At 63.5% G+C, this 57,671-nt stretch carries 49 protein-coding genes, 2 tRNA genes and 1 pseudogene (1 of these 52 running past the window's edge); 30 read left to right on the plus strand and 22 right to left on the minus strand.

Going from position 1 to position 57,671, the window contains the following annotated elements:
• The 5 genes and pseudogenes from NR193_RS09970 to NR193_RS09990 all read left to right on the plus strand — a co-directional run.
• Positions 1-87, plus strand: a pseudogene (locus NR193_RS09970) (cobalamin-binding protein); the annotation flags it as partial.
• 99 nt (positions 88-186) lie between these two features.
• A complete protein-coding gene (locus NR193_RS09975) occupies positions 187-1,296 on the plus strand; it encodes a mandelate racemase/muconate lactonizing enzyme family protein (protein ID WP_256750699.1) in 1,110 nt (369 codons plus the stop codon).
• Positions 1,297-1,472: 176 nt separating this feature from the next.
• On the plus strand, positions 1,473-1,946 hold the full coding sequence (locus NR193_RS09980; RefSeq protein ID WP_256750700.1) for a DUF3828 domain-containing protein: 474 nt from the start codon (positions 1,473-1,475) through the stop codon (positions 1,944-1,946).
• Positions 1,947-1,950: 4 nt separating this feature from the next.
• Complete coding sequence (locus NR193_RS09985) at positions 1,951-2,559, plus strand: hypothetical protein (protein ID WP_256750701.1); 609 nt, start codon at positions 1,951-1,953, stop codon at positions 2,557-2,559.
• Between the two features lie 8 nt (positions 2,560-2,567).
• A complete protein-coding gene (locus NR193_RS09990; protein ID WP_091577458.1) occupies positions 2,568-3,752 on the plus strand; it encodes a mandelate racemase/muconate lactonizing enzyme family protein in 1,185 nt (394 codons plus the stop codon).
• A gap of 29 nt (positions 3,753-3,781) precedes the next feature.
• Here the strand turns inward: NR193_RS09990 and queF are convergent, their stop codons facing one another.
• The gene (gene queF / locus NR193_RS09995; protein WP_256750702.1) at positions 3,782-4,243 is read right to left on the minus strand and encodes a preQ(1) synthase; all 462 of its coding nucleotides are present in this window, start codon (positions 4,241-4,243) and stop codon (positions 3,782-3,784) included.
• A gap of 140 nt (positions 4,244-4,383) precedes the next feature.
• Between queF and NR193_RS10000 the strand changes: the two genes are divergently transcribed.
• The gene (locus NR193_RS10000) at positions 4,384-6,429 is read left to right on the plus strand and encodes an FAD-dependent oxidoreductase (RefSeq protein ID WP_256750703.1); all 2,046 of its coding nucleotides are present in this window, start codon (positions 4,384-4,386) and stop codon (positions 6,427-6,429) included.
• Positions 6,430-6,570: 141 nt separating this feature from the next.
• Here the strand turns inward: NR193_RS10000 and NR193_RS10005 are convergent, their stop codons facing one another.
• The gene (locus tag NR193_RS10005; protein WP_256750704.1) at positions 6,571-6,978 is read right to left on the minus strand and encodes a hypothetical protein; all 408 of its coding nucleotides are present in this window, start codon (positions 6,976-6,978) and stop codon (positions 6,571-6,573) included.
• A 114-nt stretch (positions 6,979-7,092) separates the two neighbouring features.
• On the opposite strand from NR193_RS10005, the gene NR193_RS10010 reads away from it, so the two are divergent.
• Positions 7,093-7,521 (plus strand): MarR family winged helix-turn-helix transcriptional regulator, encoded by a 429-nt coding sequence (locus tag NR193_RS10010; protein WP_256750705.1) that lies wholly within the window; start codon positions 7,093-7,095, stop codon positions 7,519-7,521.
• A 73-nt stretch (positions 7,522-7,594) separates the two neighbouring features.
• On the opposite strand, the gene NR193_RS10015 is transcribed toward NR193_RS10010, so the two are convergent.
• Positions 7,595-9,664, minus strand: coding sequence for a bifunctional diguanylate cyclase/phosphodiesterase (locus tag NR193_RS10015; RefSeq protein WP_256750706.1), 2,070 nt, complete (start codon positions 9,662-9,664; stop codon positions 7,595-7,597).
• A gap of 310 nt (positions 9,665-9,974) precedes the next feature.
• Between NR193_RS10015 and NR193_RS10020 the strand changes: the two genes are divergently transcribed.
• On the plus strand, positions 9,975-11,162 hold the full coding sequence (locus NR193_RS10020; protein ID WP_091577468.1) for a glycine C-acetyltransferase: 1,188 nt from the start codon (positions 9,975-9,977) through the stop codon (positions 11,160-11,162).
• Between the two features lie 52 nt (positions 11,163-11,214).
• The gene (gene tdh, locus NR193_RS10025; RefSeq protein ID WP_091577470.1) at positions 11,215-12,249 is read left to right on the plus strand and encodes an L-threonine 3-dehydrogenase; all 1,035 of its coding nucleotides are present in this window, start codon (positions 11,215-11,217) and stop codon (positions 12,247-12,249) included.
• 82 nt (positions 12,250-12,331) lie between these two features.
• Here tdh and NR193_RS10030 read toward each other — a convergent pair whose 3' ends face one another.
• Positions 12,332-12,769 carry a MarR family winged helix-turn-helix transcriptional regulator gene (locus NR193_RS10030; RefSeq protein WP_256750707.1) on the minus strand — a complete coding sequence of 146 codons (438 nt, stop codon included), beginning with the start codon at positions 12,767-12,769 and terminating at the stop codon, positions 12,332-12,334.
• Between the two features lie 121 nt (positions 12,770-12,890).
• On the opposite strand from NR193_RS10030, the gene hmgA reads away from it, so the two are divergent.
• The 5 genes from hmgA (at position 12,891) to NR193_RS10055 (ending at position 17,029) form a co-directional block, all read left to right on the plus strand.
• Positions 12,891-14,204, plus strand: a complete 1,314-nt coding sequence (gene hmgA / locus NR193_RS10035; protein WP_256750708.1) for a homogentisate 1,2-dioxygenase — start codon at positions 12,891-12,893, stop codon at positions 14,202-14,204.
• An 11-nt stretch (positions 14,205-14,215) separates the two neighbouring features.
• Positions 14,216-15,070 (plus strand): MBL fold metallo-hydrolase, encoded by an 855-nt coding sequence (locus NR193_RS10040; protein WP_256751017.1) that lies wholly within the window; start codon positions 14,216-14,218, stop codon positions 15,068-15,070.
• 89 nt (positions 15,071-15,159) lie between these two features.
• Entirely contained in the window at positions 15,160-16,173 is a 1,014-nt protein-coding gene (locus tag NR193_RS10045) for a fumarylacetoacetate hydrolase family protein (protein ID WP_256750709.1), read from the plus strand.
• A 15-nt stretch (positions 16,174-16,188) separates the two neighbouring features.
• Entirely contained in the window at positions 16,189-16,482 is a 294-nt protein-coding gene (locus NR193_RS10050; RefSeq protein ID WP_256750710.1) for a hypothetical protein, read from the plus strand.
• A gap of 4 nt (positions 16,483-16,486) precedes the next feature.
• Positions 16,487-17,029, plus strand: a complete 543-nt coding sequence (locus NR193_RS10055; protein WP_256750711.1) for a DinB family protein — start codon at positions 16,487-16,489, stop codon at positions 17,027-17,029.
• A gap of 54 nt (positions 17,030-17,083) precedes the next feature.
• Here the strand turns inward: NR193_RS10055 and hppD are convergent, their stop codons facing one another.
• Complete coding sequence (hppD, locus tag NR193_RS10060; protein ID WP_256750712.1) at positions 17,084-18,193, minus strand: 4-hydroxyphenylpyruvate dioxygenase; 1,110 nt, start codon at positions 18,191-18,193, stop codon at positions 17,084-17,086.
• Positions 18,194-18,332: 139 nt separating this feature from the next.
• On the opposite strand from hppD, the gene NR193_RS10065 reads away from it, so the two are divergent.
• Positions 18,333-18,800: an Lrp/AsnC family transcriptional regulator gene (locus NR193_RS10065; protein WP_013896076.1), complete on the plus strand. Its 468-nt coding sequence runs from the start codon at positions 18,333-18,335 to the stop codon at positions 18,798-18,800.
• A gap of 13 nt (positions 18,801-18,813) precedes the next feature.
• Here NR193_RS10065 and NR193_RS10070 read toward each other — a convergent pair whose 3' ends face one another.
• From NR193_RS10070 to aztA, 6 genes are all read right to left on the minus strand, one after another.
• Positions 18,814-19,152, minus strand: coding sequence for a TIGR01244 family sulfur transferase (locus NR193_RS10070; protein WP_256750713.1), 339 nt, complete (start codon positions 19,150-19,152; stop codon positions 18,814-18,816).
• A gap of 67 nt (positions 19,153-19,219) precedes the next feature.
• Entirely contained in the window at positions 19,220-19,657 is a 438-nt protein-coding gene (locus NR193_RS10075; RefSeq protein WP_256750714.1) for a DUF6691 family protein, read from the minus strand.
• A gap of 4 nt (positions 19,658-19,661) precedes the next feature.
• Entirely contained in the window at positions 19,662-20,084 is a 423-nt protein-coding gene (locus tag NR193_RS10080; protein ID WP_256750715.1) for a YeeE/YedE family protein, read from the minus strand.
• Between the two features lie 151 nt (positions 20,085-20,235).
• Positions 20,236-21,177 (minus strand): zinc ABC transporter substrate-binding protein AztC, encoded by a 942-nt coding sequence (aztC, locus tag NR193_RS10085; protein ID WP_256750716.1) that lies wholly within the window; start codon positions 21,175-21,177, stop codon positions 20,236-20,238.
• A 33-nt stretch (positions 21,178-21,210) separates the two neighbouring features.
• Positions 21,211-22,086 carry a zinc ABC transporter permease AztB gene (gene aztB, locus NR193_RS10090; RefSeq protein ID WP_256750717.1) on the minus strand — a complete coding sequence of 292 codons (876 nt, stop codon included), beginning with the start codon at positions 22,084-22,086 and terminating at the stop codon, positions 21,211-21,213.
• Entirely contained in the window at positions 22,086-22,907 is an 822-nt protein-coding gene (aztA, locus tag NR193_RS10095) for a zinc ABC transporter ATP-binding protein AztA (RefSeq protein WP_256750718.1), read from the minus strand. Before aztA ends, aztB begins: the two co-directional genes overlap by 1 nt.
• Positions 22,908-23,134: 227 nt before the next feature.
• Between aztA and NR193_RS10100 the strand changes: the two genes are divergently transcribed.
• A complete protein-coding gene (locus NR193_RS10100; protein WP_256751018.1) occupies positions 23,135-23,479 on the plus strand; it encodes a RidA family protein in 345 nt (114 codons plus the stop codon).
• A gap of 38 nt (positions 23,480-23,517) precedes the next feature.
• On the opposite strand, the gene hutC is transcribed toward NR193_RS10100, so the two are convergent.
• The gene (hutC, locus tag NR193_RS10105; RefSeq protein WP_256750719.1) at positions 23,518-24,258 is read right to left on the minus strand and encodes a histidine utilization repressor; all 741 of its coding nucleotides are present in this window, start codon (positions 24,256-24,258) and stop codon (positions 23,518-23,520) included.
• Entirely contained in the window at positions 24,255-25,607 is a 1,353-nt protein-coding gene (locus tag NR193_RS10110) for a formimidoylglutamate deiminase (RefSeq protein ID WP_256750720.1), read from the minus strand. The genes hutC and NR193_RS10110 overlap by 4 nt, the downstream gene beginning before the upstream one ends.
• A 98-nt stretch (positions 25,608-25,705) precedes the next feature.
• Between NR193_RS10110 and hutI the strand changes: the two genes are divergently transcribed.
• The 9 genes from hutI to NR193_RS10155 all read left to right on the plus strand — a co-directional run bounded on the left by hutI (position 25,706) and on the right by NR193_RS10155 (position 43,987).
• Complete coding sequence (gene hutI, locus NR193_RS10115) at positions 25,706-26,938, plus strand: imidazolonepropionase (RefSeq protein ID WP_256750721.1); 1,233 nt, start codon at positions 25,706-25,708, stop codon at positions 26,936-26,938.
• Entirely contained in the window at positions 26,935-28,476 is a 1,542-nt protein-coding gene (gene hutH, locus NR193_RS10120) for a histidine ammonia-lyase (protein WP_256750722.1), read from the plus strand. The genes hutI and hutH overlap by 4 nt, the downstream gene beginning before the upstream one ends.
• Positions 28,476-29,294 carry an N-formylglutamate deformylase gene (gene hutG / locus NR193_RS10125; RefSeq protein ID WP_256750723.1) on the plus strand — a complete coding sequence of 273 codons (819 nt, stop codon included), beginning with the start codon at positions 28,476-28,478 and terminating at the stop codon, positions 29,292-29,294. The genes hutH and hutG overlap by 1 nt, the downstream gene beginning before the upstream one ends.
• A gap of 27 nt (positions 29,295-29,321) precedes the next feature.
• Positions 29,322-29,696 (plus strand): hypothetical protein, encoded by a 375-nt coding sequence (locus NR193_RS10130; protein ID WP_256750724.1) that lies wholly within the window; start codon positions 29,322-29,324, stop codon positions 29,694-29,696.
• A complete protein-coding gene (gene hutU / locus NR193_RS10135) occupies positions 29,693-31,366 on the plus strand; it encodes a urocanate hydratase (RefSeq protein WP_256750725.1) in 1,674 nt (557 codons plus the stop codon). Before NR193_RS10130 ends, hutU begins: the two co-directional genes overlap by 4 nt.
• Before the next feature lie 12 nt (positions 31,367-31,378).
• Positions 31,379-31,966: a HutD family protein gene (locus NR193_RS10140; protein ID WP_256750726.1), complete on the plus strand. Its 588-nt coding sequence runs from the start codon at positions 31,379-31,381 to the stop codon at positions 31,964-31,966.
• A gap of 267 nt (positions 31,967-32,233) precedes the next feature.
• Complete coding sequence (locus NR193_RS10145) at positions 32,234-40,816, plus strand: GH36-type glycosyl hydrolase domain-containing protein (RefSeq protein WP_256750727.1); 8,583 nt, start codon at positions 32,234-32,236, stop codon at positions 40,814-40,816.
• A 515-nt stretch (positions 40,817-41,331) separates the two neighbouring features.
• Positions 41,332-43,113, plus strand: a complete 1,782-nt coding sequence (locus NR193_RS10150; RefSeq protein WP_256750728.1) for a glucan ABC transporter ATP-binding protein/ permease — start codon at positions 41,332-41,334, stop codon at positions 43,111-43,113.
• A 109-nt stretch (positions 43,114-43,222) separates the two neighbouring features.
• Positions 43,223-43,987, plus strand: coding sequence for a heme ABC transporter permease (locus NR193_RS10155; RefSeq protein ID WP_256750729.1), 765 nt, complete (start codon positions 43,223-43,225; stop codon positions 43,985-43,987).
• A 26-nt stretch (positions 43,988-44,013) separates the two neighbouring features.
• Here NR193_RS10155 and NR193_RS10160 read toward each other — a convergent pair whose 3' ends face one another.
• Positions 44,014-45,072 (minus strand): D-TA family PLP-dependent enzyme, encoded by a 1,059-nt coding sequence (locus tag NR193_RS10160; protein ID WP_256751019.1) that lies wholly within the window; start codon positions 45,070-45,072, stop codon positions 44,014-44,016.
• Positions 45,073-45,364: 292 nt separating this feature from the next.
• Between NR193_RS10160 and NR193_RS10165 the strand changes: the two genes are divergently transcribed.
• On the plus strand, positions 45,365-46,051 hold the full coding sequence (locus NR193_RS10165; protein WP_256750730.1) for a D-lyxose/D-mannose family sugar isomerase: 687 nt from the start codon (positions 45,365-45,367) through the stop codon (positions 46,049-46,051).
• Between the two features lie 51 nt (positions 46,052-46,102).
• Here the strand turns inward: NR193_RS10165 and NR193_RS10170 are convergent, their stop codons facing one another.
• The 3 genes from NR193_RS10170 to NR193_RS10180 form a co-directional block, all read right to left on the minus strand.
• Positions 46,103-47,788, minus strand: a complete 1,686-nt coding sequence (locus NR193_RS10170) for a hypothetical protein (RefSeq protein ID WP_256751020.1) — start codon at positions 47,786-47,788, stop codon at positions 46,103-46,105.
• Between the two features lie 184 nt (positions 47,789-47,972).
• Positions 47,973-48,046: transfer RNA gene (locus NR193_RS10175), tRNA-Cys, on the minus strand.
• Between the two features lie 34 nt (positions 48,047-48,080).
• Positions 48,081-48,734: a hypothetical protein gene (locus tag NR193_RS10180; RefSeq protein WP_256750731.1), complete on the minus strand. Its 654-nt coding sequence runs from the start codon at positions 48,732-48,734 to the stop codon at positions 48,081-48,083.
• 271 nt (positions 48,735-49,005) lie between these two features.
• On the opposite strand from NR193_RS10180, the gene NR193_RS10185 reads away from it, so the two are divergent.
• On the plus strand, positions 49,006-49,401 hold the full coding sequence (locus NR193_RS10185; RefSeq protein ID WP_256750732.1) for a hypothetical protein: 396 nt from the start codon (positions 49,006-49,008) through the stop codon (positions 49,399-49,401).
• A gap of 177 nt (positions 49,402-49,578) precedes the next feature.
• Here the strand turns inward: NR193_RS10185 and NR193_RS10190 are convergent, their stop codons facing one another.
• From NR193_RS10190 to NR193_RS10200, 3 genes are all read right to left on the minus strand, one after another.
• Positions 49,579-49,959 carry a cupin domain-containing protein gene (locus tag NR193_RS10190; protein ID WP_256750733.1) on the minus strand — a complete coding sequence of 127 codons (381 nt, stop codon included), beginning with the start codon at positions 49,957-49,959 and terminating at the stop codon, positions 49,579-49,581.
• Positions 49,960-50,140: 181 nt separating this feature from the next.
• Positions 50,141-50,214 (minus strand) — tRNA-Gln (locus NR193_RS10195).
• A 174-nt stretch (positions 50,215-50,388) separates the two neighbouring features.
• Positions 50,389-51,321, minus strand: coding sequence for a lysylphosphatidylglycerol synthase domain-containing protein (locus NR193_RS10200; RefSeq protein WP_256750734.1), 933 nt, complete (start codon positions 51,319-51,321; stop codon positions 50,389-50,391).
• 375 nt (positions 51,322-51,696) lie between these two features.
• On the opposite strand from NR193_RS10200, the gene NR193_RS10205 reads away from it, so the two are divergent.
• On the plus strand, positions 51,697-53,055 hold the full coding sequence (locus tag NR193_RS10205) for a Ppx/GppA phosphatase family protein (RefSeq protein WP_256750735.1): 1,359 nt from the start codon (positions 51,697-51,699) through the stop codon (positions 53,053-53,055).
• Positions 53,056-53,404: 349 nt separating this feature from the next.
• Positions 53,405-54,175, plus strand: coding sequence for an RlmE family RNA methyltransferase (locus NR193_RS10210; protein ID WP_256750736.1), 771 nt, complete (start codon positions 53,405-53,407; stop codon positions 54,173-54,175).
• A gap of 10 nt (positions 54,176-54,185) precedes the next feature.
• On the opposite strand, the gene NR193_RS10215 is transcribed toward NR193_RS10210, so the two are convergent.
• On the minus strand, positions 54,186-55,607 hold the full coding sequence (locus tag NR193_RS10215; protein WP_256750737.1) for an MFS transporter: 1,422 nt from the start codon (positions 55,605-55,607) through the stop codon (positions 54,186-54,188).
• Between the two features lie 285 nt (positions 55,608-55,892).
• Here NR193_RS10215 and guaB point away from each other — a divergent pair, with 285 nt between their 5' ends.
• Positions 55,893-57,395: an IMP dehydrogenase gene (guaB, locus tag NR193_RS10220; RefSeq protein ID WP_256750738.1), complete on the plus strand. Its 1,503-nt coding sequence runs from the start codon at positions 55,893-55,895 to the stop codon at positions 57,393-57,395.
• 160 nt (positions 57,396-57,555) lie between these two features.
• Here guaB and NR193_RS10225 read toward each other — a convergent pair whose 3' ends face one another.
• Positions 57,556-57,671, minus strand: the 3' end of a protein-coding gene (locus tag NR193_RS10225; protein WP_256750739.1) for a hypothetical protein. Its footprint extends 313 nt past the window's final position; 116 of the gene's 429 nt are visible here — the last part of the coding sequence; its start codon lies beyond the right edge, outside the window; it ends in the stop codon at positions 57,556-57,558.

Raw genomic sequence — 57,671 nt, forward strand, 5'->3', positions numbered from 1 at the left:
GGCGCCGATGCCTATTGCCGCGACGCCGCGGTGGCGGTCGAGACCGCCAAGGACTTCATGAAGCGCAAGCACAACGTGCGGACTTGAGCACAGCAGTTCGATCCAGGTTTGTGACCGAGAGCACCGTCATGCACGGGGATGGCAAGATGGCCAGAATCGCTTGGCTCGAAGGGGGCTGAGGTCCGTATGCGTATCGAGTCGATCAAAGTCTATCAAATGCTTCTGCCTGTCAAAGGCGGTGCCTACCGGATGGCTAGCGATACAGTGCAGGATCTGGACAGCACGCTCGTCGAAGTGACCACCGAGGACGGGCTGTCAGGCTGGGGTGAGACTTGCCCGGTCGGCCCTGTTTATCAGCCCCAACATGCTCTGGGCGCGAGAGCGGCAATTGCTGAAATAGCGCCTGGGCTCGTTGGTGAGGACACTGTGTCCATGCGGCGCCTCGCGAGAAGAATGGACGAGCGGTTGAACGGTCACAATTACGCCAAGGCTGCCTTGGACATAGCTCTCCTCGATCTCACTGGCCAGCGGCTGGGCGTTCCGGTTTCAACACTTCTGGGCGGTGCGCTCACCGATCGTGTGCCCTCTTACTACTCGACCATTGTCGGTGCACCGGACGAGACCGCGCGTGTTGCCGTCGACAAGGTCAAGGCCGGATACCCACGGCTCCAGATCAAGATAGGCGGACGGGATCTCGAACAAGACGTCGCCACCGTGCACAAGGTATGGGAAGCGGTTGGCTTCAAGGCCCGGATAGCCGTCGATGCCAATCGTGGCCTCACCGCCGCGGCGGCGCTCCACATCGACCGGCTTTGCCAGGCAATCCCGTTCGTATTCGAACAGCCTTGCAACACCATGGAGGAAGTCGCGAGCCTCAAGGGACGCGTCACCCATCCGATCTACCTCGACGAGAACACCGAGGATTTGAATGCGGTCCTGCGGGCAGTTTCTTCAGGTATCGCGGACGGATTCGGATTGAAGGTCACACGCCTTGGCGGGCTCACCAGGATGGTTACGGTCCGCGACCTGTGTGCGATACGATCGCTTCCGCACAGCTGCGACGATGCCTGGGGTGGGGACGTCATCGCCGCGGCATGCGTGCACATGGCCGCTACCGTCGAGCCGAGCCGCTTTGAGGGCGCCTGGATCGCGCAGGAATACATCGAAGGGCATACCGATCCCGTAAATCCCATCGTCATCGAAAACGGGCATATACGCGTCCCCCAGATGCCTGGGCTTGGTGTCAAACCTGAGCGCTCCCGACTCAAGGCGCCGGTCGCGATTTTCGGAGGCTGAGGATCCTGTGACGTTTGCGGCGATTGTATCTGGCCAGTATCGGCAATTGCGAACCTCCAGAACATCTGGCGGGGTATCCGAGACTGGCGCCCCGGGACTTCATGAGCCGCAAAAAAGCCGATATGCAGGATGCGTGGTATTGATAGCCTCAAGCCATCAAAAGCCGGAGATTCTGCATGAGACTGACAGTGCTCGTTGCCGTCCTTTCGACAGCCTTGCCGGCGGCCGCCTTCGCCGGACCGGCCTCCGACGCCGTGAAGTTCTTCTATGTGCCGGCCGTCAAGTTCGAGGCCGACGAACAATACCGGGATCGGTTCACCGAGCCGGCGACGAAACTGTTCGACCTGAACGACCAGGCAACGAAAAAGCACCCGGACGAGGTCGCCTGCATCGATTTCGATCCGGGTCTCGACGCACAGGATTTCGATCAGAAATCTATCTCGAAAACCCTGAAATTGTCCGAGAAGCGAGATGGTGACAACGCCGAGGTTACAGCGTCCTTCAGCCTTTTCTCGGAAGGCGATGACTCCAAACGTGAGATGGTCTGGTCGCTCAAGAAGATCGACGGCAAGTGGAAGATATCGGACATCGCCTCGAAGACCAGCGACTGGAAGCTCAGCGCGCTGGAATGCGTGGCCGGCCAGGAGTGATACGATGGCCCGTCGCCCGGTCCTGGCACTGTCGGCCATGTGCCTGCTGGCGGTGGGTTTGAGCAGTGCCGCCGCCCAGGGGCTGTTTGGCGCGCCGCCTGCAAACGCCCCCGCCGACACCGCGCCGGGCGATAGCGGGGCGCCGCCCGCAAATGCACCCGGCGGTGCGGTGGAACCGGCAACACCGCCGGTTGCATGGCCGCCCAGCGAGCCGCCCGCACCCATCCAGCCAGGATCGCCGACGGCGGTGGTGCGGCCATTTTACGATCAGGTCGGCCTGGAGATCGATCCGGCGCAGCGCGGTCATTTCGTCGATCCGGCGAAAACCGTTCTCGACAAGAGCGATGCCTTGCGCAAATCCGGGCAGGGCGAGTGTCTCGACCCCAACATGGCGCTGGACAATGCGGACTACGACAAGGCCGAAATCGACAAGAGCCTGAAGACGCTCGAGGCGATCAATGGTGACCAGGCCAAGGTCATCGTCGCCTTCGTCGTCGCCGGCAACCCGCACCGCCTTGAGTGGAAATTCAAGAAGATCGACGGCGAATGGAAGATATCGGACCTGCTGTCGGTGACCGGCGAATGGGCGCTCAGCCAATATCAGTGCGAATAGGCAGCGAAATGAAAATCACCAACATTCGCGTCACCCATGTCAATGTGCCTCTCGACGCGCCGTTCTGGTGGACGGCTGGTCTGTATGGCGGCGCTTCGAAATCGATCATCGAGGTTGAGACCGACCAGGGCGTGGTCGGGCTGGGCGAGGCGCCATGGTGGCATTTCGGCGAGGTGATAAAGGCCGAGATCGCGCCGGCGCTGATCGGCGCCGATCCGCTCGACATAGCCGACTGCGAGGCACGCTGCGTACCGCCTTGGCAGATCACCGCCAACACGGGGGAAAACGCTGCCTCCGTCGCTTTCGGCTCCGTGGAACTGGCCCTGTGGGACATCAGGGGCAAGGTCTTCGGCATGCCGCTCCACAAGCTGCTTGGCGGCGCGGTGCGCAAGGATATTCCGTTTTCGGAATATTTCGCCTTTCGCCCCGAGCAGGATGGGGCAGGCGGCGAGATGACCCCGGAAGCGATCGTCGATTATTGCCTGAGGATGCGCGAGGAGCACGGCTCGACCATTTTCGAGGGCAAGCTGATCATGGGCGATCCGCAACTGGAAATCAGGACGGTGCGCATGCTGCGCGAGGCGCTCGGCGAAAAGGCGCAGATCAAGCTCGATTCCAACATGCAATGGTCGCTGACCACGGCGCGCTGGGTGCTGCGCGAGATCGAGCCGTTCAACATTCGTAATTATGAGGATCCGGTCGCCACCTTCGAGGAGATGGCGGCGCTGCGCCAGCATTCGCGCATCCCGTTCTCAACCCACATTCCGGACCTCAGGCGCGCCGTCGCGCTCGGCGCCCCGGACTACTTCGTGTGCAATTTCGCAGCGCTTGGTGGCTTGTCGAGAACGCTGAAATTCGTCGCCGCTTGCGAGGCGATGGGCAAGGGGTTCTGGTGTTATTCGAACGATCTCGGCATCATGACTTCGGCCTACCTGCATGTCGTGGCGGCAACGCCCTGGATCACGGAAGCGTCGCAATCGCTGTTTGCCTGGCAGGTCGGCGACGTCATCAAGGATGGTCCGTTCCGGCAGACCGACAACATGGTGCGCGTGCCGGAAGGCCATGGACTGGGCGTCGAACTCGATCCGGCTGCGATGAAACGCTGGGCCGGTCACTTCGCCGAGCACGGGCCGATGGGGCATTTCAGCGATCCGAACAATCCTGGCCGCTACCGCCGGCTGCCGCTCAACTGATGCAGAATGTCGCTCGCAGAAACCGCCACTCAACCGCGCCCGCGATAGGGCGCGACGCCGGTGTCCGGCAGCCACGCGCCTTCGGGCGGCGCGCCGGTCTGCCAGAACACATCGATCGGAATGCCGCCGCGCGGAAACCAGTAGCCGCCGATGCGCAGCCAAAGCGGCTTGGTTTCAGCCACGATCCGGCGGCCGATCATGACGGTACACTCTTCATGGAAGGCGCCGTGATTGCGAAACGAGGTCATGAACAGTTTCAGCGACTTCGATTCCACCAGAGCCGCATCGGGTGCGTAGTCAATGACGATATGGGCGAAATCCGGCTGGCCGGTGACCGGGCACAGCGAAGTGAATTCCGGGCAGGTGAAGCGCACGATCGCGGGTGGACCGTCTCCACGCGAGAACGGTACGGTTTCCAGGACCGCTGCTTCCGGGCTCTGTGGCGTCTCGACGTGCGCGCCGAGCTGGGTAAGGTCTTTGGTGATGGTCATGGGCGGTGGCCTTGTTTGGTTTTGCGGCTCATTAACATCGGACCGGAAAGTGTGCAGCGGTTTTCGGATAAATCCGATGCTTAAATAGGAAATGGAGCAGCGCATGCTGCTCCAGCACAATTTGAAACAGCAGGAAGACGATGACCTCAAACGATCCGCTTCTCCAGCCCTACCAGCTCAAGCATCTGACGCTGAAGAACCGGGTGATGTCGACCAGCCACGAGCCGGCCTATTCTGAAGACGGCATGCCGAAGGAGCGCTACCGCCTCTACCATGCCGAAAAGGCCAAGGGCGGCATGGCGCTGACCATGACCGCCGGCTCGGCGATCGTCTCGCGCGACAGTCCGGCTGCCTTCGGCAATCTGCATGTCTATGACGACGGGATCGTGCCGTGGCTCACCGAGCTCACGGAGGCCTGTCATGAACATGACTGCAAGGTGATGATCCAGATCACCCATCTCGGCCGCCGCACCGGCTGGAACAAGGCGGACTGGCTGCCGGTGCTCTCGGCTTCGCCGGTGCGCGAGCCGGCGCATCGCGCTTTCCCCAAGACCATCGAGGACTGGGACATCGAGCGCATTGTCGCCGACTATGCTTCGGCTGCCCAGCGCTGCCAGGCGGCCGGCCTCGACGGCATCGAGTTCGAAGCCTACGGCCATCTGATCGATGGCTTCTGGTCGCCGGCAACCAATCATCGCGACGATGAGTTCGGCGGCTCGCTCGACAACCGCCTGCGTTTCACCAACATGGTGCTCGATGCCGTGCGGGCGGCTGTCGGTGATAAATTCGTCGTCGGCATCCGCATGGTCGCCGACGAGGATTTCGAGAAGGGCCTGTCGAAGGAAGAGGGCGTCGAGATCGCCAGGCGGCTGGCCAACTCCGGCAAGGTCGATTTCCTCAACATCATCCGCGGCTCGATCGAGAGCGACGCAGCGCTGACCAAGGTCATCCCGGTGGCCGGCATGCGCTCTTCGCCACATCTCGATTTCGCCGGCGAGGTGAGGGCGGCGACAAAGTTCCCGACCTTCCATGCGGCACGGATTTCCGATGTCGCCACCGCGCGCCATGCCATCGCCACCGGCAAACTCGACATGGTCGGCATGACCCGCGCCCACATCGCCGATCCGCACATCATCCGCAAAGTCATGGAAGGCCGCGAGCACGAGATCCGCCCTTGTGTCGGCGCCACCTATTGTCTCGACCGTATCTATGAGGGCGGCGAGGCGCTGTGCATCCACAATGCGGCGACTGGCCGCGAGGCCGATATTCCGCACATCATCGTCAAGACCGAGGGGCAGAGAAGAAAGGTCATCGTCGTCGGCGCCGGCGCCGGCGGGCTGGAGGCGGCGCGTGTCGCAGCCGAGAGAGGCCATCACGTCACGATCCTGGAAGCATCGTCACAGGCGGGCGGGCAGGTCAGGTTGGCGACGCAGAACCCGCGCCGCAAGGAATTGATCGGCATCATCGACTGGCGGCTGGCCGAGCTCGACAGGCTCGGCGTCGAGATCCGCTATGATACCTGGGCGGAGAAGGACGATGTTCTGGCGCTGGCGCCACACGTGGTGGTGGTCGCCACCGGTGGCCTGCCGCAGAACCCGCCATTGACGGCTGGCGACAACCTTGTCACCTCGAGCTGGGACATCATGGCGGGCAGCGTCAAACCGGCCGAAAACGTGCTGCTTTATGACGACAATGGCGGCCATCAGGGCATGGGCGCGGCCGAATTGATCGCCAATGCCGGCTCGAAGCTCGAACTCATTTCGCCGGAGCGCTTCTTCGCTCCCGAAATGGGCGGCATGAACCACGTGCCCTACATGCGCGCCTTCCAGGAAAAGGGCGTCATCATAACCATCAACACGCGGCTGCGCTCGGTGCGGCGCGAGGGCAATCAGCTGATCGCCGAACTGGCTTCGGATTTCGCCGACGGCTGGCGCGGCGAGCGGCGGGTCGACCAGGTGGTGGTCGAGCACGGCACGGCGCCGCTCGACGAGCTCTATCTGGCGCTGAAGCCGCTGTCGAAGAATGGCGGCGCGGTCGACTACGAGCGTCTGGTGAGCGGCGGCGACATTTTTCCGGCGCGCAACCCGCAAGGCGGCTTCATGCTGTTCAGGATCGGCGACGCGGTCGCCTCGCGCAACATCCATGCCGCCATCTATGACGGCATCAGGTTCGGCTTGCGGATCTGATCCCTCGTCGCGAGAATTTGTGGCGCGCGGTCCAACTTGCGTACGAGAGCCCGTGTACGTTGGCCTGACCGCGCGCCCGCACGTCATTGGCTCGTTGCCAGACGACGTACGATTCTGTGGGCTTGTGTCACGTGGTGCGCCTCAGAACATCCTGGCGATGGCCATGCACAGCACCGTGACGACCAGCAGCCATGCGGCAACGCGTTCGCCAATGGCCATTCTGGCGCGCAGTTGCGTTTCGGTTTCCGCATTCGCGCCGGCAAGTCGCCTGCTGGGCGCTCGGACCATCGCGCCGAGGACGCCGGCGGCGACGAAAGCGGCCAGAATGCCAAGCGCCAGCACCATTTCCGTCGAACCGAAATAGCCGCCGTGGAAGAAATACCAGAGCAGCGCTCCGGTCAGGAAGACCATGCCGGCCGCACCCATTTGCGGCTGGATGAAGCGCTCGGCCCGGATATCGGGATCGCGCGCCAGCGTGATCGTAGTGCCTGCCCAGAATACGCCTGCCATGACATGAAGGGCGATGACGACGATGTAGACATATTGCATGACCGGATTCCTCTTTCGCCCGCAACATGCAAATAGTTAGATGTCAAATGATTAGATGTCAATGTATAACCGGAGCCAGTTCCATCCGCCCGGAACACCGTCTAGTGTCTGGCGATGACGCCCTTTGAACGCCCGCCAGTCGGCATGAATCTCGGCCGCACCGCCAAGCTGGTTGCCCAGGCTTTTGACGCTGCCCTGGTCGAGGCTGGCGGTACGCTGCCGGTGTGGCTCACTCTGCTGTCGGTCAAGTCGAGCACGCTTGCCAATCAGCGCGAGCTTGCCGGCATGATCGGCATCCAGGGGGCGACGCTGACCCACCATCTCAACGCGATGGAGGCGCAGGGCCTGCTGACGCGTCGCCGCGACCCTGTCAACCGCCGGGTTCATCTGGTCGAATTGACTGCGGCCGGCGAAGCGATGTTCGAGACATTGCGCAAGGCCGCGCTTGTCTTTGATAAGCGATTGCGTACGGGATTGTCCGACGACAGGCTGGCCGAGTTTGCGCAGGTGCTGGCGGCGTTGCGGGCCAATGTCGAAGGATAGGCCGAATTGGGACAACGACATGCACGAAGCGCGCTGCACGAATCCGTTCTAGCACGACCCGCCTAGGCAGTGCCTACGCCAGGCTTCCTTGCAGCACTGTCAGCTTGGCCTTCTTCGGCATGCGGGCCGTCAGCCATTCCAGCGCCTTGTCCTGCGGCATCGGGAAGGCGATGGAATAGCCCTGCACCTGGTCGCAGCCGATCGCCATCAGCGAATCGAGTTCGGCCTCCGTTTCGGCGCCCTCGGCAACGATCGAGATGCCGAGGCCGCGCGCAAGTTCGGTGATGGCGCGCACGATCTTCGAGTTGTCGCCATTCTCATGGATGTTCTGGACGAAGCGGCGATCGATCTTCAGCCGGTCGATCTCGTTCGGGTTGACATGGCTGAGCGAGGCATAGCCGGTGCCGAAATCATCGAGTTCCAGATGGACGCCAGCGGCCCTGATGTGGCGCAGCTTTGCCGCGATGCCTGTCTTCTCGTCGTCGAGAATGACGGATTCGACGATCTCCAGCGACAGTTTCTGTGGCGGCAGCCCGGCCTTTTCCAACGTTTCGAACAGAAATGCATCGAAATCGTGCTCGCGCAGCTCGGTGCCCGAAACATTGACGGCAAGCCGCCCGAAGGCAATGCCGGCGCGGTTCCATTCGGCGGCTTCGTTGATCGCCTTGCTGATGACGATACGGCCTATCTCCGGCATGAAGCCGCATTTCTCAGCGACCGGAATGAACTCGCCCGGTGCGATCATGCCGCGCTCCGCATGGTTCCAGCGCACCAGCGCCTCGATGCCGCTGATTGTTCCATCTGTCAGCGAAACCTGCGGCTGGAAATAGGCCTGGAATGCCCGCTCGGAGATGGCAACCTTGATGTCGTGCTCGAGCTGCTTGCGATAGTCCAGTTCGCGGCGCAGTTCCTCGGAGAAGAACGAGAAGTTGCCGCCACCCATCTTTTTGGCGGAATAGAGCGCCAGATCGGCATGAACCAGCAGATCCTGCGCATTGTCGGCGTCGATCGGGTAGACGGCGATACCGGCGCTGGCGCCTGGAAGAATGGTCGTGCCCTGGAAGATGATCGGCTCGTTGATCTGCGCCAGGATGCGCCTGGCCAGCATGTTGATGTCTTCGGTGCCGCCAGCGCCGTTCAGGATCATCACGAATTCGTCGCCTCCAAGGCGCGCGCAGAGGTCCGACGCCCGGCAGGAATCGCGCATGCGCTGTGCCGTGACGACCAGCACATAGTCGCCGGCGGCATGGCCCAGCGTGTCGTTGATCTGCTTGAAGCGGTCGAGGTCGAGCTGGATCACCGCCAGCCGCTCGCGCCGGCGATGCGCGCCCTTGATCAGCGTGTCGAAATGATCCGTGAGGAAGGTGCGGTTGTGCAGCCCGGTCAGCCCGTCATGCACGGCAATGAAGGCCATCGAGTTGCGCGCGTCGACAAGCTCATGCGTCTTGCGCAGGATGGCCTTGGACATTGGCCGGAAGATGAACAGCGCAACCAGTACGATGACGCCGATGGTGGCGAAGAACAGGGTGCGGTGGAGGTCGAGCAGTTGTTCCGAGCGCGCATCGGCATAGGCGCTGATGCGTTGGCCAAGTGCCGCATAGCCCGACAGCGTAGCGTTGGCGACGGAGGCGTCGAGATTGACGCGCTCGGCGCCGCCCTTGTAGCCCTCGCCGTTGTTTGCCAGCTTCGATTCGAACGATGAGATCAAGCGTTTGCCATTGGCGATCAGCCCGACCGAGAAGTAATCGAGGTGGAACGGCTTGGTGAAAAGCACATTTTCGATCGACTTGGGATCGAACCGTGCCTGCGACATCGGATCGGCGCCCGTCTGGTCGAGCAGGAGATCGTAATTCGTCTCGAATTCGGCGGTAGCTTGCTTGAGCGCGGCAACCAGCGCCGGCTGCTTGTCTGGCGATGCGGCGCCCGTTGCGCCGGCAAGGAAGACGATGCGCTGCGACAGCGCCTTTTGCGTGCTGACGATATTTTGCAACGTCTCATTGCGTTGCTGGGCGGCCATCATCTGCTGCAGCAGGATGAAGGAGGCCATCACCATGGCGGCAATGATCAGCAGCGCCAGCCAGTAGCCGCTCTTGATCAGCAGTATGAGCTTGCGCGAAACGCTATGCACTGGCTGCTGCGACATTTTCGGGGGCGGCCCTCTCGCCAACGGATTCCTGCTGTGGGGACCATTGGCCCGCAAATGTTAACAGGTCCGGAAATGGACAGCCGGCAGGCCGGCGCGGGACGGCGAAAGATCGCGAAATGGTTATCGGGTCCTTTCACGACGCGCCTGCATTTGAGCAATCATCGACCGCCGCCACTGTCGATACGTGGCTTGCGTGATCATCTGACGTTCGGGGTTGATGCTGCCCAGCCACCGATCCGGTCGTTTTTGCGATGGATTTTTCATGCGGGCGGGACGACAGTCTGCCCACATCAAACGAGGCCCGACCATGACCGCAGCATTTCTCTCCCACATAGACAGCGAGCTTGCGGGGCTCAAATCGGCCGGCCTCTACAAATCCGAGCGGGTAATCACATCGACCCAGTCGGCACAGATCGAGGTCGGCGGGCAGAAGGTGCTGAACTTCTGCGCCAACAATTATCTCGGCCTTGCCGACAGCGCCGATTTGCGCGACGCCGCCAAGCAGGCGCTCGACCGCTATGGCTATGGGATGGCGTCGGTGCGCTTCATCTGCGGCACGCAGGAGGAGCACAAACAGCTCGAGGCGACGATTTCATCCTTCCTCGGCCTCGAAGACACCATCCTCTACGGCTCCTGTTTCGACGCCAACGGCGGGCTGTTCGAGACGTTGCTGGGGGAGGACGACGCGATCATTTCCGACGCGCTGAACCACGCCTCGATCATCGACGGCGTGCGGCTGTCGAAGGCCAAACGCTTCCGCTATGCCAACAACGACATGGCAGATCTCGAGGCGCGATTGAAGGAGGCCAGGGATTGCCGCTTCCGGTTGATCGCCACGGATGGCGTGTTTTCGATGGATGGTATCATCGCCAATCTGAAGGGGGTCTGCGATCTCGCTGACAAATACGACGCCATGGTGATGGTCGATGACAGCCATGCGGTCGGCTTCGTTGGCAAGAACGGTCGTGGCTCGGCCGAGCATTGCGGCGTCGAGGGCAGGGTCGACATCATCACCGGCACGCTCGGCAAGGCGCTCGGCGGCGCATCTGGTGGTTACACCTCGGGCAAGAGCCAAGTGGTTGACTGGCTGCGCCAGCGCTCGCGGCCTTATCTCTTCTCCAACACGCTGATGCCGGCGATCGCCGGCGCCTCGATCAAGGTGTTCGAGCTGGTCCGCAATGGCGATGCCCTGCGCGAGCGCCTCTATGCCAACGCGGCGCGGTTCAGGTCGCAGATGGGCAAGCTCGGCTTCACACTGGCCGGCGCCGACCATCCGATCATCCCGGTGATGCTGGGCGATGCGAGCCTGGCGCAGGAGATGGCGGCGCGCATGCTGAAGCGCGGCATCTATGTCATCGGCTTTTCCTTCCCGGTGGTGCCGAAGGGGCAGGCGCGCATCCGCACCCAGATGTCGGCCGCGCATTCCACTGCCGACATCGACCGCGCGGTGGAGGCGTTTGCCGCCGTCGGGCGGGAACTCGGGGTGATTTCCTGAAAGCCCGAAATCGAAAAGCGATTCCGGATCAAGAGATTCAAGGGACAATGAAATGTCGAACATGATGAAGGCGCTGGTGAAGGCCAAGGCCGAACCGGGCATCTGGATGGAACAGGTGCCCGTACCGGAGATCGGCCCCAATGATGTGCTGATCAAGATCAGGAAGACCGCGATCTGCGGCACCGACGTCCACATCTACAATTGGGACCAGTGGGCGCAGAAGACGGTGCCGGTACCGATGGTCACCGGCCATGAATTCGTTGGCACGGTCGCCGATTTCGGCGCCGCGGTCACTGAGTACAAGGTCGGCCAGCGTGTGTCGGGCGAAGGTCATATCGTCTGCGGCCACTGCCGCAACTGCCGCGCGGGCAGGGGGCATCTGTGCCGCAACACGCTCGGCGTCGGTGTCAACCGGCCGGGCGCTTTCGGCGAGTATCTGGCGATCCCGCAGCACAATGTGGTGCCGATCCCCGACGACGTGCCGGACGAGATCGCCGCGATCTTCGATCCCCTGGGCAATGCGGTTCACACCGCATTGTCCTTCGATCTGGTCGGCGAGGATGTGCTGGTCACCGGCGCCGGGCCGATAGGCATCATGGGCGCGCTCGTCGCCCAATGCGTGGGTGCGCGAAAGGTGGTGATCACCGACATCAACCCGGTGCGGCTGGCGCTGGCGAAGAAACTCGGCGTCCAGCATGTCGTCGATGCCTCCAAGGAAAGACTGCGCGATGTGATGCCGGCTCTCGGCATGACCGAGGGTTTCGACGTCGGTCTCGAAATGTCGGGCGCCGCACCCGCCTTCCGCGACATGATCGACACCATGAACAATGGCGGCAAGATCGCCATCCTTGGCATTGCCCCGACGGGCTTCGAGATCGACTGGAACAAGGTCATCTTCAAGATGCTGCATCTCAAGGGGATCTACGGCCGCGAGATGTTCGAGACCTGGTACAAGATGATCGCGCTGGTGCAGGGCCCGCTCGACGTGACCGGCCTGATCACCCACCGCATCGGCATCGACGATTTCCAGATCGGCTTCGATGCAATGCGCAGCGGCAGTTCGGGCAAGGTAGTGATGGATTGGTGAGGCAATTGGTCGAAGAATGCAGGGCCGGCGAGAACTCTTCGGCAGCGATCCGTCGCGCCAACATGCCATTTCTGTTGCCGGCTTAGCCTTTGCCCAGCGCGCCCTCCAGCGCAGCCAATCCATCGCTGATCGCTGCGCGCTCGCTGGCGCTCAGCTTTGCAAGCAATTCCCGCTCGAAGGCCTTCGCCAGCGGCACCATTTCGCGATAAGCGGCAAGCCCGGCCTTGGTCAGTGTCAGATGTTCGACGCGGCGATCGTTTTCGTCAGCGGTTCGGGTGAGCCAGCGCCGCCGTTCAAGCTCGGCCACGGCGCGTGACACCTTGGTCTTGTGCATGGCCGACTGCTCGCCGAGTGCTGTCGCGGTTATGCTTCCGCGCTGTCCCAATCCGGAAAGCGTGCGCCATTCGGGCCGGGTCAGGCCATGGCGGTCCCTGTAGATCGTCGAGAATTCCCGGCTAACCGCATCGGCGAGGCGATAGAGCCGATAGGGCAGGAAGTTTTCCAGTTCGAGGACGTCCATCGGTTCGAATCCCGGCAGGTCGGAAGATTGATAGTTACATTTTCAATGGTTACAAATGAAACCAGTTTGGTCAATCCATCAGGACGCGCCGCGTCTTCCTGGATGCGCAAGGGAGGAAGCGATGGCCTTTTCCTACATGCCGGGCTTCGGCAATGACTTCGAAACCGAGACGCTGCCCGGCTCGCTGCCGCAGGGGCGAAACTCGCCGCAGCGGCCGGCCTATGGTCTTTACGCCGAGCAGCTTTCAGGCTCGCCCTTCACTGCGCCACGCGGCACCAATGAGCGCTCCTGGCTCTATCGTATCCGGCCGAGCGTGAAGCACACCGGCCGCTTCAAGGCCGCGAGCTATCCGCTGTGGAAGAGCGCCCCCAATGTCGGCGATCATGAGCTGGCGCTCGGCCAGTATCGCTGGAATCCGGTGCCGATGCCGAAGGAGCCGACGGACTTCATCGCCGGCATGCGCAGCATAACCACCGCCGGCGACGTGTTGGGGCAGACCGGCATGGCAGCGCATGTCTATGTCGCCAACCGCTCGATGGTCGATGACCATTTCTTCAACGCCGACGGCGAATTGCTGGTCGTGCCGCAGCTCGGCGCCTTGCGCTTTGTCACCGAGATGGGTGTCATTGAACTGAGGCCAGGCGAGATCGCCGTGCTGCCGCGTGGCCTCGTCTTCAAGGTGGAACTGATCGACGCCGAAGTGCGCGGCTATGTCTGCGAGAACTATGGCGCCAAGCTGACGCTGCCCGATCGAGGCCCGATCGGCGCCAATTGCCTGGCCAATCCGCGCGATTTCAAGACGCCTTGCGCCTGGTTCGAGGAGAAGGAAACACCGTGCCGGCTGACGGTGAAATGGTGCGGCAATTTCCATATCACCGAGATCGGCCACTCACCGCTCGATGTCGTTGCCTGGCACGGCAACTACGCACCCTACAAATATGATCTGGCGACCTTTTCGCCGGTCGGCGCCCTGCTTTTCGACCATCCCGATCCGTCGATCTTCACGGTGCTGACCGCGCCGAGCGGCGAGGAGGGTACCGCCAACATCGACTTCGTCATCTTTCCGCCGCGTTGGTTGGTGGCCGAAGATACGTTCCGGCCGCCCTGGTATCACCGCAACATCATGAGCGAGTTCATGGGCCTGATCCATGGCCAGTACGATGCCAAGGAAGAAGGTTTCGTTCCCGGCGGCATCAGCCTGCACAATCTGATGCTGGCCCATGGGCCCGATGCGCCTGGCTTTGAAAAGGCCTCGCGCGCGGACCTGAAACCGGTCAAGCTCGACAACACCATGGCTTTCATGTTCGAGACCCGATTCCCGCAGATGCTGACCCGCTACGGCGCCGAACTCGAAACCCGGCAGGACAATTACATCGACTGCTGGGCAGACCTGAAGAAGCGCTTCAACGGTACGCCCGAGGGCGACTGGTCTTGAGCGGTGAGCCAATGCCGGACCGGCTGGTGCTGCTGGGCTCCAAGGGCGGTCCGGCGCTGCGGCCCGGCGGACCATGGCCGAGTTCCTCGCTGCTGCGGATCGGCGGCCGCGAAATCGTCGTCGACTGCGGGCTTGGCGTGACGCGCGGTCTCGTCGACACCGGCATCAGCCTGAAGGCGCTCGATCTGATCTTCATCACCCACTTGCATTCCGATCATGTGCTGGAACTGGGGCCTTTGCTTCACACCGCCTGGACGGCGGGTCTGGCCACGCCAGTCCGCGTGTTCGGCCCGCCGGGCACAGGCCACTATTGGCAGCGCTTTTGTCAGGCGATGGAATTCGACATCGAAATCCGCATTGTCGATGAGGGCCGGCCGGACATCCGCGAGTTGGTTTCGATCGTCGAATTCGCCGAAGGCCAGGTGGTCGAGCAGCGCGGCCTGAAGGTTTCGGCGCTGCGCGTCGACCATCCGCCGGTGACCGACTGTTTTGCGCTGCGCTTTGAGCATGGCGGGAAAAGCGCGGTGTTTTCCGCCGATACAGCCTTCTTTCCACCACTCGCCGATTTTGCTGAAGGTGCGGACATCCTGGTCCATGAAGCCATGCTGGCGGAAGGCATCGAGCGGCTGGTGGCCAGAACCGGCAACGGCGCGCGGCTGAAAGAACACCTGCTCGCCAGCCACAGCTTTGCCGAGGAGGCTGGACGCATCGCCAGTGAAGCTGGGGTGAGGAGGCTGGTGCTCAACCACCTCATCCCGGCCGACGATGCCGAGATCGGCGAGGCCGACTGGATTGCCGCTGTCAGGAAAACATGGGCCGGCGACTTGACGATCGCCCGCGACGGCCTTGTTGTGGAGCTCGCATGATCCCTCAAAGTGGGGGCCGGTTTCGGAAAGATCATGCGTAAAGCAAAAATCCAAAGCGGCGCCAAAGCCGCGTCAGGAGAGGGAACCGCATGAAGCTTGCCACCTTGAAGGACGGGACGCGCGACGGAAAACTCGTCGTCGTCTCGCGCGACCTGACGCAGTACACCGATGCCTCGTTCTTGGCGCGCACGCTGCAGGCGGCGCTCGACGACTGGCGCCGCATCGCGCCGCACCTCGCGACACTGGCGGAATCGCTGGAAACCAATGCGGTGCCGTCAGCCCGCTTTCACGAACATGACGCCCATTCGCCGCTGCCGCGCGCCTATCAATGGGCCGATGGCTCGGCCTATGTGAACCATGTCGAACTGGTGCGGAAGGCACGCGGCGCCGAGATGCCGGCAAGTTTCTGGACCGATCCGCTGATCTACCAGGGCGGTTCCGATGGTTTCGTTCCGCCGCGCGACCCGATCCGCATGGCCGACGAAGCCTTCGGCATCGACATGGAGGCGGAAGTGGCCGTTGTTGTCGATGATGTGCCGATGGGCGCAAGCCTCGATGAAGCGCGCGCCGCGATCCGGCTGGTCATGCTGGTCAATGACGTGACGCTGCGCGCGCTCACCGGGCCGGAACTGGCCAAGGGATTCGGCTTCTTTCAATCAAAGCCGTCCTCGGCCTTCTCTCCGGTCGCGGTGACGCCGGACGAACTGGGTGACGCCTGGGATGGCGGCAAGGTGAGCCTGCCGCTGCTCGCCGACCTCAACGGCAAGCCTTTCGGCCGGGCCAATGCCGGTATCGACATGACCTTCGATTTTCCGGCATTGATCGTTCACGCCGCCGGGACAAGACCATTGACCGCCGGCACCATCATTGGCTCTGGCACTGTGTCCAACAAGCTCGACGGCGGGCCGGGCAAGCCAGTGTCGGCGGGCGGCGCCGGCTATTCCTGCATCGCCGAACTGCGCATGATCGAGACCATAGAGAGCGGCGAACCGAAAACGCCATTCCTGCGCTTCGGCGACACGGTGCGCATCGAGATGAAGGACAAGGCCGGGCACTCGATCTTCGGCGCCATCGAGCAGAAGGTCGAGAAATACGAGGGGTAGGGGCGGAGTAATGGAATGAAGGGCGAGGCATTCTATCTTCTGTGCGGCTTCTGGGCGATCGCCATACTGGTCGTCTTCATCCTTGCGATCCGGCTGAGCTATCGCATCGAGGCACGCTCGCCGGACCTGACCAACCGAGGCGGCTTTCCCCGCAAGGCGATGTTGTTTCACACCATCACCAATATGAACGTTGCTCGGGACGGGGAAACGCAAGCCATGCGGCGGCGGATGAATGGGCTGCTGCTGATCGATCTCGCTGGATTTGGACTGTTATGGGCGGGTTTGTATTTGGCTCGCTCGACGGGGTGAAATGATGAACCTGCTTGACCATCTGCGCCGCATGGCCGGCAACAATCTCTGGTCGAACGATCGGCTCTATCGTGCTGCATTGGCGCTCAAACCGGGTGAGTTCGAAGCCGAACGCACCAGCTTTTTCCCGTCGATCAAGGCAACGCTCAACCACGTCCTTGCGGTCGATCTTCTTTATCTCGATTTCCTGGAAGAGGGCGGTGTCGGCGCTTCCATCTACGATGATTTCGTGCTCTTCGACGCGCCGCAGGAACTCTATGCTGCCCAGCTTGCGGCCGACCGGCGGCTGATCGCCTTCTGCGATCGCCTGTCGGAGACCGATCTCGACCGCCGCGTCGTCACCGACCGGCGCGAGGACGGCATGATCCCCGAGCGCATCGGCGACATCCTCGCGCATGTCTTCCTGCACGACATCCATCATCGCGGCCAGGTGCACGCGATGCTGTCCGGCACGTCGGTCAAGCCGCCGCAGCTCGACGAGTTCCTGCTCGACTACGATGTGAAGCTGAGAGCGAAAGAGGTCGAGCGGCTGGGGCTCGAAATCTGATTTTGCGCATGATCCCAACCAGGAAGCATGCGCAATCCGTCGACCTGAAATCTGTTACGCCGCCTGGACCTTGATCACGCCGCGCTTGATCTGGTCCTGCTCGATCGACTCGAACAGCGCTCGGAAGTTGCCTTCGCCAAAGCCTTCGTCGCCCTTGCGCTGGATGAACTCGAAGAAGATCGGGCCGATCACGGTCTTGGAAAAGATCTGCAGCAGAATCTTGGTCATGCCGCCGTCGACCACGCCTTCGCCGTCGATCAGGATGCCGTGCTTCTTCATCCGCTCTATCGGCTCGTCATGGCCGTTCACCCTGGCATAGGACATGTCGTAGTAGGTTTCCGGCGGGCCGGGCATGAACTTCAGCCCGTTGGCGGCTAGCTTGTCGGTGGCCTCGTAGATCTCGTCGGTGCCAACGGCTATGTGCTGGATGCCTTCGCCATTGTACTTCTTCAGATACTCGGCGATCTGGCTGGTCTCGTCCTTGGATTCGTTGAGCGGAATGCGGATCTTGCCGCAGGGCGAGGTGATGGCGCGGCTGACCAGTCCGGTGATCTTGCCGTCGATGTCGAAAAAATGGATCTGCTTGAAGCCGAACAGATTGCGGTAGAAATCCCACCATTTGTCCATCTGGCCGCGATAGACATTGTGCGTGAGGTGGTCGAGATAGTAGAAGCCGACGCCTTGCGGCCACGGGTCGCGCGCACCCAGCCATTCGAACTCGGCGTCATAGGCCGAGCCCTTCTTGCCATAAGTCTCGATGAAATAGAGCAGCGAGCCGCCGATGCCGACGATTGCCGGCACATCCAGCGCCTTGTCGCTGCCTTCGTAGGGCGTGGCACCCTTGGCAACGGCGTGATCGAAGGCATGCTTGGCATCGACCACCCGCCAGGCCATCGAGGCAGCACATGGCCCGTGTTTGTCGACAAACTTCATCGCATGTGAGCCGGGCTCGGCATTGACGACATAGTTGATGTCGCCCTGGCGCCAGACGGTGATGTTCTTCGTGCGGTGCTTCGCCACCGCCACATAGCCCATGCGGGTGAACAGCTCGGCCAATTTCTCCGGCTCAGGATGCGCGAATTCGACGAATTCGAAGCCATCGGTGCCGGCCGGGTTGTCCTTGCTGATCTTGGCGGGCGGGGCGTCGTGCGGGAAAGGACCCATGATGTTCCTCCGGAAGCTGGCTTGGCCTGAAACGGCCATTTAATCCGAATGATAACGCGGACGGGCTGCATGGTGCTTGCATTCAAACGCTTGAAATGATCATCTCATGCGCGAAGTGTGCATGATGTGAGGAAAAACCATGGATGAGGCGCGCATTGATCAGTTTGATCGCAAGATAATGGCTCTGTTGCAGGGCGACGCGCGGCTGACCAACAACGATCTATCGGAGCGGGTGAACCTGTCGGCGTCGCAATGCTCGCGCCGCCGTCAGCGGCTGGAGGAAGACGGCTATATCAAGGGCTATCGCGCTGTGCTCGACCGCGACAAGCTCGGCTTCTCGTTGGTCAACGTCATCTCGGTGACATTGGCCACCCACAACCGCGACAACGCACGGCGTTTCGGCGAATTGGTAGCGCGGCTGCCGGAGGTGCAGGAGGCGCACGCGCTGACCGGCGAGATGGATTACATCCTGAAAGTGGTGACGCCCGACCTGAAGTCACTCTCGGAATTCGTCAACGGCGTGCTGCTTCCACACGAATCCGTGCAGCATGTGAAGACCGCGATCGTGCTCGAAACGCTGAAGGAAACCGGCGCCTTGCCGATCTGAACCTTGCGCCGATTTAACCCTTCGCCTGCTGGATCAGCCCGTAGAGGTTGGTGCAGCGCGCGCCGGAACGGCAGTAAGCGAAGACCGGGCCGTCGAGTTCATCGAGCGCCTCGGCCTGATCCTCGACATTCTCGGCCGTGATCTGGCCGCTGATCACGGGGACGTAGCGGAAGGCGAGACCGGCGGCTTCCACCGCCGCCTTGACGGTATCGGCCGAAGGCTGGCCTGGCTGCTCGTCATCCGGCCGGTTGCAGATGACGCTCTTGAAGCCGGCCTCCTTGATGGCGGCGACGTCTTCGGGCTGGATCTGGCCCGAGACCGAATAGTCCTCGCTGATCTCACGATATTCCATGACGATGTCCTCGCGATCTGATTTGGCGGGAGTCTTGCCACTCCCTGACGTGGCCGGCAACTGAATCCTATGTCGCAGCCGGCTGGGCGAGGCGCGCCCGGGCAAAACGCGCAACGATAATGCCGGCGATCACCGCCGCGACGAAGATCGGTGTCGCGGAATAGCCGAGACCAAGCGCAGGAATGGCACCGCCGGGACAGAAGCCGGCAATGCCCCAGCCGATGCCGAACACGGCGGCGCCGCCGACCAGCTCCACGTCGATTGCGCGCTTCGTTGGCAGCGCGAAGGCGGTTTCGAACACAGGCGCCTTGCGGCGGCGGAACACCAGGCGGTAACCGGCAAAGGCGATGGCGAGGCCGCCGCCCATGACGAAGATCAGGCTCGGATCCCACGTGCCGGCAATATCGAAGAAGTTCAGCACCTTGGCTGGGTTGATCATTCCGGAAACGGTAATGCCGAGGCCGAAGACGCCGCCGATCAGGAAGGCTGAGACGAGCCTGTTCATGGGCTCAGCCTCCGATCACGTGGCGAACGAGGAACACGGTGGCGAAGGCAGTGATCATGAAGGTCGCGACGGCAATGATGGAGGGTGGCGACAGCCGCGCCATGCCGCAAATGCCGTGGCCGCTCGGGCAGCCGCCGCCGAAGTGCACGCCGATGCCGACCAGGAAGCCGCCACCGACAAGGGCCAGCGTCGGCACCGGCACGCTGAAGGCGATGTGTCCGCCAACGGCTTGATAGAGAAGTGGCGCCACCACGGCGCCGCCGAGAAAGGCGGCCCGCCAACGCCATTCAGGAGAGAGCGGCGGGATGACGCCGGTCAGGATGCCGGTCATCCCGGCAATCCGGCCATGCAACGCCATCAAAAGCACCGCCGACAGGCCGATGAGGGCGCCGCCAAGCAGCGACTGGAAAGGCGTGAAGTCTGTCATGGCAAGCTCTCGATCCCGCGGTCGATCCGCGTCCCTGCGCGGATCGATACCATAGCGCAGATAGACTTTTCCGGCGGAGAATCCAACGCGTGCTGCGCGGACCGGAAACGGAAAAGCGGAGATTGGTTCCGCCTTTCCGAGGCGGCCCGCGTCAGCTGCCGAGAATGGCGCCTTTGATCTGACGGATATTGTTGTGCATCATGTCGATATAGGTCGAAGCCGGGCCATCGGGTTGCGACAACGCATCCGAATAGAGCGTGCCGCCCACCTTGATCCCGGTTTCGCTGGCGATCTGCTCGATCAGGCGCGGGTTGGTGATGTTCTCGACGAAGATCGCCGCGGCCTTGTCCTGCTTCACCTGGGTAACCAGCTTGGCGACATCGGCGGCCGACGGTTCGGAGTCGGTCGAGATGCCTTGCGGGGCGAGGAAGATCAGGCCGTATTCGTGTTCGAAATAGCCGAAGGCGTCGTGCGAGGTGATGACCACGCGCTTCTCCTCGGGGATCGACTGGATCGCCGCTTTTACTTCGCCTTCCAGCGCATCGAGCTTCTTGATGTAGGCGGCGGCATTGGTCTGGTAGCTGACACAGCCCTCGGAGTCGGCCGCGCAGAAGGCTTCGGCGATGTTGTTCACATAGATCCTGGCATTGGCGATCGACTGGAAGGCGTGCGGATCGGTGACCGTCTTGCCACCGCCGGTACCGGCGCCCTCGGCTGCGTCAGCGTCGGCGAATTCAGGTTTGAAATCGATCGGCGTCACGCCCTTGGTCAGGGTGACGATCGAGGCCTTGGTGGCGCTGGCATCGACCAGCCGCTGCAGAAATCCTTCGAAATGCAAGCCGTTGACCAGCACGATGTCGGCCTTGGCCATGGCCACCGCGTCGGTCGGGCTCGGTTCATAGACATGGGCGTCGCCATCCGGCCCGACGATGGTGGTCACATCGATGCGGTCGCCGCCGACATTTTTGGCGAAATCGGCGATGACGGTGAAGCTGGCGACCACTTTCAGCGGTGCCGCGAAGGCCGACGATGTGCCGAAGGCAATTAATGTTATAACGCTCATCGCCAGGGCGGCACGGATGGATTTCAGCATAAGCGGGTCTCCTTTATGGGGGCGGGGTGAGGATCAGGCCGTTCTGTGGCGGTGATGGATGACGCGCGCGCGCAAAATGCCGCGCGTGCCGAACAGGATCGAGGCGAAATAGACGACGCCGGCGGACAGGATGATGGCCGGGCCGGACGGCAGCGACGCGTGATAGGACAAGAGCAGCCCGGCGACGCAGGAAGCAAAGCCGATCAGCACCGCCAGCACGCACATCGGCTCGACGCGCACGGTCCAGAAGCGGGCGGCGGCTGCCGGCAGCATCATCAGTCCGACCGACAGCAAGGTACCGAGCGCCTGGAAGCCGCCGACGAGGTTGAGCACGACGAGGCCGAGGAAGATGAAATGCACTGGGCTCCCCAAGCGGCTCACCGAACGCAGGAACAGCGGATCGAGGCATTCGGCGACCAGCGCCCGCCAGAAGATGGCAAGGCTCACCAAAGTCACCGCGACGATGCCGCCGATCAGCGTCAGCGCTTCATTGTTGAGGGCCAGCACGGTGCCGAACAGCACGTGCATGAGATCGACGCTTGAGCCGCGGATCGACACCATCAGCACGCCGATGGCGAGCGAAATCAGATAGAAGGCCGCCATCGAGGCATCCTCGCGCTGGATGGTGAAACGCGAGACAGCACCGGCGCCGAGCGCCACGATGATGCCGGCGATCAGGCCGCCAATGGTCATCGGCAGGATTTCCAGCCCATAGAGCAGGAAGCCGGCGGCCGCACCCGGCAGGATCGCATGCGCCATGGCGTCGCCCGACAGGCTCATGCGCCGCAGCATCAGGAAAACGCCGACCGGGCAAGCCCCGAGCGACAGCATCAGCGAGCCGACAAGTGCCCGCTGCATGAAGCCGAAGTCGGCGAACGGCGCGATGAAGAGACCGTAAAGCATGTCCATCAGGCAGCCCTCGGTCCGGCGCCGTGATGGTGGTCATGGCTATGATCATGCGTGTGCCCATGAGTGTGATCATGGGCATGATCATGGCCCTCGGGCTCGCACCAGGGCGCGTTCTCTTCCCAGGCCTCGTGGAAGCGGCGGGCGCGCAAGAGGTTTTCCGGCTTCAGCGTTTCCCTGGTCTCGCCCCATGCGATCGGCTGGCGCGCCAGCAGCAGCGTTTCGGGGAAATTCTGGCGCACCAGGTCCAGATCATGGACCACCACCATGATGGTGCGTTCCTCGCCATGCCAGCGCTTGATCAGCGCGATGAGGTCGCCGACCGTCTTGGCGTCGACGGCGTTGAACGGCTCGTCGAGCAGGATGAGGTCGGCATCTTGCAACAGCACGCGGGCAAACAGCGTGCGCTGCAACTGGCCGCCCGACAGCGTGTCGATCGGACGTTTTTCGAAGCCGCCGAGGCCGACCGCCATCAGCGCCTGGCTGACGTCATCGCGATCTTCCTTGGTGTAGCGGCCGAGCAGGCCGCGTCTTGGCCACAGGCCAAGCGAGACCAGATCGACGACGCGGGCGGGAAAGGAGCGGTCGAGTTCCGATTGCTGCGGCAGGTAGGCGGCACGCACGCCGGGGGCGCGGATGACCTCACCGGCCATCGGTTTCAAGACGCCGACAATGCCTTTCATCAGCGTCGATTTGCCGGAGCCGTTGGCGCCGACCACGGCTGTCAGCGAGCCCTTGCGGATGGTGCCGTCGAGATGATGGATCGCCGGGTGGCTGCCGTAGCCAAGCGTCAGGTCGCGGAATGTCAGGCAAGTCTGGGTCATGTCGTTCCATGGGGCGGCGAAAATCCGGCTGCTGCCAGCGGTCGATTGGATATGTGATGTTATTACATTAGTCAACAAGCCGCTCGGGCGGAATTGCGGCTGCCGGGTCAACTTGCCGTGTACGGATGTCATACGCCGTTGGCCCAAGCGGATTTGACCGGGCGGCCTTGCCGGAAGCCGGCGGCAACTCTAAACAGGCGCCACCCGATAACAGGAAGGAACGCCCCATGAGCATTCGTCGCATCGATGTTGGCCCGCGCATGAGCCAGATCGTCATTCACGCAGATACCGTCTATCTGGCCGGTCAGGTTGGTCAGCCGGGTGGGAACGTTGCTTCTCAGACCAGGGACATCCTGTCGGCCGTCGATGAACTGCTGGCCAAGGCCGGTTCGGACAAGACCAAGATTCTGCAGGCGATCATCTGGCTGGCCGACATGAGCACCTTTGCCGAGATGAACTCGGAATGGGACAAGTGGGTGCCCCAGGGCAACACCCCGGCCCGCGCCACCGGTGAAGCAAAGCTCGCCGGCCCGGAATATCTGGTCGAAATCATCATCACGGCAGCGATCTGAGCCGCGGCCCGATTACCCTCCCGCAAGGGGGAGGGTAATCACCCCTGCGAGGGCCGAAACCGGGCCACCAGCGTGTGGCTCTCGGCCGCGTAGGTAAAGCGGACGTGGGTGACCGGATGTTCGGCGCTCCATGTCCGACGCTCGACCACCAGGCAAGGCGCGCCGGCCTCGATGTCGAGCGCCGCCGCGATGTGCCTGTCGGCGGCGACCGCGCGGATGCGGTGCTCGGCCTCGCTCCACGGCACGCGGCCGATCAGCCATGGGCCAGGCGCGATAGCCAGGAATTCCTCGTCGATTGCTTCTGGCACGGCGGCCAGGTTGATCAGCCGCTGCTCATGCGCGAACGGCCGCTCGCCGGCGAAATGCCGGCATTCCAGCGCCAGCACCGAGCCGACGGCATCGAGCTCCAGCAAACTGCGATCCTCGGCGCTGCTGCGCCTCTTGTGCCGCGCCACGCGCTCGTAGCGATAGGGCAGGCCAAGCGCCTCGACCTCGATCCGGATATCGTGGATTTCCAGCACAGCCGCCTGCGATTGTGGCCGGCGCACGAAGCTGCCTGAGCGGCGGCGGCGTTCGATCAGTCCGGCCTTGGCCAACTGCGACAGCGCCTTGTTCACGGTCATGCGCGAGCAATTGTACTCGGTCGTCAATTCGTGTTCGAACGGAATGCGGTGACCGGGCGCCCAGGCGCCGGACAGGATTTTCTCGCTGATATCGGACAGGATACGCTGGTGCAGCGAGCCGCCACCTTCCGCATCCGCCGTCTCGATCACACTCATGCCGAAAGCGCCGTCATCACGTTGCGAAAACGCTCGGCGATGGCCTCGCGCCTTGCATGCCGGCCGCCGCTGACCTGTTTTTTGCCATGCACCCAGACACAGTCGACCTTGCTGCCATTGGCGAAGATCCAGGCATCGAGGATCGCGTCACCCGTCTTTCCGGCCAGTGAGGGGTCATTGGCATCGAGCGAGACGAGATCGGCGGATGCGCCGGCGGAGATCTCCGACGCACCGGCGCCAAGGGCGACGCTGCCACCGTCGAGTGCGGCGTCGAACAACGCGCGACCGGTCGAGCCACCGGCGACCGCCAGCACATTGCGGGCACGATGCGCGAGGCGTTGCGAATATTCGAGCTGGCGCAACTCGTCGGGCAAGCCGATCAGGACGTTGGAATCGGAACCGACGCCAAAGCGGCCGCCATGGTCGGTAAACAGCGGCGCGGCGAAGGTGCCGTCGCCGAGATTGGCCTCGGTGATCGGGCAAAGGCCGGCGATGGCGCCGCTTTTCGCCATCCCGACCGTTTCCGCATCTGTCATGTGCGTGGCGTGGATCAGGCACCAGCGCTGGTCGACCTTGGCATGGCCAAGCAGAAACTCGACCGGACGCGCGCCGGACCAGGCAAGGCAATCCTCGACTTCTTTTACTTGCTCGGCGATGTGGATGTGGATTGGTCCGTCAGGCGCTATGGCGGCAACCTGGGCCAACTCCTCCGGTGTCGCGGCACGCAAACTGTGTGGGGCGACGCCGACGACGGCTTGATTCAAAGTGCCAACGCATTCCCGGCTTTTCTCAACAAGCCGGGAGAACCGATTCACATCGTTGATGAATCGCCGCTGGCCCTCATTGGGGGCCGCGCCGCCAAAAGAGGAGTGTGCGTAAAACACCGGCAGCAGTGTCAGGCCGATACCGGTTTCGCCGGCCGCAGCCGCGATGCGCTCGGCCATCTCGGCGAGGTTGGCGTAGGGTTTTCCGTCGCGGTCGTGATGCAGATAGTGAAATTCGCCGACGCGTGAAAAACCCGCCTCCAGCATCTCGACATAGAGCTGCGCGGCAACTGCCTCGACCTGATCGGGCGTCATCGACAGCGCGAACCGATACATCACCTCGCGCCAGCTCCAGAAACTGTCGGTGGAGGGGCCGCGAAGCTCGGCCAATCCGGCCATGCCGCGCTGGAAGGCGTGGCTGTGCAGATTGGGCATGCCGGGCAGCAGAATTGAATGGCGTTCGTCGCCGGCCAGCGCAGTGCTTTCAGGCTCGACAGTTGCGATGCGTCCCTTGGCGAGGGTGATCCGCACATTGTTGTGCCAGCCGTCAGGAAGGAGCGCCTGTTCCGCGAAGATATCAGTCACTTTTCTCTCCGGTTCTCTGTCTCTCATGCGATGATAGCTCTTGCAGTGCGTTTCAATATGTATATACATAATTGCTGCCGATTGAAACGGAAAAGATGATGGTTGCTGAGAGCAAAGGCCGGGCAGGGGGGCTTCGCCTGTGGCGCAATGCGCGCCTTGTCACCATGGCCGAAGATTCTGCCGGACTTGGCGTTGTCGAACATGGCGCGGTCGCCGCGCGTGACGGCCGCATTGTCTATGCCGGCCCCGAATCGGAGATGCCCGCAACGCTTGCTCCGGACGAGACGATCGATTGCGAGGGCCGCTGGATCACGCCCGGCCTGATCGATTGCCACACCCATCTTGTCCACGCAGGCAACCGCGCAAACGAGTTCGAGATGCGGCTGGCCGGCGCCACCTATGAAGAAGTCGCAAAGGCGGGCGGCGGCATCGTCTCCTCGGTCAAGTCGCTGCGTGCCGCCAGCCAGGATGAGTTGGTCGCGCAGTCGCTGCCTCGCCTCGATGCGCTGATCGCGGAGGGCGTAACCACGGTGGAAGTAAAGTCCGGCTACGGGCTCGATCTCGAAAATGAGCAGAAGTCGCTGCGTGCCGCCCGCCAGCTGGGCGGCAAGCGGCCGGTGACGATCCGCACGACCTTCCTCGGCGCCCATGCGCTGCCGCCGGAAGCCAAGGGCGACAAGGACGCTTTTATCGATCTGGTCGCAAAAGAAATTCTCCCGGCGGTCGCCGCCGAAGGGCTGGCCGATGCCGTCGACGGCTTTTGCGAAGGTATTGCCTTTTCGCCCGGGCAGATGGCGCGCGTCTTCGACGCCGCCAAGGCTGCCGGCCTGCCGGTCAAGCTTCATGCCGACCAATTGTCGAACCTGCATGGGGCCGAACTCGCCGCCCGCTACGGCGCGTTGTCGGCCGATCATCTCGAATATACCGATGAGGCTGGTGCGGCGGCGATGGCGAAGGCCGGAACCGTGGCGACGATCCTGCCCGGCGCCTATTACTTTATCCGAGAGACAAAGAAACCGCCGATCGGCCTGTTCCGGCAGCACGGCGTCAGGATGGCTGTCGCCACCGACAACAACCCCGGCACCTCGCCGCTGACTTCGCTGCTTTTGACCATGAACATGGCGGCGACCTTGTTTGGCCTGACCGTCGATGAATGCCTTGCCGGCGTCACCCGCGAGGCCGCCCGTGCACTGGGCCTGCTCGGCGAAACCGGCACGCTCGAAGCCGGCAAATCCGCCGACCTGGCGATCTGGGACATCGAGCGCCCCGCCGAACTCGTCTACCGCATGGGTTTCAACCCGCTGCATGCTCGCATCTGGAGAGGACAATGACTGAACTGACCCTCAAGCCCGGCAATGCGACGCTGGGCGACTGGCGCGCCATCTATCGCGGCGCCGTGCCGAAGCTGGACGATGCCTGCAGGCCAAGAATCAAGGCGAGCGCCGAGGCTGTGGCGCGGATCGTTGCCAAGGGTGAGCCGGTCTATGGCATCAACACCGGCTTCGGCAAGCTGGCCAGCGTCCGCATCCCCTCCGAGGATCTCGAGACCTTGCAGCGCAACATCGTGCTGTCGCACGCCGCTGGCGTCGGCGAGCCGATGCCGGCCGCTGTTTGCAGGCTGATGATGGCGCTGAAGCTCGCCAGCCTGGCGCAGGGCGCGTCCGGTGTGCGGCCGCAAACCATCGAGTTGCTCGAAGCGATGCTGGCCAACGACGTCATCCCGGTGGTTCCGGCGCAAGGTTCGGTCGGCGCGTCGGGTGATCTGGCGCCGCTGTCGCACATGACGGCGGTGATGATCGGCGTCGGCGAATGCTTTACCCCGCACGGCCGTTTCCCGGCCAAGGTCGCCTTTGTCTCGCATGGGCTGGAACCGGTGACGCTGGGCGCCAAGGAAGGGCTGGCGCTGCTCAACGGCACGCAGTTTTCAACGGCCTATGCGCTCGCCGCCTTGTTCGAGGCCGAAGTGCTCTACCAGTCGGCGCTGGTCGCCGGTGCGCTGTCAACCGACGCGGCAAGGGGCTCCGATGCCCCCTTCGATCCGCGCATCCACCTGCTGAGGAAGCACCCTGGCCAGATCGAGACGGCGAACGCCTTGCGCAATCTGATGGCCGGCAGCGACATCCGTGAATCGCACCGGATCGGCGACGAGCGCGTGCAGGATCCTTATTGCTTGCGCTGCCAGCCCCAGGTGATGGGTGCTGCACTCACCGTGCTGCGGCAGGCAGCCGACACGCTCGGCACCGAGGCCAATGGCGTCACCGACAATCCGCTGATCTTCGCCGAGGACGACACGGCACTTTCCGGCGGCAACTTCCACGCCGAGCCGGTGGCCTTTGCCGCCGACATGATCGCGCTCGCCGTCTGCGAGATCGGTTCGTTGTCGGAACGCCGCATCGCCATGCTGGTCGACCCCGCGTTGTCCGGCATGCCGGCCTTCCTGACGCCGAAACCGGGCCTGAATTCAGGCTTCATGATCCCGCAGGTGACGGCGGCTGCTCTCGTCTCCGAGAACAAGCAGAAGGCCTATCCGGCCAGCGTCGATTCCATTCCCACCTCGGCCAACCAGGAAGACCACGTTTCGATGGCCGCGCATGGCGCGCGTCGGCTGATCGGCATGATCGAGAATGCGACAGCCGTGATCGGCATCGAATTGCTGGCCGCCGCGCAAGGCTGCGACTTCCATGCGCCACTGGCGTCGAGCGTCGCGCTCGAAGCGGTGCGCAAGCTGGTACGGGCCGAGGTGCCGCATCTCGACAATGACCGGCATTTCCACCCCGATATGGAAAAGGCCATCGCCATGGTGCGCAGCGGCGCGACAGTCAAGGCTGCCGGTGCGATAGCGCTGCCGTCGATTTCGGGAGCGGCATGATGACCACAACGCCCTGGCTTACGGTAACGCGCGGCACGGCACCGCTGCTGGTCTCGATCCCGCACACCGGCATCGACCTCGCCGGCCTCGAGAATCGGCTGGTGTCGCCCTGGCTCGGCCGCCGCGATTGCGACTGGTGGATCGACAAGCTCTATGATTTCGCCGCGGGCCTCGGAGCGACTGTCGTGCACACCGCGATCTCGCGCACCGTCATCGACGTCAACCGTGATCCGTCCGGCGCCTCGCTCTACCCCGGCCAGACGACGACCGGTCTCTGCCCGACCGAGACCTTCGACGGCGATCCGCTTTACCGCGAGGGCGAGGAGCCGGGGCCATCGGAGGTCGATGAGCGGCGCGAGAAATTCTTCGTGCCCTATCATGCCGCCATGCAGGCCGAGATCGACAGGCTGCGAACCTTGCACCAGACGATCGTCGTCTATGACTGCCACTCGATCCGCTCGGTGCTGCCGCGGCTGTTCGAGGGCACGCTGCCGGTGTTCAATCTCGGCACCAACGATGGCAAGAGCGCTGATCCGGACTTGCAGGCGATGGTCGCTCGGATCATGGCCGAAACCGGCGAGAGCTCTGTCGTCAACGGCCGCTTCAAGGGCGGCTGGATCACGCGCCATTTCGGTCAGCCTCAAGATGGCATCCATGCGCTGCAGATGGAGCTGTCGAACCGTGGCTACATGCGCGAGCCGGAAGGCAAGGGCGCGCCTGACAATTGGCCGGTTCCCTACGATGCCGAGTTCGCAGCACCGATCCGCGCCACGCTGGAAAAGATTCTGAACACCGCGATTGCCTGGGCGCAACGCTGATCAGGCAACGCTTTCGGGATGGACGCCATGACCGGACATGCCAGGACATTTCTTCTTGCCGTCGGGCTGCTCTCGGCCGCGGTCGTTCCGGCTCCTGCCGCCGAAGTGGCCATGACGGGCGCCGACATTCTCACCACCTTGAAGGGTGCCCGTGTCGAAGGCCCTGACTGGGCGCAGAGCTTCGATGATGGCGGCGCCACCATCTACACGAAAGGCGGCGCCCAGTCGCAGGGCCGCTGGGACGTGCGTGGCGACCAATACTGCTCGCTGTGGCCGCCCTCGGACGTCTGGGCCTGCTACGCCATGACCATCGATACTTCCGACCCGGCCCATGAGCAGGTCACCTGGATCAGCGCCGACGGCCACCGCAACGCCGCGCACCTCATTCGAAAGGGACAATGATGAACAATCCTCGCCACAACATCCGTGAAGTCCGCAGCCCGCGTGGCACGGAAATCAGCGCACGCTCCTGGCTGACCGAAGCGCCGCTGCGCATGCTGATGAACAATCTCGACCCGGACGTCGCCGAAAATCCCAACGAGCTGGTCGTCTATGGCGGCATCGGCCGGGCGGCGCGCACCTGGAACGACTTCGATCGCATCGTCGCCTCCCTGAGGACGCTGGCCGATGACGAGACTTTGCTGGTCCAGTCGGGCAAGCCGGTTGGCGTCTTCCGCACCCACCCCGACGCACCGCGTGTGCTGATCGCCAACTCCAACCTTGTGCCGCACTGGGCGACCTGGGAGAAATTCAACGAGCTCGATAGGAAGGGCCTGATGATGTACGGCCAGATGACGGCCGGCTCGTGGATCTACATCGGCACGCAGGGCATCGTGCAGGGCACCTACGAGACCTTCGTCGAGGCCGGCCGCCAGCATTATGGCGGCAATCTCAAGGGAAAATGGATCCTGACCGGTGGACTGGGCGGCATGGGCGGCGCCCAGCCACTGGCGGCGGTGATGGCCGGCGCCTGCTGCCTCGCCATCGAATGCAATCCGGACTCGATCGATTTCCGTCTGCGCACCCGCTATGTCGACGAGAAGGCGGAGACGCTGGACGAGGCGATGGCGATGATCGAGCGCTGGACCAAGGCCGGCCAGGCGAAGTCTGTCGGCCTGCTCGGCAATACCGCCGAGATCGTCCCGGAAATGTTCCGGCGCGGCATTCGCCCCGATATGGTCACCGACCAGACCTCGGCTCACGACCCCATCAATGGCTATCTGCCTAAGGGCTGGACGATGGCGCAATGGCGCGAGAAGCGCGTCAGTGACCCGAAGGCGGTCGAGAAGGCCGCCCGCGCCTCGATGCGCGAACATGTCGAGGCGATGGTGGCGTTCTGGAACGCCGGCGTGCCGACGCTCGACTACGGCAACAACATCCGCCAGGTGGCCAAGGAGGAGGGGTTCGAGAACGCCTTCGCTTTCCCCGGTTTCGTGCCGGCCTATATCCGCCCGCTGTTTTGCCGCGGCATCGGCCCATTCCGCTGGGCGGCCCTTTCCGGCGACCCGGAGGATATCTACAAGACCGACGCCAAGGTGCGCGAACTCACACCCGGCAACACCCACCTGCACAACTGGCTCGACATGGCGCGCAAGCGCATCGCCTTCCAGGGCCTGCCGGCCCGCATCTGCTGGGTCGGTCTTGGCGATCGGCATAGGCTGGGCCTCGCCTTCAACGAGATGGTCGCAAAGGGCGAGTTGAAGGCGCCGGTCGTCATCGGCCGCGATCACCTCGATTCCGGCTCGGTCGCTTCGCCGAACCGCGAGACGGAATCGATGAAGGACGGCTCGGACGCGGTGTCCGATTGGCCACTGCTCAACGCATTGCTCAACACGGCGTCAGGCGCCACCTGGGTGTCGCTGCACCATGGTGGCGGCGTCGGCATGGGCTTCTCGCAGCACGCCGGCATGGTCGTCGTCGCCGACGGCACGCCCGAGGCGGCCAGGCGCCTGGAGCGGGTGTTGTGGAACGATCCGGCGACCGGCGTCATGCGCCATGCCGATGCCGGCTACGACATCGCCATCGAGTGCGCGAAGGAGCACCAGCTCAATCTCCCCGGCATTCTCGGATGATTGGTTGAACCGATGCGCGTCCTGCGGGCATCTGAATACCGGTCGATGCCGTGGAAGAACGGCGGTGGCGTGACGACCGAAATCGCCGTCTCGCCTGCTGGCGCCGGGCTCGAAGACTTCGACTGGCGCGTCTCGATGGCGCGCGTCGAGGGCAGCGGCCCGTTCTCGCAATTTGCCGGGATCGATCGCACGCTTGCCGTGCTCGAAGGCGAGGGCATTGTCCTCGATATTGCTGGCCGCCCGCCGATATCAGTCACCAGGGTGACCGCACCGCTTTCCTTCCCGGCCGACGTGCCGACCGCGGCCGCGCTGATTGGCGGACCGATCACCGATCTCAATGTCATGACCCGCCGGAGCCGGATGACGCATTCGGTCGAGCGCATGGCGGTTTCGGCGCCGATGGAAATCAAGACCAAGGCGATGGTGACCCTCATCCTGTGCCTGAATGGGGAAATCATTGTGCCCGGCACCGAACCGGTTCGCCTCGGGCCGCTGGACACGCTGTTGCCTGGCGCGGACACCGCCAGCCTGCTTGTCCAACCCGTCCATGACACGACGCTGTTCGTGATCCGGATCGGCGGCATCACCGGCAACGATTAACGCTTGTTTCCAAACATGATCGCGATGCCGGCGAAATATAGCGTAAGCTGCTGGCGGCATCACGAAAAAGCCTGAATCCTCTTCGTCGATCGATCTTGACGGGAAGAGGGGCGCACGTCTTTGAATTTTTGCTGAGAGATGACGCCCTGTCGTGGTGCGGAAACAAACTTTCGGCAATTGGGGTTTATGCAACCAATTGCATTTGAATCGGTTTTAGGGCCATTGCCGTGGCGGTGACGCCGCTGAGTGCCGCATACGGAATTTTCAATGAATATTCAGACGAACCCTGCCCAAATCGAGAAGACAAGCGCGAGCTTCCCGGTAATCACGGAAGAGCCGATCCGATCCAATTTCATGCCCGAAGACCGCCTTCGGCTGCTTGGCGAAAGCCTGGCAAAAGGCGACTTGACGGATCTCTTCGGCCTGGCGCCGTTCGATTTTCAGGCGCGTATCCGCGACAGCGCCAAGAAGATTTTGGAGGTCTACCGTTCGACCAACGCCGCGCAGGCGCGAGGCGAGACGATCACGCCGGCGGCACAGTGGCTTCTCGACAACAACTATCTGGTCGAAGAAACCATTTTCCAGGTCAAGCGCGACCTGCCGCGCCGCTTCTACCGCCAGCTGCCCACCCTGAAACTGCCCGATGGCGGCAGCGTGCCGCGCGCGCTGGCACTGGCCTGGACCTATGTGGCGCATTCGGACAGTTCCGTCTCGGCGACGATGTTCAAGTCGATCGTCCAGGGCTTTCAGTCGGTCGAGCCGCTGAAGATCGGCGAACTCTGGGCGCTGCCATCATTGTTGCGCTTCGTCCTGATCGAAAATCTCCGCCGGCTGGCGGTCAGGGTCAATCGCACCCGCCAGATGCGCCAGATCGCCAACGACGTGGCAGACAAGGTTCTGGCTACCGACGACACTCCCGACCGGCAGGCGATCCTGTCCAACTTCAGCGCCCATGCGCAGGACACCACCTTTGCCACCCAGCTGCTCTACCGTTTGCGTGATGGATCGCAGAACGCCGGCAAGGCCCTGGAGTGGCTGGAAGGCGAGCTCGAAAAGACCGGCTCCGACGCCGAGGAAATCATCATTTCCGAACATCACACGCTGTCCAGCGGCAATGTGACGACCGGAAACATCATCCGCGGCCTGCGGCTCATCAACGACGTCGACTGGACGGTGTGGTTCGAAGGCGTCAGCCGCATCGATACCGTGCTGCGCGAGCGCACCGATTTCGCCGCGCTCGACTTCTTCTCGCGTGACCAGTACCGGACCGCGATCGAGGAACTGGCGCGCCGCTCGAACCTTTCGGAATATCGCGTCGCCGAGAAGGCCATCGAGCTGGCCGGTCACGCCGCCAGCGGGACCATCCCTGGTGATGGTGAAGGCGATGCCGCTCCGGCTGCGTCCGCCCACACCGATGTCGGTTTCTTTCTCGTCGGCCCGCGCCGGCTGGAACTGGAAAAGGCGATCGGCTACCGGCCGACGGTCAGCCAGACGACCAAACGCGCGTTCCGCAAGACCGGATGGCTCGGCATCGTCGTACCGGTGTTTGCACTGACGGCTCTGCTTCTGGTCCTCTCCGGCAACGCATTGGCCAATCTGGGTCTGTCGGTGCCGTCGATCGTCTTGATGCTGGCGCTGTTTGCGGTGCCGGCCAGCGAGGGCGCGCTCGCCTTCTTCAACACCGTCGTATCGCTCTTCCTGAAACCGACGCGCCTCGTCGGCTACGACTACAAGCACGGTGTACCGTCCGAGGCGCGCACCTTGGTGGTGGTGCCGTCGCTGATCGGCTCGCGCGACGACGTCGAGGAAAACATCCGCAACATCGAGGTGCATTACCTCGCCAACACGGCAGATGAAATCTACTTCGCGCTGCTGTCGGACTGGCCCGACAGCAAGACCGAGATCGATGCGGCCGACACCGAAATACTCGAATTCGCCCGCGCCGAGATCGCCCGCCTGAACGCCCGCTATCCCTCGCAAGGCGCATCGCGCTTCTACATCCTGCACCGGCGCCGTCTCTTCAACGCCGCCCAGGGCGCCTGGATGGGCTGGGAGCGCAAGCGCGGCAAGCTGCATGAGCTCGACCTCCTGCTGCGCGGCGACAGCGACACCACGTTCCTGCCGCTCGACGTGCCGCTGCCGGAAAACGTCGTCCATGTGATGACGCTCGATGCCGACACGCGCACCACCCGCGACGCCGTCGCGACCCTCGTCGGCAAGCTCTGCCATCCGCTCAACCGCCCGCATTTCGATGCCACCAAGCGGGTGGTGACGGCCGGCTACACCATCCTGCAGCCGCGCATCACCGCCTCGCTGACCAGTGGCGACGACGCGTCGTTCTTCCAGCGGGTCTTCTCCGCCAATCGCGGCCTCGACCCTTACGTGTTTGCCGTGTCCGATCTCTATCAGGACGTCTTCGGCGATGGCTCCTTCACCGGCAAGGGCCTTTATCATGTCGACGCCTTCGAGGCGGCGCTGCAGGGTCGCATCGAGGAAAACACCATCCTCAGCCACGATTTGCTCGAAGGTGCGCTGGCGCGCTCGGCGCTGGTCACCGACGTCGAGTTGGTCGAGGACTACCCGACACGCTACTCGGTCGACGCCTCGCGTCACCATCGCTGGGCGCGCGGCGACTGGCAGCTTCTTGGCTTCATCCTCGATCCGCGCTCCGGCGTGCCGGCCTTGTCGCGCTGGAAGATGGTCGACAATCTGCGCCGCTCGCTGACGCCGATCTTCTGGGTGATGGCGGCGATCGCCGGCTGGACGCTGCTGCCCTTCACGCAGGCCGCGCAATGGCAGGCCCTGCTGATCCTCAGCCTGTTCATGGCGCCGACATTCGACGTCGTCAACGCCATCCTGCCCAAGAGCGGCGACCAGACGCCGCGCGGTCATTTCTCGGCGCTGGCGCGTGACGTCGCCTTCGGCACCGCCATGGTGGCGCTCAAGATCGTGCTGATGGCGCATAACGCCTGGATGATGGGCGACGCCATCGTGCGCACGCTCTACCGGCTGTTGGTCAGCCGCCAGAACCTGCTGGAATGGCGCACTGCCTCGCAGGCGCACAAGAGCGGCGACAACGATCTCGGTTCCTACTACGGCATGATGTATGGCGCCGTGATCATCGGATTCGTCGGTCTCGCCATACCGGTGCTGGCCGATTCCACCGGGGCCTTCGTCGCTTTCTTCTTCGCCCTGTTTTGGATCGCCTCGCCGGCCATCGCCGCCTGGATCAGCCGTTCGGCTGAAACCGAGGACCGGCTGCGCATCTCGGCCGCCGACATCCATGCGCTGCGCACGGTTGCGCGGCGCACGTGGCACTATTTCGAAAGCTTCGTAACGGCCGAGCATCACAATCTGCCGCCGGACAATTTCCAGGAAAGTCCGGCGCCGGTCGTGGCGCCACGCACCTCGCCAACCAATATCGGCGTCTATCTGCTGTCCGTCGTCTCGGCTCGAGACTTCGGCTGGATCAGCCTGTCCGATGCCATTACCCGCATCGACGCCACGATGACCACCATCGAGGGCATGCCGCGCGACCGTGGCCACCTCTTCAACTGGTATGACACGACGACGCTGAAGCCGCTTTATCCGCTCTATATTTCGGCCGTCGACAGCGGCAATCTTGCCGGCCATCTGGTGGCGGTGGCGGCAGCCTGTGCCGAGTGGGCGGAAGCGCCCTCCGTCCACCTCCAGGGCGATTTCGAAGGCATTCTCGACACGGTCACCATCCTCAGTGAAAGCCTCGACGATCTGCCTGACGACCGCCGCCAGCTGCGCCCGTTGCGTCAGCGCCTGGCGGACCGTCTCGACGGCATGCGGCGCGCGGTCGAGACCATCAAGGCGCAGCCGGAAATGGCGTCGATCCGCACCATCAATCTGGCCGTGCTGGCCGGCGAAATCCGGAAGCTCGCCGCTGCCATCCACACCGAGGCCGCATCGGCCCAGAGCGACATCATCGTCGATTGGGCGGCGAGGCTGGAAGCCAGTTGTGAGGCGCACGTCCATGACGCGCACAGCGACGACAACGCCGTCGAGGCCCTGCGCGCCAAGCTCTTGACCTTGCGCGAGCGCACGCGCCGCTTTGCCTTCGAAATGGATTTTTCCTTCCTGATGCGGCCTGAACGCAAGCTGCTGTCGATCGGCTACCGCGTCGAGGAACACCAGCTCGATGAGAGCTGCTACGATCTTCTCGCCTCCGAGGCGCGGCTGACCAGCCTGTTCGCCATCGCCAAGGGCGACCTGCCGACCGAGCACTGGTTCCGTCTTGGCCGGCCCATCGTCGAGATCGGCTTCCAGGGCGCGCTGATGTCGTGGTCCGGCTCGATGTTCGAGTATCTGATGCCGCCGCTGGTGATGAAGGAGCCGCAAGGCAGCATTCTCAACCAGACCAGCAAGCTGATCATCAAGCGTCAGATCCAGTACGGCCGCCAGAAGAACGTGCCATGGGGGATTTCGGAAGCGGCCTACAACGCCCGCGACCGTGAACTGACCTACCAGTACACCAATTTCGGCGTCCCTGGCCTCGGGCTGAAGCGTGGTCTCGGCCAGAACACGGTGATCGCGCCTTACGCGACCGTGCTGGCGGCGCAGTTCAACCCGCGTGAAGCCGTGCAGAACCTCGCCCGGTTGCGGGAGGTCGGCGCGCTTGGCCGCCACGGCTACTACGATGCCGTCGACTTCACGCCGCAGCGCGTGCCGGAAGGCACCGATCATGTCGTCGTGCAGAACTACATGGCCCACCATTCGGGCATGTCGATCGTGGCGGTTGCCGATGCCATCTTCGAAGGCCGAATGCGCGACCGGTTCCACAGCGACCCGGTTATCGAATCCGCCGAACTGCTGCTGCAGGAGCGGGCGCCGCGCGACATCCCGACCGCGACCGTCAGGACCGAGGCCGACGAACGCGCCAAGGACGAGACCGAGATCGAGAGCCCCGACACCCGCATCGTGCTCGATCCGTTGCGGGCGCTGCGTTCGACCAGTGTGATGTCCAACGGCCGCTATTCGGTGATGGTCACCGCGACCGGGTCCGGCTACAGCCGCTGGGGCGATCTCTCCGTCACCCGCTGGCAGCCGGACCCCACCGAGGACCGGCTCGGCTCCTACATCTTCCTGCGCGATGCCGGCACCGGCGACTGGTGGTCGGCGACCGCGGAGCCAAAGCGCGCTGCCGAGGAAAAGGCGCAGACCCTGTTCTCCGACGACAAGGCGAGCTTCGTCAAATCGGTGGGCACCTTGCGCTCGGAGGTCGAATGCATCGTCATTTCGGAAGGAAATGGCGAGGGCCGTCGGGTCACCCTCTACAATGACGGCCCATCCGACCGTCACATCGAAGTGACTTCCTTTGCCGAACTGGTGCTCGGGTTGGAAGCATCGGACAACGCTCATCCGGCCTTCTCGAAGATGTTCGTCGAGACCGAGATCGCATCGAACAACGGTGCGATCTTCGCCACGCGGCGCAAGCGCGAAGCCAGCGAGCCCGATATCGCCATGGTGCATTTCGTCACCGATCCGTCGGGATTGGCGCGTGATGCCGAGGCCGAGACCGACAGGCGTGCCTTCATCGGCCGTGGCCGCACCATCGTCGACGCCGCCGCTTTCGATCCGGGCGCCAGGCTTGGGGGCCATTCGGGCTTCACGCTCGATCCCGTCGCCTCGCTGCGCCGCCAGGTGCGCGTGCCCGCCAACAAGAAGATATCCCTGACTTTCTGGACCGTCGTCGGCGCCAGCCGCACTGAACTGGAGGAGGCCGTTGCCCGGCTCGACCACCCGGAGAGTTTCGCTCGCCAGGCCATGCTCGCCTGGACCCGCAGCCAGGTGCAGACCCGCCATATGGGCCTCAGCCTGACCGATGCCGCAAACGTGCAGAAGCTGGCGCGCTATCTGATCTATCCGGATCCGTTCCTGCGTCTCCCCGCCGAATCCATCGCCTCGGGGCTGGGCAAGCAGTCGAGCCTGTGGCCGACCAGCATTTCGGGCGATTTCCCGATCTTCCTGGTCAGGATCGGCGACGTCGCCGACCTGGAGATCGTCGCCCAGGCGCTGCGTTTCCAGGAGTATATGCGCACCCGCGGCATGATGATCGATTTCGTCGTCGTCAACGAGCAGGCGTCCTCCTACGTCCAGGACCTGCAGCGTGCGGTCGAGACGCTGTGCGAAAACAGCCGCCTGCGCGGCAAGGAACTCGGGCCTCGCCAGCACATCTTCGCGGTCCGCCGCGACCTGATGGACGAGACGACCTACAAGACGCTGCTCGCCGTCGCCCGCGTGGTCCTGCACACGCGCAACGGCACCATCTTCGATCAGATCGAGCGGGCCGAGGCGGCTGCCCTGCAGGCGCGCGAACCCCAGCAGCCGGCAGGATCGCCGGTCCCGCGCGAACTGCCGTCGCTTGCGCCGATAGCCTTCGCCTCGCAGGCGGTGGCGGATGCCAGCGCCGACGGAAGCGGGCTCAGCCAGTGGAACGGCTTTGGCGGTTTCGATGGCGACGGGCGGCACTATGTCGTGCGCCTCGCCGGCCGGCGCACCACACCGCAGCCGTGGATCAACGTCGTCTCCAACGCTTCGTTCGGCTTCCATATATCGGCCGAGGGCGCTGCCTTTACCTGGAGCCGCAACAGCCGCGATTACCAGCTGACACCGTGGTCGAACGACCCGGTCTCGAATCGGCCGGGCGAGGGCCTCTACATCTACGATCAGGCTAGCGGCAAGGCGTTCTCGCCGCTCGCCGCCGTGGTGCGCGATTCCTCGATGACCTACGAGGCCTGGCACGGCCAGGGTTTCTCGACTTTCCGCTCGAAGCGCGGGCCCTTGTCGATGGATCTTACCCATGTCGTCGACCCGGTCGATCCGGTGAAGATTTCGCGATTGCGTATCCAGAATTCCGGTTCGGTGCCGGCGCGGCTGCGTGTCTATGCCTATGCCGAATGGGTGCTGGGCGGGCATCGGTCACGCACGGCGGCAACCATCGTCCCGTCCCGCGACGCTGCCACCGGTGCGTTGCTGGCGCAAAACCCCTACGGGCTCGATTTCAGCGAGCGGGTGGCTTTCCTGGCCGCCGACGGCGGCGTGCACTCGGTGACGACCGACCGCTCGGAGTTCCTCGGCCGGCACGGCACCAGCGAGCTTCCGCACGCGGTGCTGAGTGGCGCGGCACTCACGGGCCGTGTCGAGGCTGGAGACGACCCTTGCGCGGCGATCGCCCGTGACATCGAGATTCCGGCCGGCGGCGACGTGACGCTGCTCTGGTTGCTCGGCGATGCCGAGTCCGTCGAGGAAGCCAGCGCCCTGGTGCAGCAGCACCGGGGCAAGGATTTCGACAAGCGGCTGGCCGACAACGAGCGCGAGTGGCGCGGCTTCCTCGACACCATCCAGGTCGAGACGCCGGACAAGGCCCTCGACGCCATGGTCAACCACTGGCTGCCCTATCAGAGCCTGGCCTGCCGCATCCGAGCCCGCTCCGCCTTCTATCAGGCAAGTGGCGCCTTCGGCTTCCGCGACCAATTGCAGGACACGCTGGCATTGCTGGCGCATGATCCGCAGCTGGCGCGTGACCAGATCCTCAACGCCGCGCGGCGGCAATTCCCCGAAGGCGACGTGCAGCACTGGTGGCTGCCGCGCACCGGGGCCGGCGTGCGCACCATGATCTCCGACGACGTGGTCTGGCTGGCCCATGCCACGGCGCGCTATCTGCTGGTGACTGGTGACGCCACCATCCTGAAGGAGCAACTGCCCTTCATCGACGGACAGGCGCTGGGCGAGGGCGAGCACGATGCCTTCTTCACCCCGGAAGTTTCGAAGAAGACGGCCTCGCTCTACGATCATTGCGCGCGAGCGCTCGATCTTGCCATCAAGCGCAGCAGCCCGGCCGGGCTGCCGCTGATCCTTGGCGGCGACTGGAACGACGGCATGAACCGCGTCGGCGAGCAGGGCAAGGGCGAGAGCGTCTGGCTGGGCTGGTTCCTGCTGAAGACGCTGGGCGACTTCGCCGCCGTCGCCAAGACCGAGGGTGATGCCAAGCATGCGCAAGCCTGGGCAAAGCATGCCGATGCGCTGAAGCGGGCGCTCGAGAGCACGGCGTGGGACGGCGAATGGTACCGGCGCGGCAGCTTCGATGACGGCACGCCGCTTGGCTCGCGATCCTCGCAGGAGTGCAAGATCGACTCGATTGCCCAATCCTGGAGCGTGCTTTCGGGAGAGGGCGATCCGGCGCGGTCGACGACGGCGATGGAGCAGGCGACGAAGCTGCTCGTCGACGACAAGCTCAAGATCGTCAAGCTGTTCACGCCGCCCTTCTCGAAGACGGACAAGGATCCCGGCTACATCAAGAGCTATCCACCCGGTGTTCGCGAGAATGGTGGCCAGTACACCCACGCCGCCACATGGTTCGTCATCGCGCTCGCCGAAATGGGGCTGACCGACGAGGCCTATCGCTGTTTCTCGATGCTCAATCCGGTCAACCACGCGATCGACGAGGCCTCGGCCGAGCACTATCGCGTCGAGCCCTATGTGGTTGCGGCCGATATCTATGCCGGAGGCGACAAGGGTGGCCGTGGCGGCTGGACCTGGTACACCGGCTCCGCCGGCTGGCTCTACAGGGCGGCGGTCGAAGGCATCCTGGGCATCGAACGGCGTGGCAAGCGCGTCCAGTTCAAGCCGAAGCTCCCCAGCCACTGGGACGGGTATTCGGCGACCCTCAAGATGCTGGGTGCGGAACTCAGGGTTCGCGTCATCCGCGACAATAAGGCCAAGACGGTTTCATTGGAGCTGAATGGGGCGAAGACCAAGGTTTCGACGGTTGAGCTAAAAAGTGGCGAGGTTGCTGACGTCGTCATCAGAATCCCGGCCTGACGCCTGTCGCCCGACAGCGCGCCCTCGGGTTGGCCCCGGGGGAAGCGGTCTTCGGGACAACGACATGATGGAACACGGCGCCAAGTCGCTTGGCGCCGTGATCGAGAGTACGGCCCAGATCGGGACTGGTAATTATTTAGAATCAATACTTTGATGCATCACGCCTGGGCGTTCCCCCGCGGTGAATCTTGGCCTCTGGAGATCCATGGGAGCCGCCAGGGCGCGTTACTTTGCGCGTACTGTTCAGAAGGCGCTTTCAGCCCCTCGTCATCCGCCCGACATCCTTCGTGATTAAAATTTCGGCAGTACGAGCCGTCTGCCATGATTCCGCCGCATGCCTGACATTTTAGCTGTCTTCTCAAACCGTTAGGTGATCACGGCAGATTTCGGAACGTCGCCATCTTTTGTTCGCTCGAAGGGAACTGAAGAGGTACACGGCCATTGTTTTGCGACGTATCAAGCGGTACGAGTCAAATGATGCAGTGCACAATAAACAGCGTGGCGGAGTAACTGGGGTGACCCTTCTGCAAATCTACTGGAGAGCGCTCGGTTATCTGGCCGAAGACAGGAAACGCGTCGCGTTGATCTGTTCGGCCAACGTCGCTCTCGCCATCATCGCCATTCTCGAGCCGATCATGTTCGGCCGGGTGATCGATGCGATTTCCGAACGCGGTTCCGTGTTTACCACGCTTGCCCTGTGGGCGGGCCTGGGCGCCTTCAACATCGTCGCCTTCGTTCTGGTGGCGCGCGGCGCCGACCGTTTCGCCCACAAGCGGCGCAGCGAGGTGCTTTGCCAGTCTTTCGAACGCGTGATCACCATGCCGCTTGCCTGGCACCATCAGCGTGGCACATCCAACGCCTTGCACACGCTGTTGCGCGCGGTCGAGACGCTGTTCAGCCTGTGGCTCGAATTCATGCGTCAGCATCTGTCCACTGCCGTTGCCCTTGTCCTGCTGGTGCCGACGGCTATCAGCATGGATCTGCGCATGTCGCTGGTCCTGCTGGCGCTCGGCGCGCTCTATGTCGGCATCGGCCGGCTGGTGATGAAGCGGACCAAGGCAGGCCAGGCCGCCGTGGAGCGCCACTATCACCAGGTGTTCGCGCATGTGACGGATTCGGTCAGCAACGTCGCCGTGCTGCAGAGCTACAACCGCCTCGGCCACGAGGCTGATACGCTGCGCCGCTACGTCAGGAACCTGCTCGACGCGCAGAACCCGGTGCTCGACTGGTGGGCGATGGCCAATGCGCTGCACCGCCTGTCGTCGACCATTTCGATGATGGTGGTGCTTTTGATCGGTGCCTATCTGGTCACCCATGGCCAGCTGCGCATCGGCGACGTCATCGCCTTCACCGGCTTTGCCACGCTGCTGATCGCCCGGCTCGACCAGATGTCGGCCTTCGCCAACCAGATTTCCGAGGCCCGCGCCAAGCTCGAGGACTTCTACCATCTCGAGGATTCCGCCGCTGACGCCGCCGAGCCGGATGGCTTGCGCGATCTGACCAACGTCACCGGCCATGTCCGCTTCGAGAATGTCGGCTTCGAATTCGCCAATTCGGGACAAGGCATCGACGACGTGTCGTTCGAGGTTCAGGCCGGTCAGACGGTCGCCATCGTTGGCCCGACGGGCGCCGGCAAGACCACGCTGATCAACCTCTTGCAGCGCGTCTTCTCGCCGTCCCATGGGCGTATCCTGATCGACGGCATCGACACCCGCACCGTGACTCGCAAGTCGCTGCGTCATTCGATCGCCACCGTGTTCCAGGATGCCGGCCTGCTTAACCGCTCGATCGAGGACAACATCCGCGTCGGCCGCGCCGATGCGACCAATGACGAGATCCATGCCGCCGCCAACGCGGCTGCCGCGCAGGACTTCATCCTGGCCAAGAGCAGCGGCTACGATACGCTGGTTGGCGAGCGCGGCGGCCAGCTGTCGGGTGGCGAGCGCCAGCGAATCGCCATTGCCCGCGCCGTGCTGAAGGACGCACCGATCCTGGTGCTCGACGAGGCGACCAGTGCCCTCGACGTCGAGACCGAGGACCGCGTCAAGGAAGCGATCGACGAATTGCGGCGCGACCGCACGACCTTCATCATCGCCCACCGCCTGACCACCGTTCGCGACGCCGATCTGGTCGTGTTCATGGACAAGGGCAGGGTGGTCGAGATGGGCGGCTTTGCCGAACTTTCGATGCGCAACGGCCGCTTTGCCAGCCTGCTGCGTGCCGGTGGCCTGCTCAACGACGAGGAGGTTCGCCGCCTCAGCCGCACCGTCCAGCAGCAGCAGGAAGCCGCCGCCTGATCGGGTAGTGCCGCCTCCGCCTTCTCCCGCGCAAAGGGAGAAGGCAAGACCCGCCTGCGACACCACCGCTCGATTGCCCCAAACGCGCCGGCGGTCTATGTAGAGCCGCATGAGCGACATGACTTCACGCCTGACCGGCTGGATGGATCTTGCCAACCCGACGCGCTTCGTCGGGCTGGCCGACAAGGTCGTGCCATGGCTGGCGACGATCGCCGCGCTCATCCTCGCCGTCGGGCTCTATATGAGCTTCGCCGCGCCCGAGGATTTTCAGCAGGGCATCACCGTCCGCATCATGTACCTCCATGTGCCTTTCGCCTGGCTCGCCATGATGTGCTACACGCTGATGGCGGTTTCCGCACTTGGCACGCTGGTCTGGCGCCATCCCCTGGCCGATGTCGCGCTGAAATCCGCAGCGCCCATCGGGGCTGTCTTCACCGCGCTGGCGCTGGTCACCGGTTCGATCTGGGGAAAGCCGATGTGGGGCACCTGGTGGGTCTGGGATGCGCGGCTGACCTCGGTCTTCGTGCTGTTCCTGATGTATCTCGGCATCATCGCGCTGACCCGTGCGCTCGACGATGCCGGACGCGCCGCCTGGGCCGCCGCCATCATCACGCTGGTCGGCTTCATCAACATCCCGATCATCAAATTCTCGGTCGACTGGTGGAACACGCTGCACCAGCCGGCCTCGGTGTTCCGGCTCGGCGGACCGACCATCGATCCCAGCCTGCTATGGCCGCTGCTGGTCATGGCCGTCGGCTTCACGGTGCTGTTCTTCGCATTGCACCTGATGGCGATGCGCACCGAAATCCGCCGCCGCCGGGTCATCGCCATGCGCCGCGTCGCGGCACGCCAGGCCGAGCGGCAACCGACTTAATTTATTATGCCGCCTGGCGAAACGCGTCAGGTCATCCTTCCGCGCGCCGCCACCGGCAGCGTTTCCAGCACCTTGTCGCCGTCGATCAGATTGACCTCGTTGAACAGGTTGGTGACGACGCAGCAATGGTCGGGGACGACGCGGACGCGTTCACCGATGCGCAGTCTGGCCTGGTCCGAAAGCGTGACGGTGCCGTGCTCCTCGCTCAGGCCGGTCACCCGCGCGCCCGCAACGCCGAGCAACTCGCCGAAATCGGGCAGCCCCAGCGTGTCGCTGGACAGCGCCTTGCTGCCGGCGTCGAGGATGGCGCGCGTCGGCGTCGGATGGCTGACCACCGTCGACAACACCGTCAGCGCGCAATCGTCGAGAGTGCCGACGCCCTTCGCGACCTGATAGCGATCGAGATAGATGTAGGTGCCGGGGCGATACTCGGTGACGACCGATGCGTCGCTGGAACGCCACATGTCCGGCGTGCCGCCGCTGGAGATGCGTTCGCAGGCGAGGCCCGATGCGGCAAGCGCCTGCCTGGCGTTGGCAAGCCAGGCCTCGGCCTCGGCCGCGCGCCCGGCGGCCGGATAGGTCATCAGCCCGCCGAAGGCGAGGCCGCCAGCCTTGTCGATCTGTCTTGCCAGCGCAACCGCTTCGTCAGCCGTCTGCACGCCGCAGCGGCCCATGCCGGTGTCGCATTCGACCAGCACCGGCAGACGATGGCCGGCATCGGTGAAAGTCGCTGCTAGCCCTTCCAGCGTCTCCATGCTGTCCGCCGTCACCGACAGGGCGACACGGCGATGCAACGCCAGAAGCCGCTCCAGCTTGGCGCGGCCGAGGATGTTGTAGGGCAGAAAAATATCGGTGAGCCCGGCGTCGGCCATCACCTCGGCCTCGCCGATCTTCTGGCAGGTGATGCCGACGGCCCCGGCCGCGACCTGCTTCTTCGCCCAGTAGGGCAATTTGTGCGTCTTGATATGCGGCCTCAGTTTCAGCCCGTTCTTGTCGGCATGGGCCTGCGCGCGGGCAATGTTGGCTTCGGCGTGCGCCGCGTCGATCAGGATCGAGGGCGTATCGAGGTCGTGGATGGTCGGCATCATCTGTCACCCTGTGAAAATCCGCAGGGGTTATGATCCCGAAAGCGCGCGATGTCACGCGGCCAGCCGGGCGGATCTGTGGTCCATGCGCACAAGCCGCAAGGCGGGTGCGGGGCGGCAAGACGGATCGACACCGCATCGGCGTTCGGCTATGCGGTTTGCCAATGCATGTCGCTCAAAGATGCGTAGCGGTTTTGGGACAACGACATGCGTGCTAACAAGCTGAAGCGTATCGCGTGAACCCCGTCAGACGCCGCGCGCTCGAGCAAAGTCGACACGAAGGACCATGATCATGAAACGCTCCGCCATCAACGACATCATCCGCGAAGCCGACGCTTTCATCCGCTCGTTCGGCTACATCATGCCGCCCTTCGCCTATTGGTCGCCCGAGGAAATGAAGGCGCGCCAGGTCGATTCCTCGGCCATCTTCACCTCCCGGCTCGGCTGGGACATCACCGATTACGGCCAGGAGAAATTCAAGGAGCTCGGCCTGTTCCTGTTCACCGTTCGCAACGGCCGCTACGAGGACATGAAGAAGGGCATGGGCATGCTCTATGCCGAGAAGATCATGATCTCGCGCAAGGACCAGCTGTCGCCGATGCACCGCCACAACATCAAGGCCGAGGACATCATCAACCGCGGCGGCGGCAAGCTGGTGCTGGAACTGTTCATGCACGATCGCGACGGCGGCATCGATCCCAAGGCCGAGGTCACCGTGCCTGTCGACGGAACCATCCACCGGCTGCCGGCGGGCGGGCTGTTGAAGCTCGACCCGGGCCAGAGCGTCACGCTGCTGCCCGGCGTCTGGCATGCCTTCTGGGCCGAGGGCAAGGATGTGCTGATCGGCGAGGTGTCGACCGTCAATGACGACCTCACCGACAACGTCTTCCGCGAACCGATCGGACGCTTTTCCAACATCGACGAGGACGTCGCGCCGGTGCACCTGCTGGTGTCCGACTACGAGAAGTGGCTGGCCTAGTTCGCTTTAAATTCAGGCGCCGGCTGGATCACTGGTCAAGGCGGCGCCGCCTCAATGACAGCACTCTGGCGCTGACTGCACGCTCGTCCGGCACAGGCAAGATGAACTGATCGGCACGTCCGCCTTGGCCAGCGCCGCCACAAGTCTTGCCTGCAGCGCCGGCAGTTCTTCGCTCTCGCCGCGCCGTTTCAGGCATTCCACCAGCCCGTGCAGCGCCCACACATTGTTCGGATGCTGGGCGCAGCGCTGCACCTTGCCGCGGAGGCCCAGATCGTCGCGATAGACCTTTTCGGCCTCTTCCGCGTGATCCTGGTCGAGAAGCAGCGCCGCCAGCGCATGGCGCGGCGGGTGCATCCATGCCCACGGCTCGGTGTAGGACAGATTGTCGTCGAGCTGGACCGCTTGCCGCAGATGGCCATAGGCCTCGTCATGCCGGCCCTGGTGGTAGGCAAGCTCGCCGTCGAGCAAGGCGGCGCCGACAGCCAGCGAGGCGCGGGTCGGGTTGCTGAGGAAGCGGCGCTCGGGTGCAATGCCGGCCAGATGCCGCTGGAACTCTTCGCGCTCGCGCTCGGCTTGAGCGAATTGCCTCAGCGTCGCGTGCGCGACACCCTTGGCGTAATGCTGCATGGCCGCCGTCAGCACATAGAGGCCAGGCTCTTCGGTCATCGGCTCGTCGATGATCTCCTGCCAGCGGCCGAAGCGCACCAGCACATGCGATTTCATCGCGTGGTAGCCTTCCACCGTCTGGGTGAGCTTTGGCCGGTCCTTGATGGCAATCACGTCCCGCGCGACCAGCCCGCGCACCTTGTCGGCGGCCCACAGTGCCGGCCTGGACTGGCCTGACAACATGCAGGTGAACATCATCAGATGCAGATCATGACAGCAGCCGAGCAGATAGTAGGTCGGCGCGTCCGCATAGGCGAGGTAGAGATCGTTGGCGCGAACCGCCTTTTCGCTGGCAAGCCTCGCCTTGTCATACGCGCCGCACAGCACATAGATGTGCCCCGGCATATGGTTCATGTGCCCGGCATCGGGGCACATCTCGCCGAGCAGGTCGGCCGAGCGCATGCCGCGTTCCGGCATGGTGGACATTTCCAGCAGATGGATGTGCAGGTGGATGATCGCCGGATGCTGTGCAATCCCGGCCTCGTCGGCAAGCCGGATCGATCGCTCGCAAACCTCGAGCGCCTCGACGACATCGGAATTCGGCGCCGGTTCACCAGTCTTGAGATTCCACAGCCGCCGCACGGTGCGCATCATCAGCGCCTCGACCAGCAGTGCCATCACATCATGGTCGTCGGGAAAGTTTTCGTAGACCTGCCGCATCGCGGCGGCATAGGCATCATCCCACTGTTCGAATTCCTGCGGGCTCACTCTGTGCGGATTCTGGAAACGGCAAGCCAGCGCCTCGATCAGCTGTCGTTCGACATCGCCGGCGCCAGCTGCATTGTCGCGCGCCAGTTCGACATGCTCGAAGCAGCGCTTGGTCGCGCTGTTCGCCTCGGCCTCGCCGTGCTCCTTCCAGGTCAGATTGTAGAAAGGCCCGGCGGCATAGGCGATGCCCCAATGCACCATCGGGCAGTCAGGGTCGGTTTCCAGCGCCTTCTCGAAGCACTTGATGCCTTCCTCATGGTTGAAGCCGTAGCACCAGTTGAGCCCGATATCGAACCAGCGCTGGGTCTCGGTCGAGCGTGTGGAGATGGCGCGGCGGTAGGTGCCGAGGTCGAAGCGGTCCATGTCTTCCATTCAAAGTCTTGCCGGCCGCAAGCCAGGCCGTGGCCAGATTCCCTAGCCCTCAATGTGTGCCGAAATCTCCAGCCATGGCAAACGTCATGAGCCGCACGGTCACTGTTTGAGAGGGGAGGCCGGCGTCCTAGACAAGAAAGCCGCCCGGCTTGCGTAAGCGGGCGGCTTTTGAAAATGGAGGTCTGAATGGGAATTGAACCCATTACGTCGGTTTTGCAGACCGATGCGTCACCGTCCCGCCCTCAGACCGAGCCGGTCTTATGGGCATCCCATCAGCACTTAGTCAACCCGCTGCGGGTGGCTTCCGGTTGCGCCGTTGTGGCGACGCTTCATTTTGCCAGCCAGCCAGCGCTGGCAGGTCGTCAAGCCAACTTTTCTCGGTCATCAAAGCAGCGCCGGTCTGAAGGTCCGCCTGGGTTGCGTTTTGAATGAGCCAATCCATCCACTTGCGATAGGCAGCCGGATCAAGCTGGGGCGGCAGAACCTTGGCCTTGAGCAGCATCCGCTTGCGGAAACTGGTTTGCCTGCGGAGTTTGGTCGTCGTGAATTTGATGGCCTTGCCTTGATAGTCGATCGTCCAGCGGTCATTCCCATGGCTGGTGAGCCTGTCGATGGCGAAATCGGCATCGACCGGTCTATCCCGCCAGGGAAGCTCGATGGCATTCTTCCTCAGATCGAGAGCCCATCGCCTGTAATCGGCCCCGGCACGCTGCGGCGGCAGCACACCGGCCTGTTCGAGCATCTTCCTGCGAAAGGTAGGCTGCTTCTTCAGCTGGCCGGTCGTGAACTCGATGCGATGCCCACGAAACTCGACGTGCCACCGGATCCTTCCGTTGCCGACATACTTCACCAGCCTGTCGACGAAGAACTCGCCATCGGCAAGCATCACGCAGCCTTGGCGGATCCTTTCGAGGATTAACTGGCTGTCAGTGGGCAATACGCCGCCTCTTGCACAAAATTTCTACGCAACTTAGCCATTGGAGCGCGCCAGCGGCCACCGATCTTTTTGCCTTGCAAATCTCACTACCTCAAGCCGCTTAAAGTGACGCGCCGTGCCTGTTCTCGGGGGCGGGAAGCTTGATTCAGGTGCCGCGCATCAGCCAGCCGCGCTTGCTGTCGGCTGCCTCAAGGCCTTCCATCCTGACACGAATGTGCAAACCGTCATGTTACGGTCTGTCATATCACCGATCTGATAACCATCGAAGCAAATGGGAGAATTCGCCACGTCCAGGATCAACCGCCGCGCCTTGCTTTTCCATTCCGGCAGCGCAGCCGTCGCCTCGACGGTTGCGGCAACAGCACGCGGCACAGGGGAGCCGGGCCGAGACCAGGAACCGTCCGATAGACTGCGAGAGCTGATTGAGGCGCACAGGACGGCATATGCCGCCTTCAACAAGGCGTTGCACGATGCAGGCGGCGGCGACTCCGACAGAGCCAGCCGGGAGGAGGAGAGGGCGCTGCTCGCCATCTGCGGCTATGCCGCGGTCGAGGAAGGCGATCGCCTGGCCAAGGCCCGATATCTCCTGCAGATCGAAGCGCGCGGCGAACTCGACCTTCCGGAGCATATGCAGGCTGTTCTTCGATCGACGATGTGGAAGGGATGAGGCGACCGGCACCCACGACGGTATCCGGCAAGTGAGGTTCGCCAAATCCTTCCGTCTTCGAGAAACGGAAGGATTGTCTTCCGCGTGCCGCTGGACTGCGACGCTACAGCCATATTCGCGCCGGCGGCGGCCTCGCCGCCGACGCGAACCTTTCAGCCAGCAGGTTTGCAGCAGGCCCTACGCCGGCTTGGCGTATTGCTCGGCGCTCATGACCTCGATGCAGACAAAGCGTTCGTTGCCTTCCACCCAGGCGTCATGGCCTGGTGGGATCGTATAGGACGTACCCTTCGTGAACGTTTTCTGCGTTCCGTCATTCATCTTGACGGTGATGGTTCCGGAAATGACGTAGCCGACATGCGATACTTGGCAGCTATCCGTCTTGACGACCGGCTTCACGCATTCGGACCATTTCCATCCCGGCTCCATATTGAGCCGCCCAAGGGTAAAGCCTGGAAGCCGCACCACCTCGACGCGTGTCTTGGCGGGCGAGCGAACCTCATCGGGGTTGTCGTGAGATTTGGATTCAAGTTTGGTGACATTCATTCCACCATCGGCCATGGCATCCTCCCATACGCGACGCGGAGCCCGATGCTGTCACCTTTCCATCATATTAGCAATTGCTTTTATATCTTGCGAAGGTCGACCACAGCCGCGGTGACCACCTACGCGGGTGACCTACAATGGCCTACTCAGGACATAAGAATCTATGTAAGCGGCTGATTCAAATGATGAATAAGAGTGGCTGGGGAACCTGGATTCGAACCAGGACTAACGGAGTCAGAGTCCGTGGGTCTACCGTTAACCTATTCCCCAGCAGGCGCGGTCATGAACCGCGCGGGCCGAGCGGGCAAGCCGCTGTGAGCGCTGCCTTGTAGCCGCCAGTGGAAAATAGTCAAGCCTGCTGCGCAGTTCAATCGGCAGGTTTTGTCGGCGGGCTTCAGGCGCTGCGTTTCGAAGGCCGCGCGGGCTTCGAGCCCATCCCGCGCCTCAGCTCTCGCTGCGGCTGAACTGCGAGCGTTCGAAGTACAGCACCACGCCCAGGCCCAGAATCAGCGGGATGATCAGGTAGAACAGCCGGAACACCAGCAGCGCCGCCAGCACGCCGACCGGGTCCATGTCCGACAGGCCGGCGAGGAAGACGACTTCGAACACGCCGAGCCCGCCCGGCGCGTGCGAGATCTGCGCGATCGAGAAGGAGACGAGGAAGACGCCCAGCACGACGAAATAGCCGGGATTGTGGGCCTCGGGCAGGGCAAAGAAGATGATCGCGGCGGCCGCCAGCAGTTCGATCGGGCCGATCAGCAACTGCCTGGCGACGATCGGCAGCGCCGGATAGTGCAACTGGAAGCTGGCGATCTTCAGCGGGCGCAGATGCAGCCAGCTGCCGAAGATATAGGCGGCGACCAGCAGCAGCATGACGACGCCCGCCGCTTGCGACAGGCCGTGATGGGCGATGCCGGAAAACCGGTCGAGTATCTGCGGCTCGAAGACAAGCACAAGGCCGGAGGCGAGCAGCGTCGACAGCACGAAGGTGATCCAGCAGATCGCCACCAGGATGCCGACATCCTGGCCGGTCAGGCCCCTGGTGCCGTAGGCTCGGTAGCGGATGACGGCGCCGGAAAACACCGAGCCGCCGATGTTGTGCGACAGCGCATAGGTGGTGAAGGAGCACAGGGTGACGAACAGCCACGAAACTCGTCTGCCGATATGCAGCAGCGCGATGTGGTCGTAGCCGGCGAGCGAGGCATAGGCGACGACCGAACTCAGCGCGGCGAGGATCCAGCCGCGGGTCGCAATCGCCGATATGCCGCCCCAGACATCGTCGAGCGAGATGCCGCGCAGTTCGTGCCAGAGCAGCAGCAGCGAGAAAATCACCGCCGCGAGGCCGACGACCGGCCAGAAATAGCGTCTCCAGTTCATTGCCTGATTGCCATGCGTTGCGGATCCGCTTCCTTTTCTGTCGGGAGTCCGGCTGGTCCGGATTCTTCCATTTCAGGAATGCCTCATTGAAGCCGGCTATTCAACCGCGAACGCTTGTCGCGCCGGCCACCAGCAGGATTTGCCGTTGTCGAGAGCGGCTGAACAGGAGGCGCCGGCAGGCGTTGCGCTAGCAATCCTGGCTTGCGGATACACTGCGCGGCGCGGCCGGAAAGGCGGTTCGTGCGCCCAGCCGGCAAAATTCAGCATGCGGCTCTTGGTGATCGGGCGCGGCACTGTTAGTCTGGCGGCAACTTAAAACACTGAAGCGCCCGCAGCGTCCATCATCGGTTCGCGCGGCGCCGGAAGGAACGACAAGTGGAAGACCGCGACACCGGCGCCGGCGCGCCGGAGGTGGGCGCGTCCAGCGCTTCCCCAGGGCCAAGTGCCTCGGGGACCGCCAGTTGGCAGCAGCGCCGCCCGACGGAGGCCCGCTCCGCCGACGGGCAGGCGGGCGACGCGGCCAACAAGGGCAAACCCAAGAAACGGCGCAAGCGAAGGCGCGGGCGCAAGGTTTTCGCGCGCGACGAGGCGCGGCCCGCGGAGATTGGGTCGCCGGCGCCCGGCAAAACCGCTGCCCCGGCCAATGAAGCGCGCAGACCGGCGGAGTCGGTGGCCTCGCCCGCTGCTGCTCCTGTGCGGCCCGAACAGGGCACCCGCCGGCCGGCGATGCAGGAGCTCCCGGTGTTCGCGGCGCTCGACCTCGGCACCAACAATTGCCGCCTGCTGGTTGCCGTGCCGACGCGGCATGGCCAGTTCCGTGTCATCGACGCTTTTTCGCGCATCGTCCGTCTGGGCGAGGGGCTGACCGCCAATGGCCGGCTCGGCCAGCCGGCGATGGACCGCGCCGTCGAGGCGCTGAAGATCTGCGGCGACAAGTTGCGCAACCGCAAGATCCGCAAGGCCCGGCTGATCGCCACCGAAGCCTGCCGCACGGCGGAAAATGGTGTCGAGTTCCTCGATCGCGTCGAGCGCGAGGCCGGCCTGAAGCTCGAGATCATCGACCGCCAGACCGAAGCGCGGCTGGCGGTGTCCGGCTGCGGCTCGCTGGTCGAGCGCGACACGCAAGGCGTCGTGCTGTTCGATATCGGCGGCGGCTCGTCCGAAATCGCGCTGATCGATCTCAGCGGCCGCCGTTCGCCGCGGCTCGCCAACCACATCGTGTCGTGGACATCGCTGCCGGTCGGCGTCGTTTCGCTGGCCGAGCGTTTCGGAGGCCGCACGGTGACGCGTGAGATCTTCGCCGCCATGGTCGACGACGTCGCCGGCCGGCTGGCCAGCTTCGACGGCCGCGACCGGCTGAGCCATCTCAAGGCCAGCCCGAATTTCCATCTGCTCGGCACGTCGGGAACGGTGACGACGCTGGCCGGCGTTCACCTTGATCTCGAACGCTACGACCGCCGCCGTGTCGACGGGCTGTGGATGGACCGCGACAGTGTCGATCGCATGGTTGAAAGACTGGTCGGCTGGGATTTCCAGCAGCGCTGCGCCAACCCTTGCATCGGTGCCGATCGTGCCGATCTGGTGCTGGCCGGCTGCGCCATCCTCGAAGCGATCCGCGCGGTGTGGCCGTCGGAGCGGCTGCGCGTCGCCGACCGTGGCCTGCGCGAAGGCATATTGAGCGAACTGATGGCCGATGACGGCGTCTGGCGCAACGATGGGCGTGGCAGAGCATGATCCAGAATTGGCCGCCGGTGAACAGTCGACCCCCACTCTGTCGAGCTTCGCTCGACACCTCTCCCCCGATCGACGGGGTAGAGGAAGGGCGCGAGGCGATTCCAGCCGGCACCATTCCTCTCCCTCCGGAGGGGGGAAAGGTGGCGCTGCGAAGCAGCGACGGAGTGGGGGAAGCCATTCGTGAAGCGCACAGTCGCCGAAGAACGGCCACAACTCGGCGAACGACGAAACTCAGACCAGAAATCATGATCTCGAAACGCAGGACCGCGTTGGCGAAAAGTGGCGACCGGTTTTCGTGGACAAACGGTTCCGTTTGTCCAGAGATCATGCTCTAGCAAGAAACTAGCCAATGACCAAGAAACCGGAAAAACCAGGATCGGCCAGCATTCGCGTGCTGAAGACGCGGATCAAGAAGAAGAGCGGCCTGAAGGAATCGTCGCGCCGCTGGCTGCAGCGCCACATCAACGATCCCTATGTCCAGCGCTCCAAGGCTGACGGCTATCGCTCGCGCGCGGCCTACAAGCTGATCGAGATCGACGACAAGCACCATCTGCTGAAGCCCGGCATGAAGGTGATCGATCTGGGCGCCGCACCCGGCGGCTGGTGCCAGGTCGCCGCCGCGCGCACGAAATCGACGGCCGACCACCCACATGTCGTCGGCATCGACTATCTGGAAATGGACGCGGTGCCCGGCGCCCCGGTGCTGTTGATGGATTTCCTCGACCCGCTGGCGCCGCAGAAGCTGGCCGAGGCGCTGGGCGGCGATCCGGATATCGTGCTGTCCGACATGGCGGCACCCACCACCGGCCACAAGCGAACCGACCACATCCGCACCATGCATCTGTGCGAGGTGGCGGCCGATTTCGCGCTGTCGGTGCTGAAGCCGGGTGGGCATTTCCTCGCCAAGACCTTCCAGGGCGGCGCCGAAAACGAGCTGCTCTCGATGCTCAAGAAGAATTTCCGCTCGGTGCACCACGTCAAGCCGCCGGCGTCGCGCGACGAATCGGTCGAGCTCTATCTGCTGGCAAAGGACTTCAAGGGCCGGGAACGTCCGGTGGACGGTTCGGAAGCTTCGAGCGCCCGGAGCCACAGCGAAGGGCAGGGCGAGCCCGAAGCCTGAGTCAGCCGGATCAGTTGCCGGGTGGGCTCACCGTTTCCAGCGTTTTCGGCGTTGTCAGCCGGCCATGGCCGGAAACGGCATTGCCGGCATCGGGCGCCAGCCGGATGAAGGATAGCGACGCTGCGGCGGAAATCGCCGCGACGATGAAAAAGGCGGTGTGGAAATCGGCCAGCGTCAGCGACCTGCCATGGAAGCTCGTCGACACTTCCAGGATGCCGCCGGCCACCGCTACACCGAGCGCGATCGACAGTTGCTGGAAAACGGCGGCGATCGGGGTGGCCTTGCTGGTGTCGGCCGCCGAAACCTCGGCATAGGCAAGTGCGTTGACGCCGGTGAAGAACATCGAGCGGATGAAGCCGCCCACCAGAAGCATGGCCAGCATCAGCAGATAAGGCGTGTCGGGGGTGAACAGGCCGTTGACGGCGATCGACGCCGCGGCGACCAGCGAGCCGACGACCAGCACGCGGCGGAACCCGGCGCCGCGGAAGATCAGCGCGGTGACGAATTTCACGCCGATGGCGCCGATCGCCGAGACGAAGGTGATCATCCCGGACTGGAAAGGCGTCAGCCCGAAGCCGATCTGGAACATCAGCGGCAACAGGAACGGCACGGCGCCTATGCCGATGCGGAACAGCGAGCCGCCAAGCACCGAGGAGCGGAACACCTGGTTGCGGAACAGCTCGAGCGCCAGCAGGGGATTTTTGGCGCGGCGCGCGTGCAATAGATAGAGGACGCCCGACAACAGCCCGACCGCCACGGTGATGAACCCGGCGATCGGCGGCAGGGCCGGCAGGCTGACCACCGACAGGCCGAACACCACGCCGGATGCCGCCAGCCCGCTCAGCACGAAGCCGATGAAGTCGAGGGGCGGCGTCTCCGCCGGTTCGGTCTCCGGCAGGAAACGCGTCGCCAGCCAGATGCCGACCAGGCCGATCGGCACATTGATCAGGAAGATCCAGTGCCAGGTGAAGTAGGTGGTGATGAAGCCGCCGACGGGCGGACCGACCAACGGTCCGACCAGCGCCGGAACGGTCAGCCATGACATCGCCGCGACGAGTTCGCTTTTCGGCGTCGCCCGAACCAGCACCAGACGCCCGACCGGTGTCATCATGGCGCCGCCGATGCCTTGCAGGAAACGCGAAACCACGAAAGCCGGCAGCGAACCGGAAAGCGCGCAGGCGATCGAGCCGACGATGAAGACCGCGATCGCGGCGCGAAAGACATTCTTGGCGCCAAAACGGTCAGCCATCCAGCCGCTGATCGGAATGAAGATCGCCAGCGACACGAGATAGGCCGTCAACGCCAGCTTGAGCGCGATCGGGCTGGTGTGGATGTCGATCGCAATCGCCGGCAGTGATGTGGCAATCACGGTCGAATCCATGTTTTCCATGAAAAGTGCGACCGCCAGGATGAGCGGGATGGTGCGATTCACGAGCGTGCCCGTTTCAGAGTCTCTTTCCGGCTGGGGGCGAACCGGTACGAGGGGCGGGTACCACGGCTGGACACGGATGTCGCATTAATTTGCTGTCACTTTTATGCGACCGGCAACCGTAGGTGGCGTCCTTTCGGCAACAAGTCACCTTTCCGGGAGCGTGAAATCATCGGCTTTTCATCGGCGGCGGGACGTGGTACCAGCCAGCGCCAATCCTGAAAGGGAAGAAACGAGTCGGCGCTGTCCATTCCGGTCCAGCGCTTTTTTGTATTCCGAGGGCTGGCCATGGCAAAAATCATCGAAACGTCCACCGGCGCACTGGCGCTGACCTTTGACGACGTGCTGCTGCAGCCCGGTCATTCCGAGGTCATGCCCGGCGAGACCGATGTGCGCACCCGCATCGCCGGCGACATCGACCTCAATGTGCCGATCCTGTCGGCGGCGATGGACACCGTCACCGAGGCGCGCCTCGCCATCGCCATGGCCCAGGCGGGCGGCATTGGCGTCATCCACCGCAATTTCACGCCGGCCGAGCAGGCCGAGCAAGTGCGCCAGGTCAAGAAATTCGAATCCGGCATGGTGATCAATCCCGTCACCATCGGCCCCGACGCCACCCTTGCCGACGCGCTTTCGCTGATGCGCACCTACTCGATTTCGGGCATTCCGGTGGTCGAGAATGGCGGCACCGGCGGCCAGAAGATCGGCCGCCTGGTCGGCATCCTGACCAACCGCGACGTGCGTTTTGCGTCCGATCCGGCGCAGAAGGTCTACGAACTGATGACCCGTGAGAACCTGATCACGGTCAAGGAGAATGTCGACCAGGACGAGGCCAAGCGGCTGCTGCACCAGCATCGCATCGAAAAGCTGGTCGTTGTCGACAAGCAGGGCAATTGCGTCGGGCTGATCACCGTCAAGGACATCGAGAAGTCGCAGCTCAACCCGCACGCCAGCAAGGACGCGCAGGGCCGCCTGCGCGCCGCCGCCGCCACCAGCGTCGGCGACGATGGCTACGAGCGCGCCGAACGCCTCATCGACGCCGGCGTCGACCTTCTGGTCATCGACACCGCGCATGGCCACTCGCAGCGCGTGCTGGACGCGGTGACGCGCGCCAAGAAACTCTCCAACTCGGTTCGCATCCTGGCCGGCAATGTCGCCACCGCGGAAGGCACGCAGGCACTGATCGACGCCGGCGCCGACGCCGTCAAGGTCGGCATCGGACCGGGCTCCATCTGCACCACCCGCATCGTTGCCGGCGTCGGCGTGCCGCAGCTTTCGGCCATCATGTCGGCGGTGGAAACTGCGCACAAATCGGGGGTTTCGGTGATCGCCGATGGCGGCATCAAATATTCCGGCGATCTTGCCAAGGCGCTCGCCGCCGGCGCCAGCGCCGCCATGATCGGCTCGCTGCTGGCCGGCACCGATGAAAGCCCGGGCGAGGTCTATCTGCACCAGGGCCGCTCCTTCAAGGCCTATCGCGGCATGGGGTCGGTCGGCGCCATGGCGCGCGGCTCCGCCGATCGCTACTTCCAGGCCGAGGTGCGCGATACGCTGAAACTGGTCCCGGAAGGCATCGAAGGGCAGGTTCCCTACAAAGGACCTGTGTCTGGAGTGCTGCACCAGCTTGCGGGCGGGCTGAAAGCCGCTATGGGTTATGTCGGTGGTCGCGATCTTGCCGATTTCCGCGAACGCGCCACCTTTGTGCGCATATCCAACGCCGGACTTCGTGAAAGCCACGCCCATGACGTCACGATTACCCGCGAAAGCCCGAATTATCCTGGTGGGCTCTAACCTAAAGAAAAAGCTGTTTTATTTGAAATAGTTACGCCGATGCGATAGACGCAGTCCACGTGTGTCAGCGGATAGTCAGCATTTTCGATGGAAAAACGGCTAAAGTCGGAGGTGCCGGCGCGCCCTGGATGAAACGCCAGTGACGCACGCCGGCAGATTTTCAAAGCAAAGTGGGCTCCAAGGTTAGGCGGTAACCGTCCGGCAATTTGGGATGGAACGGGCCCGGCCCTTCCTGCTCGAGTCCGAACTCGTAGACGTCAAAGCTCAACTCCTCCT

Origin of the sequence: Mesorhizobium sp. Mes31, from assembly GCF_024519675.1 — a bacterium.
In the GTDB taxonomy this organism is placed as follows: domain Bacteria; phylum Pseudomonadota; class Alphaproteobacteria; order Rhizobiales; family Rhizobiaceae; genus Mesorhizobium.

Bases quoted from the DNA above. Each gene is read 5' to 3' on its own strand.
- hppD (WP_256750712.1), bottom strand. From the start codon at position 18,193: ATGGGTCCTTTCCCGCACGACGCCCCGCCCGCCAAGATCAGCAAGGAC.
- hutG (WP_256750723.1), top strand. From the start codon at position 28,476: ATGACCACAACGCCCTGGCTTACGGTAACGCGCGGCACGGCACCGCTG.
- NR193_RS10055 (WP_256750711.1), top strand. From the start codon at position 16,487: ATGAACCTGCTTGACCATCTGCGCCGCATGGCCGGCAACAATCTCTGG.
- aztC (WP_256750716.1), bottom strand. From the start codon at position 21,177: ATGCTGAAATCCATCCGTGCCGCCCTGGCGATGAGCGTTATAACATTA.
- NR193_RS10020 (WP_091577468.1), top strand. From the start codon at position 9,975: ATGACCGCAGCATTTCTCTCCCACATAGACAGCGAGCTTGCGGGGCTC.
- NR193_RS09990 (WP_091577458.1), top strand. From the start codon at position 2,568: ATGAAAATCACCAACATTCGCGTCACCCATGTCAATGTGCCTCTCGAC.
- NR193_RS10050 (WP_256750710.1), top strand. From the start codon at position 16,189: ATGAAGGGCGAGGCATTCTATCTTCTGTGCGGCTTCTGGGCGATCGCC.
- NR193_RS10185 (WP_256750732.1), top strand. From the start codon at position 49,006: ATGGGAGAATTCGCCACGTCCAGGATCAACCGCCGCGCCTTGCTTTTC.
- NR193_RS10155 (WP_256750729.1), top strand. From the start codon at position 43,223: ATGAGCGACATGACTTCACGCCTGACCGGCTGGATGGATCTTGCCAAC.
- NR193_RS10160 (WP_256751019.1), bottom strand. From the start codon at position 45,072: ATGCCGACCATCCACGACCTCGATACGCCCTCGATCCTGATCGACGCG.
- hutC (WP_256750719.1), bottom strand. From the start codon at position 24,258: ATGAGTGTGATCGAGACGGCGGATGCGGAAGGTGGCGGCTCGCTGCAC.
- NR193_RS10165 (WP_256750730.1), top strand. From the start codon at position 45,365: ATGAAACGCTCCGCCATCAACGACATCATCCGCGAAGCCGACGCTTTC.
- NR193_RS10040 (WP_256751017.1), top strand. From the start codon at position 14,216: ATGCCGGACCGGCTGGTGCTGCTGGGCTCCAAGGGCGGTCCGGCGCTG.
- tdh (WP_091577470.1), top strand. From the start codon at position 11,215: ATGTCGAACATGATGAAGGCGCTGGTGAAGGCCAAGGCCGAACCGGGC.
- NR193_RS10170 (WP_256751020.1), bottom strand. From the start codon at position 47,788: ATGGACCGCTTCGACCTCGGCACCTACCGCCGCGCCATCTCCACACGC.
- aztA (WP_256750718.1), bottom strand. From the start codon at position 22,907: ATGACCCAGACTTGCCTGACATTCCGCGACCTGACGCTTGGCTACGGC.
- NR193_RS10005 (WP_256750704.1), bottom strand. From the start codon at position 6,978: ATGCAATATGTCTACATCGTCGTCATCGCCCTTCATGTCATGGCAGGC.
- NR193_RS10100 (WP_256751018.1), top strand. From the start codon at position 23,135: ATGAGCATTCGTCGCATCGATGTTGGCCCGCGCATGAGCCAGATCGTC.
- hutH (WP_256750722.1), top strand. From the start codon at position 26,935: ATGACTGAACTGACCCTCAAGCCCGGCAATGCGACGCTGGGCGACTGG.
- NR193_RS10130 (WP_256750724.1), top strand. From the start codon at position 29,322: ATGACCGGACATGCCAGGACATTTCTTCTTGCCGTCGGGCTGCTCTCG.
- NR193_RS10140 (WP_256750726.1), top strand. From the start codon at position 31,379: ATGCGCGTCCTGCGGGCATCTGAATACCGGTCGATGCCGTGGAAGAAC.
- guaB (WP_256750738.1), top strand. From the start codon at position 55,893: ATGGCAAAAATCATCGAAACGTCCACCGGCGCACTGGCGCTGACCTTT.
- NR193_RS10030 (WP_256750707.1), bottom strand. From the start codon at position 12,769: ATGGACGTCCTCGAACTGGAAAACTTCCTGCCCTATCGGCTCTATCGC.
- NR193_RS10065 (WP_013896076.1), top strand. From the start codon at position 18,333: ATGGATGAGGCGCGCATTGATCAGTTTGATCGCAAGATAATGGCTCTG.
- hmgA (WP_256750708.1), top strand. From the start codon at position 12,891: ATGGCCTTTTCCTACATGCCGGGCTTCGGCAATGACTTCGAAACCGAG.
- aztB (WP_256750717.1), bottom strand. From the start codon at position 22,086: ATGGACATGCTTTACGGTCTCTTCATCGCGCCGTTCGCCGACTTCGGC.
- NR193_RS10000 (WP_256750703.1), top strand. From the start codon at position 4,384: ATGACCTCAAACGATCCGCTTCTCCAGCCCTACCAGCTCAAGCATCTG.
- hutI (WP_256750721.1), top strand. From the start codon at position 25,706: ATGGTTGCTGAGAGCAAAGGCCGGGCAGGGGGGCTTCGCCTGTGGCGC.
- NR193_RS10080 (WP_256750715.1), bottom strand. From the start codon at position 20,084: ATGACAGACTTCACGCCTTTCCAGTCGCTGCTTGGCGGCGCCCTCATC.
- NR193_RS09975 (WP_256750699.1), top strand. From the start codon at position 187: ATGCGTATCGAGTCGATCAAAGTCTATCAAATGCTTCTGCCTGTCAAA.
- NR193_RS10145 (WP_256750727.1), top strand. From the start codon at position 32,234: ATGAATATTCAGACGAACCCTGCCCAAATCGAGAAGACAAGCGCGAGC.
- NR193_RS10075 (WP_256750714.1), bottom strand. From the start codon at position 19,657: ATGAACAGGCTCGTCTCAGCCTTCCTGATCGGCGGCGTCTTCGGCCTC.
- NR193_RS10045 (WP_256750709.1), top strand. From the start codon at position 15,160: ATGAAGCTTGCCACCTTGAAGGACGGGACGCGCGACGGAAAACTCGTC.
- NR193_RS10190 (WP_256750733.1), bottom strand. From the start codon at position 49,959: ATGGCCGATGGTGGAATGAATGTCACCAAACTTGAATCCAAATCTCAC.
- NR193_RS10015 (WP_256750706.1), bottom strand. From the start codon at position 9,664: ATGTCGCAGCAGCCAGTGCATAGCGTTTCGCGCAAGCTCATACTGCTG.
- NR193_RS10010 (WP_256750705.1), top strand. From the start codon at position 7,093: ATGACGCCCTTTGAACGCCCGCCAGTCGGCATGAATCTCGGCCGCACC.
- NR193_RS10200 (WP_256750734.1), bottom strand. From the start codon at position 51,321: ATGAACTGGAGACGCTATTTCTGGCCGGTCGTCGGCCTCGCGGCGGTG.
- NR193_RS10070 (WP_256750713.1), bottom strand. From the start codon at position 19,152: ATGGAATATCGTGAGATCAGCGAGGACTATTCGGTCTCGGGCCAGATC.
- queF (WP_256750702.1), bottom strand. From the start codon at position 4,243: ATGACCATCACCAAAGACCTTACCCAGCTCGGCGCGCACGTCGAGACG.
- NR193_RS09980 (WP_256750700.1), top strand. From the start codon at position 1,473: ATGAGACTGACAGTGCTCGTTGCCGTCCTTTCGACAGCCTTGCCGGCG.
- NR193_RS10210 (WP_256750736.1), top strand. From the start codon at position 53,405: ATGACCAAGAAACCGGAAAAACCAGGATCGGCCAGCATTCGCGTGCTG.
- hutU (WP_256750725.1), top strand. From the start codon at position 29,693: ATGATGAACAATCCTCGCCACAACATCCGTGAAGTCCGCAGCCCGCGT.
- NR193_RS09985 (WP_256750701.1), top strand. From the start codon at position 1,951: ATGGCCCGTCGCCCGGTCCTGGCACTGTCGGCCATGTGCCTGCTGGCG.